Raw genomic sequence first — 56,525 nt, 5'->3', positions numbered from 1 at the left:
CGCCCTGCAGATGAACGAGTTGCTGGTCGAGATAGGAACGAAGCCGTGCCAGTTCATCAGCATCGCACAGATCGGTCGCCGCGATCACCTCGTCGAAGCTGGTCGTCCACGCCTTGTATTCGAACTGAGGCGAGAAATCGGAGAAGGGGCGATTGGGGCGGACGGGCAGCATGCCTTCCTCGCCGTCATCGCCTGCCTCGCCGTCCATGTCCTGGAATTCGTCGTCGCTCTGCTCGGCGCCTTCGCCGTCCTGCGATTCGGCATCGCGATCGGACCCGCGCGCCTCGATCTCGCCCTGGCCCTGCTCGCCTTCGCCCTCGCCGTCCTCGCCCTCGTCCGACTGCTGTTCGTCGGAGCCCTCATCCTCCGATCCGCCTTCATCGGCCTCGTCGGGGATCATGTCGCCCTCGACCAGGTCGAGATCCTCGAGCAGGCGCGTGACCAGCGTCGCGAAAGCACGCTGATCGTCGATCGCCAACGCCAGCGCGTCGAGGTCCTTGCCCGCCTTCTCTTCGATCCAGTCGCGCACCAGCGCCATGCCGGGCGCGGTGACCGCCGGCGCCTCCGCCCCCGTCAGCCGCTCACGCACCATCAGGCCAAGCGCGGTCGACAGCGGCACCTCCTCGCGATTGCGGGCACGGGTGATCGGATCGGCGCGCAGCTTCAGGTCGAGCGCCGTCGCCAGATTGGCGGCGATGCCGGCATAGCCGCGCGCGCCCAGCGCCTCTACCCGGGCGCCCTCGACCGCGTCGAACACGGCGCGCGCGACCGCCTCGGCCGGTGCCTGGCGGGCATGGAGCGTCGCATTGTGGTGCCGCAACCGAAGGGCGAAACCATCGGCAAAGCCCCGCGCCTCCGCCACCTGCTCGGCGGGCAGCGTGCGCGCCGGCATCGGCACCTTGATATGCTTGCCCGACTGAGTCGGGGCGTCGGCGGTGAAGGCGAGCTCGATCTCCGGCTCATGCGCGATCGCGCGCGCGGTGCCGCCGAGCACAGCCTTGAAGCGATCGAGGGGGGTTTCCGTCGTCATGGCTTCTGCTCTGGCACCACCAAACGCCCCGGCGCAAGATCGCGGTCGATCCTGATCCGCGCGATCTTCGTCTGCGGATCGAATTCGAGCACGGTCACGACCGCCCCTTCGATCACGCCGTACGCCGGCAGGCGGGCGATCGATATCCTGTGCCGCACCTCCGGCAGGGGGCGGCTCATGCCGTACAGCATCAGCTCGGCATCGAAGGACAGGCTGTCCTTCTCGCCCGCCGTCCCCGCATAACGCAGCCGCAGCTCGCTGCCGTCGCCGAGCAGCAATCCGCTGATCAGGCCGTAGCGCGCGGGCGTGATCTCGAAAGGCGCTCGGCCCGAGTCGCCCTTTGCCCCGATCAGGATCGCGTGATCGAGCTTCTCGTCATTGTCGCTGTCGTAGAGGCAGTAGCGCGTGACCAGCTTGGTCGGCCTGAGCAAGCCGACCAGGCCGAAGCCCATCGAGCCGACCATCGCCTTGGTGAAGGACGGATCCTGCTCCGTCTCGCAGAACACCACCGGCGGATCGCCGGGAATGCCGGCGACGCGGGCCGATTCGAACACCGTTTCGCGGCTGAAATGGCGTTTCTGGCCGAGCCGGTCGAGGTCGATCGGATCGACCAGCAGCACCGTTTCCGGCCGGCCGAGCGGGCTTTGCGCGATGACGGCGCCGGGGACGGCGATCTGTTCTCCCTTGAGCGTGCGGCCCGGAAGGAGGGGAACCGAGGCCGGCTGGACCTTGTAGTCGGGGGTCTTGGCGGCGGTAAGCGTGAGCAGGACGGCCAGAGTCGCCGCGACTTTCGTCGATTTCCCGCTACTGGAATGAGAGTCGCCTGGCCGGACATTCATTGCCAACACCTCGGCATCACCCAGCTAGAACTTTCCCGGCGGAGGCCGGAGTCCAGTTCAGGAACAGAAAGAAACGGGCGATGTGGCCGACCAGAAAGGTCCCCCCAACTGGACCCCGGCCTTCGCCGGGGAAGAACGATAGGGATTGAGCCGTAGCTCAACCCTTGCCGACCACGCTCTCGGGCAGATCCTTGCCGAACACGCGCTGATAATATTCGGCGACCAGTGCCCGCTCGGCCTCGTCGCACTTGTTGAGGAAGCTGAGGCGGAAGGCGAAGCCGACATCGCCGAAGATCAGCGCGTTCTGCGCCCAGGTGATCACGGTGCGCGGGCTCATCACGGTCGAGATATCGCCATTGATGAAGCCGCGGCGGGTCAGGTCGGCCACGCGGACCATGTTGTCCACCGCCTGCTTGCCCTCCGGCTTGTCATATTCGCCCGACTTGGCGAGCACGATCTGCGCCTCGACCGCGGCGGGCAGATAGTTGAGCGTGACGACGATGTTCCAGCGGTCCATCTGGCCCTGGTTGATCTGCTGCGTGCCGTGATAAAGGCCGCTGGTGTCGCCCAGGCCGACCGTGTTGGCGGTGGCGAACAGGCGGAACCACGGGTTCGGGCGGATCACCCGGTTCTGGTCGAGCAGGGTCAGCTTGCCCTCGGTCTCGAGCACGCGCTGGATGACGAACATCACATCCGGACGGCCGGCATCATATTCGTCGAACACAAGGGCGGTCGGGGTCTGAAGCGCCCAGGGCAGCAGGCCTTCGCGGAATTCGGTGACCTGCTGGCCATCCTTCAGCACGATCGCGTCGCGGCCGACCAGATCGATCCGACTGATATGCGCATCGAGGTTGATTCGGATGCAGGGCCATTTCAGCCGCGCCGCGACCTGTTCGATATGAGTCGACTTGCCGGTGCCATGATAGCCCTGGACCATCACGCGGCGATTGTGCGCGAAGCCGGCGCAGATCGCGAGCGTGGTGTCCGCGTCGAACACATAGGCCGGATCGAGATCGGGCACGCGCTCGTCCGCCTCGCTGAAGGCCGGGACCTCCATGTCCGAATCGATGCCGAAAAGCTCACGGACCTTCACGACCTTGTCGGGGGCCTCCAGGATCGTGGTCTCGCGGCTGTCGGGCTGGGTGTTGGATATGTCCGTCATGATCTCGTACCGTTCGGGCTGATCTGCAGAAGCCCTGCTCCTCTTCAACGATCGAGAAGGAAGAACGGCACTTCGACAAGCTCAGTGCGAACGGAATCCAGCTTCGTCAAGCCGAACCGGTCTTTGGCGGCAACGGAAACAGCGTAATAAACTGTTCCGCAAGTGCGCGGTCCCCCGATAATTTCAGCGAGCCGGCCGATTCGGCATCCCCGATCGGGCGCCCGCCATAGACGACCGACGCCAGCGTTACAGGGTCGGTATCGAACATTGCGTCCGCCGGGCGCGGATCAGTCCGGCGAATCGCGATCCCTTCCCTGTCCACCTCAGCGACGAATTCGTCCTCGCCGAAGCGGAAGCCGACCGAGCGGTTCACGTCGCCCGAGCGCGACCGGTCGATCATCGTGCGGAAGGACAGCATGATCGATGCGGCGCTGAGCGGGAGAGTGGTATCGTGCCGATGCGATCTGACCGCCCAGCGGCCGAGTTCCTGGATCGCCGTTTCGCTCGCATAGCCCCAGGGGGTGAGGCCATAGACCTGCACCGAGGCGGGCGGCGGCAGCTTTCGACGGGTCAGGATGCCGACCTCCTCCATGCCCTCGAGCCGCTGAGTCAGCACGTTCGCGCTGATCCCGCCGAGCGCCTTCTTCAACTCGCCGAAGCGGCGCGGGCCGAACATGAGTTCGCGCACGATCAGCAGCGACCAGCGCTCGCCTACCAGCTCCATCGCCAGCGCAGTGCCGCAGGCGTCGTCATACCAGCGCTTTTCCGCCTTCTTTCCCAGATCAGTTATTTTTTCTAACTCCATAGTTGCTTTTGATAACTCTCGGCGTCATCATCGTCAAACAGCGATTCGCCGGACACACAGAGGAAAGAATTTGCCATGCCCAAGATGATCTTTGTGAACCTGCCGGTGGCCGACGTCGACCGCTCGGTCGCCTTTTACGAAGCGATCGGCGCGACCAGGGACGAGCGATTCTGCCAGGCGGGCAGCGCCGCGATGCTGAGGTTTTCCGACACGATCAGCCTGATGGTCCTGAGTCATGCCCGTTTCAGCGATTTCACCTCCAAGAGGATCATCGATGCGCGTACCGATTGCGAAGTGCTGATCTGCCTTTCGGAGGATAGCCGCGATGCCGTCGACCAGACCCTTGCCAAGGCGGCTGCCGCCGGCGCTCGGCCCGACCCCGCCCCCGCGCAGGACCTTGGCTTCATGTACGGCCGCAGCTTCGAGGACCCCGATGGCCACAGCATCGAGCTGACCTGGATGGACGTTGACGCTGCGATGGCCGCGATGGCCGGCGGAGACGAACCGGTCGACGCCTGAACAACCGACGCCCCCATAGGATGAGGAGAGAGACGATGAGCTATATTCAGGGTTTCGTGCTCGCGGTGCCGGCCGCCAACAAGCAGGCCTATCTCGACCATGCGACCGGCACGGTGCCGCTTTTCCGCGACTATGGCATGACGCGCATGGTCGAGAATTGGGGTGACGAGGTGCCCGACGGCACGGTCACCGATTTCAGGCGCGCGGTGAAGGCCGGGGACGACGAGGTCGTGCTGTTCAGCTGGGTCGAATGGCCCTCCAAGGAGGCCCATGACACCGGCATGCAGAAGATGATGGATGACCCGCGCATGGCGAAGATGGTCGAGATGCCGTTCGACGGCAAGCGCATGATCTATGGTGGCTTCGCTCCGCTGCTCGACGACGGGACGGGTGGATCGACCGGTTATGTCGACGGCTATCTGGTGCCGGTCCCGGACGGCAAGAAGGGCGCGTATCGCGACATGGCGAGCAAGGCCTCCGCGGTGTTCCGCGACCATGGCGCGACCCGGGTGGTCGAGGCCTGGGGCGACGCCGTGCCCGACGGCACCGTCACCGACTATAAGGGCGCGGTGAAGGCCACAGGCGACGAGAAGGTCGTCTTCTCCTGGGTCGAATGGCCATCGAAGGAAATCCGCGACGCCGGCATGGCCAAGGTGATGGAGGACGAGCGGATGAAGCCGTCCGCCGGTTCGGAAATGCCGTTCGACGGCAAGCGCATGGTCTATGGCGGCTTCGCGCCTATCCTCGACGCGGCCTGAGCCTCGAAACCGCCCCCTCCCCCCTGCCCTCCAAGGAGAGCCACGATGCCCAATCCCGAAGGTACCCCGATCTGGTACGAACTGATGACCACCGACCCGGAGGCGTCAAAGGCATTTTACGACGACGTGATCGGCTGGACGGTGCAGGACAAGCCGGCCGGCGACATGGATTACCGGATGATCGACAGCGGCAATGGCGGCGACCTGGTCGGCGGCGTGATGCGCCTGACCGAGCAGATGACGGCAGGCGGGGGCCGGCCGACCTGGCTCTTCTATATCGGCGTCGACGATGTCGATGCATCGGTCGGGAAGATCAAGGCGGCCGGCGGCAGCGTGCTGATGCCGGCCTGGGACATTCCCGATGTGGGCCGGATCGCGATGGTCGCCGATCCGCAGGGCATCCCCTTCTATATCATGCGCGGCACCTCCGGGGAGAACAGCACCGCCTGGGACCGGATGGGCATGGGCAAATGCAACTGGAACGAGCTGGCCACGCCCGACCAGGCCGGCGCCAATGCCTTTTACGCGACCGTGTTCGGCTGGACCTATCCTGGCAGGATGCCGATGGGCGAGATGGGCGACTATGTGTTCGTGCAGGCGGGCGACCAGACGATCGGCGCGACGATGACGGCACCGGCCGACGGCCCGCCCCCGGCATGGCGCTTCTATTTCCGCGCGCCCGATATCGAGGCGGCGGCGGCCAAGGTCTCGAAGAATGGCGGGACCGTCCATGCCGGCCCGATGGAGGTGCCCGGCGGCGACCGGATCATCGTGGCGAGCGACCCGCACGGCGTGATGTTCGGCGTGGTTGGGCCGGGTCAGCAACAGAACCATTAACAGGCCAATATACGGAGAAAGTGCCATGGCGAAGATCACCCCCTGCCTCTGGTATGACGGCACGGCCGAGGAGGCGGCTGCCTTCTACGCGGCGACCTTCCCCGATTCGCGGGTCGAGGCGGTTCACCGCGCGCCGGCGGACTTCCCCGGCGGGCATCAGGGCGATGTGCTGACCGTCGATTTCACCGTGCTTGGCATGCGGTTCCTCGGCCTCAATGGCGGGCCGGCGTTCACGTTCGACGAGGCGGTGTCCTTCCAGGTCCATACCGACGACCAGGAGGAGACCGACCGCTACTGGAACGCGATCGTCGGCAATGGCGGCGCCGAGAGCGCGTGCGGCTGGTGCAGGGACAAATGGGGCCTGTCCTGGCAGATCACCCCGCGCGTCCTGACCGATGCGATGACCAGCCCCGACCGGGCGGCCGCCGGGCGCGCGATGAAAGCGATGATGACGATGAGGAAGATCGACATCGCGACGATCGAACGGGCGCTGGCCGGAGAGGTCCCGGCATGATCGCCGCGGTCGAGATGGAGAAGAACGCCGCCTGAAAGGGCCGCCAGCCAAAGGATATCCCCATGAGAAAGATCATCGCGGGCGTGTTCCAGTCGCTCGATGGTATCATGCAGTCGCCTGGCGCCCCGGAGGAGGATCCGACCGGCGGCTTCACCCTGGGCGGCTGGGTCGCCATCCCCGGGGACTCGGTGATCGACGCGCATCTCGGCAGCCTGTTCGACCGCGAGTTCGACCTGCTTCTCGGGCGGAACACCTATGACATCTTCGCTGCCTATTGGCCGTATCAGCCGCCCAATCCGATCGGCGACCTGTTCAACGCGGTGACCAAATATGTCGTGACCTCCTCGACCGAACCGCTGGGCTGGGCGAATTCGGTCGCGATCAACGGCGACGTCGCGGCAGGCATCGCCCGGATCAAGGCAAGCGAGGGCCCGGACCTGCTCGTGCAGGGTAGCACCAGGCTCTATCCAGTGTTGCTGGCGGCGGGTCTGCTCGACCGCCTCTCGATCATGACCTTTCCGGTCGTGCTGGGCGGCGGCAAGCGGCTGTTCGCTGACGGCGTGGCACCCGGCACGATGACCCTGGTCGACTCCAAGGTGTCGAGCACCGGCGTGATCATCGCGACCTACGAACCCGCCGGCCCGGTCCGGACAGGTTCCTTCGCGACGCAGGAACCCTCCGCGCCGGAGATCGCTCGCCGGGAGAAGATGGCGCGCGAAGGCTGAGGCCGACACCGCGCTGCCTCTGTCGTATTGCCTGCCATCTTCGCTTTTACGACTGCTCGGCGCGGCGCAGGCGGTCCCTGAACATCTGGACCGCGTCGGCGACGGCGAATCCGTCGATGACCTTGCTCTCCAGTTCGATCTCGATGTCCTGTCCGACCTCAGCCTTTCTGGCGGCGTCCGGAGTCAGTGTTACGACGATGCCCACATCGCTCTCGCGAATATCTTGGACAAGGTCGTATCCGTCCACGCGAAGCGGCCCGGCCTCGATATGGACGCCGTCTAGGCCAAGTCTCAGTTCTTGTTCGTCCGGTTCGTTCGCAAAGTCGAGAATGACATAGTTTGCCGGATCCGATGGGCTGTCGGCGAACGCCAACACCGTCGCATCTCCATCGTCGCTGAAACTAGCTGCCTCGGCAAAAAACACTGTTTTCATGCCCTCAGCTCCGCTGGTTTGGGCTGATTGATCGCATCAATCCGGCCCGAGTGCCTTGCGTCGCAGTTCGCTCGAATAGGAGCAATCGCCCTGCTTGATTTGAGAAATTACTTTATTCTTTTCTGCTATTTGAACCGGAGTGCTAGGTTTGTATGACGCGAGAGTTTCTAGCATATTGGTACATTGGAGTGCTTCTGGATCGTCAATTATAAGCTTCACCAAATCCAACTTCGCGTTCTCATCTCCAATATCCATGGCACCCCTCATATAATTACGCCCCTGCCACGCATCTCCTTTTATCTTGTCGTTGTAGTAAGACATGAAACGATAGCCGCGAGCATCGCGCCCATTAATCGCCTCCTCAGCAAGTTTTTCACAGCCATAGAATATAACAAACGCATTAGAATCTTGAATTTCCCATGCCCTCACCGCAATCAAGCATTGATCCAGGCTTTTTCTCGGGATGGAGGTGAACCACACGAAAATTGTAATCACACAGACCAAAGTTACAACAAGGACAGCCAATACGATCCGTCGGACGATTTTTTTCACCAGTGCCACCCCTCTCGCAACTGGGTAAGTAAGCTCTTGTCTTGGTAAGGAACGCGAATGTTGAGACCAGCCGGCGTTTCTGAACGTCGCCATAACCATTGGCGGGTTTCGGGATTATAGGCCAATCCTAGAAGATCGGAGGGTACCTCGCGGCCATTCTCGAACCTGGCATATCCAGACTTTTCGCCCACGCCGTATCCCTTGGAATAGACCGTCATATCATATCGACGATGCACATCATTGGGCACTGTGACAAACGCCCTGGCTGCGTAGACAATACCTCCCGTCAGCTTTGACAACTCGAGGGCCTCCGGCTGATTCGCGGCGAAGCAACTAGACAGAATGATTGGCGTTCCCTTTTTGTATCCTTTGCGTTGAAGGTCAAGGAATAAGGTGTGAGCACTCATGCCCTGGCCATCGGTACCCCGCGACTTGTCTGAGATTGTGCCCGATTTCGATCCATGTGAATAGATGAGAACCCATCCAGGGGGGCTCCCCATCTCTTTGAGCGCTTTTATAGCCGAGGCATCTTCAGCTGGGCTGAGAAGATTCAGGTAGATATCGGCTGTCCGCGATTCGCCAACGAACGACTTTGGTTTGTCCTGAGTAAATCGACGAGGCGATGCCAAAGTGACGGATGCGGACAATAGTCGCTCCGGAATATCCGGATCGGTGCGACCCTGGATCCAGGCGGTCCCTTCATCATTCGCAACGACCGAAGCCCTTCGTATTCGTGGTGCAATTAGGGCCTTTTCAAATCCCCGCCCGGCAATGGTACCGGAAGTTCGCCGTTGCGAAGCCAAGTCGTCATTGGGGTTCCCGCTGAAGCCCTGCTGCAATCGTACCAGCCTGTCATATTCCTCCGGCGCCACTTTGCCGCGTATCAGCCTCAAATCCTCCTTCGCGAACGCAGCCGGATTCTCCGACGCCATGATGCTCATCATCAGTGACGTCGCGCCGCCCGGCACGACTGGGGTCGGATCGAGATTGACCAGCGCCAGGCCCCGCAGCGCCTGATCGGTAGCCTCGTCGAGATCGCGACGCACGGCAGCCGGGATCTGCGAGATCGAGGTGAAGCCCGACCCAAGCCGCTCGGCAGTCGCCAGCCCGGCTTCGCGCGCGGCGTCAGCCGCCTGTTTGCGGGCACGCGCCTCCAGCGAGGCGCGGTCGTCGAGATCGTCCAGGGCGTAGCGCTTGAGCGCCTCGCTCAAAGGCCCTGCCTCGATCTCCTGCGCGACGGCGGCGCGGCGTTCGGCGGAGAGCACGATGCCTGCCTCTTCGGGCAACAGGCGCTTGTCCACCTCCGCCGCCCCAAAGTTGCGCGCGAGTGGCTCAAGCAATTCCTTATCGACCGCCTGGCGGTCGGCCGGAATCATCGTGTCGCGCATCGACCGGTAGCGGTTGGCCGCCTCGACCGGATCGCGGTCGATCATGCCCTGCACCACGCGTCGCCGGACGCCCGAGACATAGGCCGTCACGCTGCGCTCGATCTCGGACGGATCGACGCCGCGTGCCTCCGATCGTCCAACGATCGAGTCCACGCCGGTTTGAAGATGCTTGTCGAACAGCGCGGGATTATCCGGAGTATCGACCGCATCGTCGGCGGCATTCTGCTCGATCCGCAGGCCTTGCTCGTTCTGGCCGCGCCGCATCGCCTGTTCCGCGCTGCTCAGGGCGCCCGAGAGATCGTAATCGAACCGCTCGGCGATGACATGATCGAACTGGCCGCGCTGGCGATCGTTCTTCAGCCCGCTGCGGATCCAGTCGCGCAGCCCGCCATAATCGCGCGTCATGCTGTCCAGCATGCCCTGCGGGTCGCCCTCGAATCTGCCCAGCGCGTCGGTGCGGATGCTGCGCGCGCCCTCGGCATAGGCATTCCAGGCCTTCTTCACCTGAAGCTCGTCGTCGCGGCCCTGCCGCTGCTGCGTCTCGACCGCGATCTTCTGGCCGGTGTCCGCCAGCTCGCGCATGCCGGCGCCAAGCGCCTGCAGCCCGGCGCCGGAATAGTCGCCGGGCTGGAGTTTCGCATCCGTCACGCCGGCGATGCCGACGCGGTTCTGCTCTGTCGGGACCGTCGGCATGTCAGAGTGCCGATCGCGGAGTGGAGAAAATGACGGTCATGCGCGCCTCCTTGGTTCGAAGGAGGGGTATGACGGGCGGGCGCTATGTTGAATCGACACGCGGCCTTTGGCCGGTTGGGGCATGTCCCGCCGGATCCTGCACGCATCGACGCTCTGTCGCGCCCTCAGGCGAAGGCCGGCGCCCCCTTCAGCTGGGTATAGGCCGCGATCACTTCCTGCAGGATCTTTTCGTGGCTGCGGTCGCCGCCGTTGCGGTCCGGATGATAGCGGCGGACGAGTTCCGCATAGCGCTGGCGCAGGCCGCGGCGGTCGACGTCCAGGGGCAGGCCGAGTATCTTGAGCGAGCGGCGGTCGCTTTCCGACAGCGGCCGTCCGTCCTTGCGCGCCGCCGTCTCCGCCATGCGGCGCTGGAAGCGCGCGCCGATCGCGTCGAGCGGATCGGTAAAGTCGGCCCAGCTCGGCGGGCGATCCGCGCCGCCGGTGGCGAAGGCGCGGGTCTCGCGCTCCCATCCGGCAAAGGGGCGTTGCGCGTCGTGGATCTCGTCGGCACTCATGCCCTGGAAGAAATTATAGCCGGCGTTGAATTCGCGCACATGATCCAGGCAGAACCAGCGATAGGGGCGCGGCCCTTCGAAGTCGTTCGCCGGTCCGTCTGCCGGAGGCGCACGGAATTCGCCCGGAAGCGCGCAGTCCGGATGGGCGCACGCCCGCTCAGCCCCTTCCACGCGACCGTGGAAGCGGGTGCTCGGCCGTTCTTTCTTTTCCCTGTCCCGCGCCACGCGGCTCCCCGAATTCGACAAAGCGGCCTATATAGGGGCCATGACCAATCTCGCCACCGGCCCCGTCGCATCCGAAATCGCAACCCGTCTCGCCGCCGCGCTCAACCCGACGCATCTGGAGGTGGTGAACGACAGCCATCACCATGCCGGGCATATGGGCGATGACGGTACGGGCGAATCGCACTTCACCGTCATCGTCGAAAGCCCGGCCTTTTCCGGCCTGAATCGCGTGCAGCGCCAGCGGCTGGTGAACCAGGCGCTCGCCGATCTGTTGTCCTCGCGAATCCATGCGCTGGCCATCCGGGCACGCGCGCCGGGAGAATAAGCATCATGTACAGGCTCTGGTACTGGCCCTCGATCCAGGGACGCGGCGAGTTCGTCCGGCTGCCGCTTGAGGCCGCAGGCATCGCCTATGAGGATTGCGCGCGCGCGGCGGGCGAAAAGGCGCTGATGGCCGATATGGAGCGGCACGGCGCCGGCGGCCCCTTCGCCCCGCCCTATCTGGAGACGAGGGACGGCACGATCGCCCAGGTCGCCAACATCCTGCTCTATCTCGGCGAGAAGCACGACCTGGTCCCGGCGGCGCAGCGGCACTGGGCCAACCAGATCCAGCTGACCGTCGCCGATCTCATCGCCGAGGTGCACAATGTCCATCATCCGGTGAGCGTGACCGACTATTATCGCGACCAGAAGCCAGAGGCAGCGCGCGCGGCCGGGACGATGCGCGAAGAGCGGCTCCCCAGGTTCCTCGGCCATTTCGAGGCGGCTACCACCGCCCGTGCAGGCGACTGGCTGACCGGCGAGCGGTGGTGCTATGCCGACACCTCGCTGTTCCAGGTCGTCGAAGGGCTGCGCTACATGTTCCCGAAACGCATGGCGGCGATCGAGAGCGATTATCCCGCGCTGATCGCGCTCCACAACCGCGTCGCCGCGCTGCCGGGCATTGGCGCCTATCTGGCGAGCGACCGGCGCATCCCGTTCAACCAGGACGGCATCTTCCGCCACTATCCCGAGCTCGACGCGGCGTGAGCCTGGCCGAACGCCCGGCGGCGCGAATCCTGCTTATGGATCCGGTGGGGCGCGTGCTGCTGTTCCGCTTCGACGCCGCCGATCGCCCGCCCTTCTGGGCGACACCGGGCGGCGCCGTCGATCCGGGCGAGAGCTATGAGGAAGCGGCACGGCGCGAGCTGATCGAGGAGACCGGCATCCATGCCGATCCCGGGCCCGAGCTCTTCAGGCGAGTCGTCGAGTTCGTCACGCTGGAAGGCGTGCCGGTGCTGGCCGACGAGCGCTATTTCCTGATCCGCACCGATGCCGACGGGATCGATACCTCGCGCCACACCGAACTGGAGCGGCGGGTGATGCAGCACTGGCAATGGTTTGACCGCGACGCCATCGCCGCGCACCATGAGCTGATCTACCCCGAGGACCTCGCCGAGATCCTGTCGGGCCTGAACGGAGCCGAACCATGATCGACGATTTCGTCCTGCACACCATCCAGCCGACGACTCACGACCTGGGCGGCTTCAAGGTGCATCGCACCCTGCCGTCGAAACCGCGCACGATGGTCGGCCCGTTCCTGTTCTTCGACCAGATGGGGCCGGCGCATCTCGAGGTCGGCACCGGCATCGACGTGCGGCCGCATCCGCACATCAACCTCGCCACCGTGACCTATCTGTTCGGCGGGGCGATCGACCATCGCGACTCGATCGGCACCTTCGCGACGATCGAGCCGGGCGCGGTGAACCTGATGACCGCCGGGCGCGGCATCGTCCATTCGGAGCGCTCGCCCGCCAGCGAGCGAGCCCAGGGACCGGACCTGTCGGGCATCCAGACCTGGATCGCGCTGCCCGAGGCGAACGAGGAGATGGACCCGGCGTTCGAGCATGTCGCGAAGGCCGACCTGCCGGTGATCGAGACGCCGAACGCGCGCGCGCGGATCATCATGGGCAGCCTGTGGGGCTCGACCGCGCCGACCACCACCTATGCCGGGACGATCTATGCCGACATCGTGCTCGACCCGGGCGGCGAGGTGCCGGTCGACGCCGATGCGGACGAGCGCGCGGTGTATCTCGCGCTGGGCGAGGCGAGCCTCGATGGCGTGCCGCTGGAGCCGATGACTCTCTATGTGCTGAAGCCCGGCGTGGCAACTTCGCTGAAATCGCGCGACGGCGGGCGGGTGATGCTGTGCGGCGGCGATGCCTTTGCGACCCCGCGCCATGTGTGGTGGAATTTCGTCTCGTCGAGCCGCGAACGGATCAACCAGGCCAAGGACGACTGGCAGGCAGGCCGATTCCCCAAGGTGCCCGGGGACGACAAGGAGTTCATCCCGATCCCGGCGATTCCGAAGACCGTGAGCTATCCGTGATTCTGTTCCCCTCCCGCTTGCGGGAGGGTTTAGGGGTGGGCTCGCACTCACCAGCAATGAGCCGTTTGTGGAAGCCGGGAGCCCACCCCCGGCCCCTCCCGCAAGCGGGAGGGGAGTAAAAATGGCCTTCGATCTGCAGCGCATCGACCTTCCAACCGGCGTCGCCCTGGACGTCGCCGTCGCGGGCGACCCGGCGAATCCCGCGATCATCCTGCTCCACGGCTTTCCGGAATCGCATCGCACCTGGCGGCACCAGATCCCCGAGCTGGCGAAGACCCATTTCGTGCTCGCGCCCGACCAGCGCGGTTTCGCGCGGTCGTCAAAGCCGGAAGCGGTCAGCGACTATACGCCCGACAAGATGGTCGGCGACCTGATCGCGCTCGCCGATCATTTCGGCGTCGGGACCTTCACGCTGGTCGGCCATGACTGGGGCGGCGCGATCGCGTGGATGGCAGCGCTGACCCGGCCCGACCGGGTCGCGAAGCTGATCATCGTCAACGCGCCGCATCCGTTCGTCTTCCAGCGGTCAATGTTCGACGATCCCGCGCAGCGCGAGGCGAGCCAGTATATCCGCGCCTTCCGCAACCCGGATTTCGAGAAGCATATCGACGCGATCGGCCTGTCGGCATTCTTTGACGGCAGCTTCATGCGCCATACCGATTTCGAAAACGTCGCGGCGGAGAAACCGACCTATCTCGACCAATGGGGTCAGCCGGGCGCGATGACAGCGATGCTCAACTGGTACCGCGCCAGCGCGATCATCGTGCCCGAGATCGGCGAGGACGCCGAACGCCCGGCATTCCTGAGCGCGCCCTTCCCGCCGATCAGGCAGCCGACGCTGGTGATCTGGGGCGTGCAGGACAAGGCATTGCTGCCGAGCCAGCTCGAGGGGCTCGAGACGCTGGTGCCCGACATGACGCTGGTGAAAGTCGATGCCGGGCATTTCGTGCCATGGGAAGCGCCCGACGCAGTGACTGACGCGATTCGCGACTGGCTGGGTTAATCCTTCAATTCTTCTCCTCCCGGGGAAGGATTCAGGTCAGTTCCGAGACCGGTTCCACCCATGCGCCATGGGCCTGGACGTCGGCGAGGATCATCGGCTCGGCGTGATTCGGCCAGCTCTGGACCCAGACCTGCTGCTTTGCCGCGACCCGGTTGGGTTCCATGCGGACCCAGGCCAGCGGGCGCTCCGCCGTCGCCTGCGCCGCCGCGGCGGCCATTGCCGCCTCGATCCGCGCCTGACGCTCCTCCCCGAGATATTGCCAGACCACCGAATGCATCAGCACGCGTGTCTCGCCGGCCGGCTGGGGTTCGGCGAGGCGGGCCTCGACCCAGTCGGCCGCATCGCCCTGCACGATATCGACCGGTCTTTCGGCGATCATCGTGATGGCGCGGGTCAGGCGTTCGAGCCGGTCGGGATTGTCAGCCCATATATAGGCCCGGAGCCGATCGGCGGCGGCCGGATCGCTTACGTCGATCGGCTGGATCTCGACCCCGCGAACCGAGACGATGTCGAGCGGGACATCAGGTGGCGGCGCCCCGCGCCATTCCGGCCTGATCGTGACGGTCGAGTCGGCCGGGCCGAACATCACCCCGCCCAGATCGAAGCGGAAACGGTCGATCAGCAGGTTGAGCCCGGCGCTTGACCCGATCTCCAGCAGTTCAAGCCTCGGGCCATGGCGACGCGCGACCTCGATCAGGCCGGTCATCAGCGCAGCCGAACGGCCCGCCTCGTTGGTCTGGGGCGGGCCGTCGAGCCAAGGATAGATCGCGTCGTCATGCGCCACGAAGGTGTCGGCGAGAACCTGCCGCACTGCTTCCGACTCGGTTATCGTGCCGGCGAACACTCGCGACAGGGCAGGATCCCTGCCCTGCAGATCGAGCGCGTGAAGCCCGCCGACCAGCCGGAGCGGCAGCGCGTCTGTGGTCGGCTCGCCCGGCCAGTCGAGTACGCGGGCGCCGGTTCGGGTATCGCGATTCAGGCACAGGGAGAGAGCGGCGCAGATTCGCGCAGTGATCGGCGCGCCCATCACGGTACAGAAATGTTCCTGGATCAGGAACGCGCCGCGGACATTCTGCTCGGTCATAGGGCCTCCTTGCCGCGTCTGTTGCGCCCGCGAGGGGCCGCAAGTAAAGCCCCGCTCACTCATGGCCGATCCGATCATCATCGCCGTCCCCAAAGGGCGCATCCTTACCGAGGCCGTGCCGCTGCTCGAGCGTGCCGGAATCTCGCCCGAGGCGGCCTTCGCCGACGAGGACAGCCGCGCGCTGCGCTTCTCCACCAGCAACCCCGGCATCGACCTGATCCGGGTGCGCGCGTTCGACGTGGCGACCTTCGTCGCGCATGGGGCCGCGCAACTGGGTATCGTGGGCTCCGACGTGCTGGCCGAGTTCGACTATTCGGAACTCTACGCCCCTGTCGACCTGGGTATCGGCCATTGCCGGCTGTCGGTCGCCGAACCAGCCGACATGGCGGCGGGCGACGATCCGCGCGGCTGGAGCCATGTGCGGATCGCGACCAAATATCCGCATGTCACGCGCCAGCATTTCGAGGCGCGCGGCGTTCAGGCCGAGTGCGTCAAGCTCAACGGCGCGATGGAACTGGCGCCGACGCTGGGGCTGGCGCCGCGGATCGTCGACCTGGTGTCGTCGGGCAAGACGCTGAAGGAGAATGGCCTGGTCGAGGTCGAGGTGATCGCCGAGGTCACGTCGCGGCTGATCGTCAACCGGGCTGCGTTCAAGACCCGGGCCGAGGTGGTGCCGCTGGTGGATGCATTCCGTCGGGCCGTGGAGATGCGCGATGCTGGTTGAGCGTTCTTGTCTCCCCTCCCCTTCAGGGGAGGGGCCGGGGGTGGGGCATTCCCGCAAATGCCATCGTCACTGGTCGGCGGCGTCCCCCACCCCAACCCGTCCCCTGAAGGGGAGGGGCTTTTAGATGATACGCCTTTCCACTTCCGCCCCCGATTTCGAGCGGGATTTCGCTGCGCTCGTCAATGCGCGGCGCGAAGCCGATGCCGATGTGGCGCGCGATGTGCGTGCCATCGTCGCCAGCGTGCGGGACGAGGGCGACGCTGCGCTTCACGCCTTCACCAAGAAGTTCGACCGGCACGATCTCGACGAGACCGGCTGGCGGATCGACAAGGCCGACTGGCTCGTGGCGCTCGACGGGCTTGATCCCGATCTGCGCGCCGCGCTGGAACTCGCGGCCGAACGCATCGCCATCTATCACCTCAAACAAAAGCCCGAGGACAGCGACACGACCGACTCGGCCGGCGTCAGGCTCGGCGCACGGTGGAATGCGATCCAGAACGCCGGCATCTATATCCCGGGTGGCCGGGCGGCCTATCCCTCTTCGGTGCTGATGAACGCGATCCCGGCCAAGGTCGCCGGGGTCGAACGACTGGTGATGGTGACGCCGACCCCCGACGGCGAGATCAACCCGCTGGTGCTGGCCGCCGCGCATATCGCCGGCGTGGACGAGATCTGGCGGATCGGCGGCGCGCAGGCGATCGCCGCGCTTGCCTATGGCACCGGGCGCGTCGCGCCGGTCGATGTCATCACCGGCCCCGGCAATGCCTGGGTCGCCGAGGCAAAGCGCCAGCTCTACGGCGTGGTCGGCATCGACATGGTGGCCGGGCCGAGCGAGATCGTGGTGGTCGCCGACGGCAGGAACGACCCCGACTGGATCGCCGCCGACCTGCTGAGCCAGGCCGAGCATGACCCGACCAGCCAGTCGATCCTGTTCACTGACGATGCCGATTTCGGCAACGCCGTCGCGGAGGCCGTGGACGCGCAGATCGCCCAGCTTTCAACGGCGAAGGTGACGCGCGAGAGCTGGGATGCGAACGGCGCGATCATCGTCACCGCCGACCTGTTCGAGGCGATCCCCCTTGTCGACCGGCTGGCGCCCGAACATCTCGAGCTTGCGTGCAACGATCCTCAGACGCTGTTCGACCGGGTCCGCCATGCCGGATCGGTGTTCATGGGCCGTCATACGCCCGAGGCGATCGGCGATTATGTCGCCGGTCCCAACCATGTCCTCCCGACCGGCAGGCGCGCGCGCTTCGCCTCCGGCCTGTCGGTGCTCGACTTCATGAAGCGCACCAGCTTCCTCCAGCTCGACGCCGCTGCGCTGAGCGCCATCGGCCCGGCGGCCGTGGCGCTGGCCGAGGCGGAAGGGCTCCCTGCCCATGCGAAATCAGTGGCGCTCCGCCTCGCGGGCGACCAGACGGAATTGACATTATGAGCCGAACCTCAGCCCGTTCCACGGCGCGCGCCGCCGCCAGGCTTGCCGCGACCCAGGCACTCTACCAGCACGAGATGGAGGGCACCGCGGTCGCGGCACTGCTCCACGAATTCCACCAGCATCGGCTGGGCGCGACGATCGAGGACGCCGAATATGCCGAGGCCGAGGTCGATTTCTTCGACGATCTCGTGAAGGGCACGGTCGCGCGCCAGAGCGAGATCGACTCGGCGATTTCCGGCAAGCTGGCCAAGGGCTGGGCGCTCGAGCGGCTCGACCGGTCGATGCGCGCGATCCTGCGTGCCGGGACCTATGAACTGCTGGCGCGGATGGACGTGCCGGTGGCAACGGTCATCACTGAATATGTCGATGTGGCGCATGCCTTTTTCGACAAGCGCGAGGCGGGGTTCGTGAACGGGTTGCTCGATGCGATCGCGAAGGATGTTCGGAGTTAAGAGCGCCGGGTGTGTCCTTCATAGCCCCTCCCCTTCAGGGGAGGGGTTGGGGTGGGGCAGTCCCGCAGCCGCCATCATTCGTGGCTGGCGGCGTCCCCCACCCCTAACCCCTCCCCTGAAGGGGAGGGGAATTTAAGTGAACGAAGCCGAGTTCCTTGCTGCCCTGCGCGCCCTGCCGCTGCATCCGGCGGCGCGCGGTTTGCTCGACGATACCGCGCTGCTCGACGCGCGGGGCCCGCTGGTTCTGACCAGCGACACCATCGTCGAGGGCATCCACTTCCTCTCCACCGACCCGGCCGGGGACGTCGCCTGGAAACTCGGCGCGGTGAATCTGTCCGATCTTGCCGCCAAGGGCGCGCTGCCTTTGGGGATGATGCTCAACTATACGCTAGCCGGCGATTCCGCCTGGGATGCGGGCTTCATCGAAGGGCTGCGGCAGTTCGAATGCGCCCTGATCGGCGGGGACACGGTATCGCTGCCGTCCGGCGCGCCGCGTGTGCTGACACTGACCGCGTTCGGCAGCGACGCCGCCGCACCGCCGCGCTCCGGCGCGCGGGCCGGTGATGCGCTTTATGTCACCGGCACGATTGGGGATGCCGGTGCGGGGCTTTCCATCGCGCAGGGCATGTCGGGCCCGGCGGAGCTGCTTGCCGCCTATCGCCGGCCCATGCCGCGCATCGCCGACGGTCGGGCGCTAGCCCCTCTCGTCCACGCGATGATGGACGTATCCGACGGGCTGCTGATCGATGGCGCTCGCATGGCCGAGGCAAGCGGGCTGGCGCTTGAAATAGACCTGGCCGCCGTCCCGCTGTCCCCGGCCTATCGCGGCTTCGTCGGCGACGACCGCGACGCACGCATTGCCGCCGCAACCGCCGGTGACGACTATCAGCTGTTGTTTGCGGCACCGCCCCGCTTTGCGCTGCCCGTCCACGCCACCCGTATCGGCAGCTTTTCACCCGGTGCCGGACTTTACCTCATGGATGGCGCCGAAGCGGTGGCATTACCAGTACGACTCGGCTTCGAGCACGCCGCCTGACCGGCTTGCGCTCCCGTCGAGCGCCTCTATACCTTTCGCCTAAATGTCGATGACACAGGTCTCAAAGACCTGGCGGGGGCACCACTAGGGGAAGGATAAACATGACAATTGTTTATGCGGCCATGATCTGCGGCCTGATTGCCGTACTTTATGGTATCATTACCAGTCGCCAGATTCTTGCCGCGAGCGCCGGCAACGAAAAGATGCAGGACATCGCGGCAGCCATCGCGGAAGGCGCCAAAGCCTATCTCGGCCGGCAATATCGCACCATTGCGATCGTCGGTGTCGTCGTCGCCGTCCTGGTCGGCTATTTCCTCGGCATCATCTCGGCCGTCGCCTTCGCGATCGGCGCGATCCTCTCGGGCGTGACCGGCTTCATCGGCATGAACGTGTCGGTGAAGGCCAATGTCCGCACCGCGGAGGCAGCGCGCACGTCGCTGCAGGGCGGCCTGACCATGGCGTTCCGCTCGGGCGCGGTCACCGGCATGCTCGTCGCTGGCCTAGGCCTGCTCTCCATCAGCGGGCTGTTCTGGTATCTGATCGCACAGGGCCATTACGACCTGGCGGTGCAGGCCGATCGCCGCGTGGTGGTCGACTCGCTCGTGGCCCTCGCGTTCGGCGCCTCGCTTATCTCCATCTTCGCGCGTCTCGGCGGCGGCATCTTCACCAAGGCCGCCGATGTCGGCGCCGACCTGGTCGGCAAGGTCGAGGCCGGCATCCCGGAGGACGACCCCCGCAACCCGGCGACCATCGCCGATAACGTCGGCGACAATGTCGGCGACTGTGCCGGCATGGCGGCCGACCTGTTCGAGACCTATGTCGTCACCATCGGCGTCACCATGGCCTCGATCGCGCTGCTGCTGCCGAACGCCGACCATCTGTTCCAGCTGATGACCCTGCCGCTGCTCGTCGGGGGCGTCTGCGTCATCACCTCGATCATCGGCACCTATATGGTGCGGCTGGGCGGCGGCGAGTCGATCATGGGCGCGCTCTACAAGGGCTTCTGGACCACGGTCGTGCTCTCGATCCCGGCGATCTATTTCGCGACCCAATATGTGCTGGGCGACATGCACACCCGCATCGGCGGTGGCTCGTTCCTCGATGCAGGCGCCGAGGTTTCGACCGGCTTCACCGGCATGGCGCTGTTCTGGTGCATGATGATCGGCCTCGCGCTCACCGGCGCGCTGGTGTGGATCACCGAATATTATACCGGCACCAACTATCGCCCGGTCCGCTCGATCGCCAAGGCGTCCGAGACCGGGCACGGCACCAACGTCATTCAGGGCCTGGCCGTCAGCCTGGAGAGCCCGGCGCTGCCGACCATCGTCATCTCGGTGGCCGTTATCGCGAGCTACCAGCTTGCCGGCATCATCGGCATCGCCTTCGGCGCGACCGCGATGCTGGCGCTGGCCGGCATGGTCGTCGCGCTCGACGCCTATGGCCCGGTCACCGACAATGCGGGCGGCATCGCCGAAATGGCGGGCCTGCCCGAGGATGTCCGCCACCGCACCGACGCGCTCGACGCAGTGGGCAACACGACCAAGGCAGTGACCAAGGGCTATGCCATCGGCTCCGCGGCGCTCGCGGCGCTGGTGCTGTTCGGCGCGTACACGACCGATCTGGGCATCTATTTCCCGGATCTCGCGGTCGATTTCTCGCTGAGCAATCCGTACGTCATCGTCGGCCTGTTGCTCGGCGCGCTGCTGCCGTTCAGCTTCGGCGCGTTCGGCATGACCGCGGTTGGCCGTGCGGCTGGATCAGTCGTCGAGGACGTCCGCGCCCAGTTCCGCGACAATCCGGGCATCATGGCCGGCACCAGCCGCCCCAACTATGCCCGCACCGTCGACCTCGTCACCAAGGCGGCGATCAAGGAAATGATCATTCCGTCGCTGCTGCCGGTGCTGACCCCGATCGTGGTGTATTTCATCATCACGGCGGTGGCCGGCCAGGCGAGCGGCTTCGCGGCGCTCGGCGCGCTGCTGCTCGGCGTGATCGTGTCGGGCCTGTTCGTCGCCATCTCGATGACATCGGGCGGCGGCGCCTGGGACAATGCCAAGAAATATATCGAGGACGGCCATCACGGCGGCAAGGGCAGCGAAGCCCATAAGGCAGCGGTGACCGGCGACACGGTGGGCGATCCCTACAAGGACACCGCCGGCCCGGCGGTGAACCCGATGATCAAGATCACCAACATCGTCGCCCTGCTGCTGCTCGCGGCGCTGGCGCACGCGGCCGGCTGATCGCTTCCTTCGGGAGGCTTCGTTCTCCCATCACCTCCAAGGCCCCGTCCGGCACCGTCCGGGCGGGGTCTTTTTGTGCCGTCGACAGTCCGAAATCTCCATTTCGGTGCGAATCCGTCGACCCTGCTCGCTTTCCCCGGCGACGATGCTCGCCTAAAAAGCTGGTCGAGGGGTATCGGGGGATGATCATGCGAGCTGTAGTGCTGGGCGCGGGCGCCCTTCTCTTGTCCGGATCGGCGGCGATCGCGCAGCAGGCGGCCCCGCCCGTTGTCGCGGCGGCCACGCCGGCGGACGCCCCCATTCCAGCGGAGCTGTTCGGGCGGCTGCCCTTCATGGAAGCGCCGCAATTGTCGCCCGACGGCACCAGGGCCGCTGCCCGCCTGGCAGTGAACGGAACGCAGCGGCTGGCGATCATCCCGCTCGATGATTCGAGCAAGATGGTTCAGATCAACCAGGGCGAGATCGACCTCAACAGCTGGACCTGGGTGAACGACAGCTGGCTGGTCGCGCGGATCGGAACGAACACCCCGGTCCAGGGCGACACCTGGTACGTGCGGCGTGCGATCGGCATCAGCGCCGACGGCAAGAAAATGCAGGTGCTGGGCAAGCAGGACGCGGCGCAGGGCGCCGACGACATCCTGTGGATCGCCCGCGACGGAACACCGCATGTCCTGCTTGCGATGCAGACCTCGATCTATTCGGACCGCCCCGGTTTCTGGCCCGAGGTGCGCGATTTCGACGTGTCGACCGGCAAGGGAAAACGCGTCCTGGCGCCATCGACCGACGTGATGGACTGGTATGCCGACAGCACCGGCACCGTCCGGCTCGGCATCGCCTATATCGATTCGACGCGCACCTCCAAGATGCTCTATCGCGACCGGAACGACCAGACCTTCCGTACGGTCAACAAGGTGCGCGGGCCCGGCGCGTCGCTGGGCAACGTGCCGGCGATGTTCCTGCCCGAGCCGGGCAAGGCGATCGCCTATGACGACGCGGGCGGGTTCAACGCGCTCTACAATCTCGATCTCGCATCGTTGAAGACCGGCGAGAAACTGTTCGGCGTTCCCGGCTACGACATCGACAACCTGATCACCGGCGACGGCGGCACTCGCCTGATCGGCGTGCGCTATACCGACACACGCACCCGCACGCGTTGGTTCGATCCCGCACTGGCCGATATCCAGGCGAAGATCGACCAGGCGGTCGGCACGCGCCGGGCGCAGATCAAATCCTGGAGCCGCGATTTCAAGGTCCTGATCGTGCTGGTCGACAGCCCCGACAATCCGGGCACCTATTACGTCTTCCGCCAGGACGAGGGCGTGATGCACGTCTTCGCCTCAGTCAACGAGGGGCTGGGGCGAAAGGCGTACGGCCCGGTCAACTCGATCCGCTACAAGGCGCGCGACGGACTGGAGATCGAGGCGATCCTGACCCGACCCAAAGGCGGGACGGGTAAGAACCTGCCGCTGATCGTGATGCCGCATGGCGGCCCGTTCGCGCGCGACGACGAGAGCTGGGACTGGTGGGCGCAGTTCCTCGCCAGTCGCGGCTATGCGGTGATCCAGCCCAATTACCGGGGATCGTCGGGCTATGGCACCGCCTTTTCGGAGAAGGGCAACGGCCAATGGGGCCTGGCCATGCAGGACGACCTGATCGACGCGATCAAATGGGCAGCGAAGGAAGGCATCGCCGATCCCAAGCGCGTGTGCATCGTCGGCGGATCCTATGGCGGCTATGCGGCGCTTCGCGCGGCGCAGCGCGACCATGGCACCTATCGCTGCGCTGTGTCATATGCCGGCGTATCGGACATGGCGGCGATCCTGCGCCACGACGCCAGCTTCCTGAACGGCGGGCGCAGCAAGGATTACTGGCGCAGCCAGGCGACCGACCTGAAAGGCGCCTCCCCGATCAACTTCGCCGCCGATTTCTCGATTCCGGTGCTGGTCATGCACGGCAAGGTGGATGCCCGGGTACCGGTCAAGCAATCGCGCGAGATGGTCGAGAAGCTCAAGGCAGCCGGCAAGACCTATCGCTATATCGAGCAGCCCCTGGGCGACCATCACTTCTCACGCGAGGCCGACCGCATCCAGTTCCTGAAGGAAATGGAAGCGTTCCTGAAGGAGTATAACCCGGCGTGACGGCGCAACCATGCGCTGCCCGGCGGGCGGGACAGGCGGGTGCTTCCCTTTTGGCTGCTTTGCGGCTAAGGCCCGCGCTCACTTATTCCCAACATCGCTAGAGGTTTGTTTGGCCAAGGAAGAATTGCTCGAAATGCGCGGCCAGGTGGTGGAGCTTCTGCCCAACGCCATGTTCCGCGTAAAACTCGAAAACGATCACGAAATTCTCGGCCACACCGCCGGCAAGATGCGCAAGAACCGCATCCGCGTGCTGGTGGGCGACGAGGTTCTTGTCGAACTGACCCCGTACGACCTGACCAAGGGTCGCATCACCTACCGCTTCAAATAAGCAGCGGGCCTGTGCGGCTCGTTCTTGCCTCCACCTCCCCGCGCCGGCGCGACCTTCTTGCGCGGCTTGGTGTCGAGCCGGCGCGTGTCGCCGACCCAGCCATTGACGAGACGCCGTTGCCCGGCGAGCTGCCGCGCGCCCATGCCCTGCGCCTGGCCGAGGCCAAGGCCCGCGCCGTCGAGCGCGCACCCGACGAGATCGTGCTGGCCGGCGACACGGTAATCGCGCTGGGCCGCCGCATCCTGGGCAAGGCCGAAAACGAGCCTGAGCTGCGCCGCATGCTCGGCCTGCTTTCCGGCCGGCGCCACCATTGCCTCACCGCCGTCTGCGTGGTCGATGCCACCGGCAAGGCACGCACCCGCCTGTCCGACACGATCGTCGCGTTCAAGCCGCTGAACGGGGCCGAGATCGACGCTTATGTCGCGAGCGGCGAAGGGCTTGGCAAGGCGGGCGGCTATGCCATCCAGGGCCGGGCCGAGGCGTTCGTGCGCTTCCTCTCCGGCAGCCATTCCGGGGTGATCGGCCTGCCCCTGTTCGAGACCCGCGCGCTGCTCGCCGCGGCCGGGATACCTCTTGGCTGAGCACGCGTCCGCCGAATGGTTGTACGAGGCCGGGATCGGCGAGGCGCGTGCGGCGCTGGTCGAGGACGGCGCGATCGTCCAGGCGCTGATCGAGATCGACAGCGATTTTCCCCGACTCGGCGCGGTGCTCGCCGCGCGGCTGGTCGAGATCACCGTCAAGGGCCGCGAGGGCCGGGTGACGATCGAAGGCGGCGGCGAGGCGATGCTCTCCCCGCTGCCCGCCGGCATCACCCAGGGAGCGGCGCTGACGGTCGAAATGATCCGCGAGGCGATCCCCGAGACTGGTCGCGCGAAACTTGCCAGGGTCGCTCCGGCCGAGCCCGGCGCTATCCCAGCCCCCGGACCCGACCTGCTCGCGCGGATCACCGCGTCGGGACAGCCGCTACGCACCCTGCGCGCGCACGAACCTGACGCGCTGGAGGCAGCAGGCTGGTCCGAGGTGCTTGAAGAAGCACTAAGTGGCGACATCGCCTTTCCCGGCGGCGCGCTGCGCCTGTCGCCGACGCCAGCGATGACGCTGTTCGATGTGGATGGCCATCCACCGCTCGAGACGCTCGCGGTCAACGCGGCTCATGCGGTGGGTGCGGCGATCCTGCGGCACGATATCGGCGGCTCGATCGGCATCGACTTTCCGACGATCGAGGGCAAGGCCGCACGCCAGGCAGTGGCGGCGGCGATCGACGCGGCGCTGCCGCCTCCGTTCGAGCGCACCGCGATGAACGGCTTCGGTTTCTTGCAGATCGTGCGCCGGCGCGCGCGCGTGTCGCTGCCCGAACTGCTCCGCGCCGACCGCGCGGGCGCCGAGGCGCGCGCGCTGCTCCGCGCGATCGAGCGCACGCCCCCGCCGGGCATCCGGCACCACAAAGTGACCCCGCGCGTTCTGGCCTGGCTGACGGCGCGTCCCGCGCTTGTCGCCGAACTGGCGCGCCGCACCGGCATGCACCATGATTTCGAGGCGAGCTGACATGGCGAAGAACGACAAATGCCCGATCTGCGGCAAACCAGCCGCCGCTGAGCACACCCCGTTCTGCAGCCGCGGCTGCCGCGACCGCGATCTCCTGCAATGGCTCGGCGAAGGGTATCGCCTTCCTGCAGGGCCCGCCGATCCGGAAGAATCATCGACTGCATCACGCGGGCTGGACAGCGCCAACGACGCCGATTAAGAGGCCCGCTCTTTCCGGCGCCCGTCAGGCGCGCCGGCATGCCCGGGTAGCTCAGTTGGTAGAGCATGCGATTGAAAATCGCAGTGTCGGCGGTTCGATCCCGTCCCCGGGCACCATCCTTTCCCTTCCACCCTTTCTTCCGCAATGCCGACCACGGCAAGGACGGCGCCGTCGAGATGTGACCGGCGCGCCGAAGCGCGCGAATCCTGCGTGCAATGTCCGGAAGACGGCCAACTGTCATCCGCGGTTCAGCTTCGTAGCGATAATTTCCCCTGCCCTTTACCCAGGGAGGATGATTCCATGCGGAAGGTCGCCGCGCTTCTCGCCGCCGTGATTATGCTTGCCGCTGCCGGTCCGGCGGCTGCGGCCAGCGCGCCCCCGGGCGTCTGGGCCAACCCGTCCGACAGCGTGCGCGTCGCCTTCAGGCGGTGCGGCGAGGCGATCTGCGGCACGGTGATCTGGGCGAACGCCAAGGCCGAGGCAGATGCCCGGCGCGGCGGCACCGACCGGCTGGTCGGCACCATGCTGTTCCGCGATTTTGTCGAAGAAGACCCGCATCGCTGGAGCGGCGAAGTCTATATCCCCGATATCGGACAGAGCCTGTCGGGCACGATCACCCAGATCGATGCGCGCACCCTCGTGGGCGAAGGCTGCGTGTTCGCCGGGTTCGGCTGCAAATCCCAGACATGGAAGCGTCTGAAATAGCCGGTCGATCGAACGGCAAGAGCTAGATCCATTCCGGCGCGAACGGCGGGCATAGCTTGCATTCGGCGCTCGCGCGACGGATGCTTCGTCCTTACGGACAGCCGATGGGCAGCCAGCAGGATCGGAGCAACACGACGATGGGGATCGAACCGGCGGAGCCCGCCTCCTCCTGCGACATCTGCCTGGTCGTGCCGCCGTTCGACGCGATCAATTTCCCCGCGCTCGGCACCGCGATCCTGGCCACGGCTTGCCGCGCCCGCGGGATGAGCGTGACGATCGTCTATGGCAGCATCCTGCTCGCCGCCGAGATCGGCTATGACGATTATTGCCGGATCTGCGATTCGCCCATCCGCACCATGATGGGCGAACGGCTTTTCCGCCCATACGCCTTTCCGCCCGAGATCGAGCGGACCATCCCGGACGGCGAGCCGCTGACGGGAAATGGGCAGGCTGTTTTCGATCGCGCCGCCCCGCTGATCGATCCGTTTCTCGACGACCTCGCCGATCGGGTGCTCGCGTTGCGCCCGAAGCTTATCGGCATCGCCTCGACCTTCCAGCAGAACCTGGCCGCCGGCGCGACCGCACTCCGGCTGAAGGCCCGCGCGCCTGACCTGCCCATCGTACTGGGCGGCGCCAATGTATCGACCCCGATGGGCGAGGGGCTGGCCCAGGTCTTTCCATGGATCGACCGGTTCGTGTCGGGCGAGGCCGATCTCGTCTTCCCGGCGCTGTGCGAGACCTATCTCAAGACCGGCGCGCTGCCGGACGAGAAGCTGGTCGCCTGCGGGCCGATCGACGACATGCGCGTGGTCCATACGCCCAATTTCGCTGATTATTTCGCGGTGTTGCGCGAATGCCAGGCGGCGGGAAAGCTGCCGATGAGCCTGCCCGAATTCCTGACGCTGGAAAGCTCGCGCGGGTGCTGGTGGGGGCAGAAGAACCATTGCGTGTTCTGCGGCCTGAACGCGCTCGGCATGGATTTCCGCAAGAAGGACGCGCGGCGGGTCTTCCGCGAGCTCAAGGACCTTACCGAGACCTGGGGGGTGAAGCGAGTCGCTGCCTCCGACAACATCATGCCGCTCAACTATCTCGACGAGTTGATGCCGGCGCTCGCCGCCTGGGAGGAGCGCCCCCACCTCTTCTACGAGGTCAAGGCGAACCTGCGCGAGGACCAGATGGACGTGCTGGCGGCGGGCGGGGTCAACGCGATCCAGCCGGGCATCGAATCGCTGTCGTCACGGCTGCTGAAGCTGATGCGCAAGGGCGTGTCGGGGCACCAGAACATCGCCTTGCTGCGCCATTGCAAGGCGCGCAACATCAGTGTCGGCTGGAATTATATCTACGGTTTTGTCGGGGAAGAGATCGCCGATTATGACGGCGTCATCGAGATGATGCCCAAGATCGAGCATCTGGAACCGCCGACAGGGTGCAACCAGATCATCATCGACCGCTACAGCCCCTATCACACCGCCCACAAGGAGCTCGGGATCGGCGAGATCACGCCCTACCCCTCCTATTACGCGCTCTACCCGCCAGATGCCCCGCTGATGGACATCGCCTATCATTTCAAGGGTTCCTACACGACGCCGCTGCTGTCGAGCCCGGCTGATGTCGAGCGGCTGTGCACGGCCATCGAGCGCTGGCGCGAACGGTGGCGGACACCGCCACACGCGCCCGCGCTGCGCCTGCTGCCGCGGCCGAACGGCGCGGTGATCGTCGATACGCGGAGCATCGCGCGCGAGAAGCTGACCATCATCTCACGGGAGCAGGACGAGGCGCTGAAGGTGCTTGACCGCGCCAAGCCGCTCGATGCGCTCGATCCCGAGACGCGCGCGCAGGTCCCGTTCCTGCTCGAACGCGATTTCGTGATCGAGCATGAGGGCTTGCTGCTTACCGTCGTAACCCGCCCGAGAGTACTGGCGCGGCCCATCGCGGCGAGGTCGGCCGACCAGGCCGAGATGCAGGCAGCCTAGACGGGGCGCTCGCGCGCGAGGGTCGCGACCGTCGCAGCGACGCTGTCGGCAAGTTCCTCAACCGACAGCGCCTTCGCACCGCCAAGGCCGAACAGCCTGCAATCCGCGGCCATGCGCCTGACGAGATCGAACTGCGCGCGCTGGCCGCCCATCGGCTTCACGAATTGCGGGCGGCAGGCATGGCGAAGAAGCAGGCCCATCCGGTCGGCCCCCTCGACCGGCCGGCATCCGGGCGCGGTGCCGGGCTGCAGCTCGAAGATCGCGGACAGGCGGACCGGCTCGGCATGGGCCGGTGCCGGAAGATAATATTTGTCCATGACCGCCGATACGCGCCGCAACGTGGCGGGGGCGACGCCGATCAATGCACAGGCATCGCCCCAGAGCTTGATCTGACCGGAGCTCGGCCAGGCGAGCGGTGCCCCGGTAGCGGTGCTGACGCGCGTGGTATCATCAGCAACCAGCCCCCAGCCACGCCGGCTCAGGGCTGCCGCAAGGGTCGATTTGCCGTTGCCCGACGCCCCGCAGATGGCAATCGCGCCGATCCCGTCCGGTGGGACCAGGCTGGCCGCGTGCAGGGGATATTCGCCCCGCTGGTGGATGAGGGCGGCGCGTGCGCTGCCGTTCATCACCTGAGTGAAGATTCCCGGATCAGCGGCAGGATCGATCGAGAAATCGACCGACCGGCCGTCGCGAATCAGGAAGCTGCCAAGTGCCGGGATGACGATCAGCAATTCACCCGGCCTCGCCTCGCTATATTGCCCGGCCGGCTCACTACCCGGCAGGGAAGACGGCAGTGTCGCGACCTGGCGCAGGACAATATCGGGCAGGCCCGGCAAAAATTCGGTAAGTTCCACGCCGAAGCAGCTAGGCAATAAGCCGGCCAAAGGAAAGTTCTGGCGAAGGAATTGTCACCGGAAGCATCCCCAGTTGCATATTGCGGGTGAAAGGGGACATTGGCGGCGCCGATGCTTGACGTTTTCCAACCCCTTTCCCGCACCATGGCGGAACCGCGATGACGGCACTCGCCGGCATGTGGCGCTTCGACGCGCGCCCGGATGCAGGTGATGCCTGCACCAGCATGCTCGCTGCCCAGGCGCTGTACGGACCGCATGGCGCGGCCGGCTGGTCCGATGGGCCGATCGCGCTCGGCCGCCGGATCTTCCGCGTGCTGCCGGAGGACGTGCATGACGATGCGCTCCAGACTGGCGCCGGCGGACGACTGGTGATGGCGGCCGACGTCAGGCTGGACAATCGCGACGAGTTGCTCGCCACGCTGGGGGTCGAGAACGATCGCGCCCGGACCCTGTGCGACGCGGCCGTGCTGATGGCCGCCTATGAGCGATGGGGCGAGGAAACGCCTGATCGACTGTCCGGCGACTTCGCCTTCACCGTCTGGGATCGGGAGCGCCGGCGCCTGTTCCTCGCGCGCGACTTCATGGGTCATCGGCCGCTGCATTTCCATCGCGGCAAAGGATTCTTCGCCCTCGCCTCAATGCCGAAAGGCCTGCACGCCCTGGCCGAGATCCCCTATGCGCCCGACGAACGGCGCGCGGCCGAATTCCTGACGCTGATGCCGGAGGGTGATTCGCGCAGCTTCTTCGAGGGCATCGAGCGCGTCCAGGCAGGCCATGCCGTGGTCGTGACCGCTGACGAGGTGACGACCCGACCTCACTGGCAACCACGGCGCGAGCGACTGAAGCTGCGCAGCGCTGACGACTATGCGGCGGCGATGCGCGATCTGGTCGATGAAGCAGTGCGCGTCCGCCTGCGCCGCGCGGCGCGGCCGATCGCCGCGCATCTCAGCGCCGGCCTCGACAGCGCGGTGGTCGCCGCCTCAGCCGCGCGGCTGATGGCGCCGGCCGGCGAAAGGCTGACTGCCTATACCGGCGTGCCGCGGCGGGGCTATGACGGGCCGGTTCCGGCCGGCCGGATCGCCGACGAAGGTCCGCTGGCGGCAGCGACGGCCGGGCTCTACCCCAATATCGACCATGAACGGATCAGCGCGACGCGACCGCTGCTCGATTCGCTCGACCGCAATTTCCACCTGTTCGAACAGCCGATGCTGAACCTCTGCAATAGCTGGGTGCTGGCGATCAACGATGCCGCCCGGTCAGCCGGAATATCGGTCCTGCTGAACGGCCAGATGGGCAATTTCAGCATCAGCTACACGGGATCTGAAGCGCTGGCCGAACTGTTCGCGTCGGGCCGGTGGCTGCGACTGATACGCGAAGGGCGCGGCCTGGTGCGGAACGGGGGCATGCGGTGGCGCACGATCGCGGGGAAAGCGATCTCGCCCTTCCTACCTGAAGCCCTGCTTCAGCGCCTGAGGCAGACCCCACCTGATATCCATGGCTATTCCGCGATCAGCCCGGAGCGGCTCCGTGCGCTCAACCTTGCGGCACAGGCCGAATCGCGCGGCCTGGATTTCACCTATCGCTCGCGGGCTGACGGTTTTTCCACGCGGCTATGGGCGCTCCGCCGGATCGATCTCGGCAATGTCAACAAGGGCGTGCTCGGCGGCTGGGGGATCGACCAGCGCGACCCCACGGCGGATCGGCGGCTCGTTGAATTCTGCCTGTCGGTGCCGAGCGAACAGTTCCTGGCAGGCGGCGTATTCCGCGGGCTTGCCCATCGGGCGTTCGCCGACCGCCTGCCCGCGCCGGTGCTGGCGGAACGACGCCGGGGCCTTCAGGGCGCCGACTGGCACGAAGGGCTTTCCGCATCTCGGGCCATGGCCGCGGAGGAACTCGACCGGCTCGACGAGTGTGCGCCTGCCGCTGCAGCGCTCGATCTGTCACGGATGCGGCAACTCGTCGCGACCATGCCGACGAGTGGATGGGAGAAGGATTCGGTGATGCAGGCCTATCGCCTGGCGCTGCTGCGCGGTCTTTCGACCGGGCATTTCCTGCGCAAGGCGATGCGTTCGAACCATTGAGCCCCGACCACCGAGGCATGTCACGCCCCTCCGGCAGGACATCACCCGGACTCAGGGGTCGGGGGTGATCTCCACCAGGTCTTCGCGGACCATGGCTTCAAGCATTGCCACCACCTGCTGTTCGCAGGTTGTGGCATCCACGTCATATTCGCGCTGCAGGATAGCGCAAATCTCGGCGACCTTGATCGGAGCGGCGGTCAGCTGCCAGACGCGCGAGCCGACCGGATTCAGGCCGAAACACACACCTTTCGCCGCGTTCATCGCGACGACTTCTCCGTCCATTTCGGCGTCGACCGCGTCGCTGTGATGGACGGCGGAGCAGGAAGGCTTGATAGAAATGTGGGCTGTCTTTTCAAAGGGCTCCAACGGAACCGCCTGCCGGTAGGATGGTGCCGGCAGGAAAATCCCGAAAGTAGCGCAACGTCGGTTTCAGCGTCTTGGCGCCGCCCGCTTTCGCGCGATGATGACTACGCCTTCCTGAGAACAGGAACCGAATCATCGCGAAACCGCGCTTGATGTCGAACCTCGCGGATCGACCGGCGACCTGAAGCAAGCGCGGCGGCTGGAAATCAGACGGGCCTCACGCCCGACAATACCTGCCTTAGGAAAGCAGGATCAGGATTTCCGGGCCGTTATTGATACCGCTCTCGGTGCTGTCGGCATCGATGCTGTAGAAGCTCGGCGCCTGCCACGGCTTCTTCACGATATCGGTTCCATTTTCGGAATCCGATCCAGTGATGTTGCGAGCGTCTTCAGACATGGTCGTCTCCAAATTTCCCGGTGCTAAACGCCACCCGGCCCTACCAATATCAACGATAAAGTCCATCTCCGGTGCCACAATAACTGAGCTAGTTCTTCACTTTTTGCAATGCCGCATACATCCATTCTGGTGGGAAAAATCAGTATCCGCCAAAGATTCGAGGTACGAAGCACATCGCGACAGGTCATTTCTGGCCCGAAACGCTCCCTCGCGCGACGACCTCCCCGCCGTTCCACGTCGAATCGCACGAGCCGTTCGCGCATCAGGCGACATCGGCTCGAGCCGCGTCGTCACCTGGTCGACCAATGGTTCGGCTATGCGCGCACGCCACAAAAAAGCTATCTGGCCCGATGTATCGCCGTAAGCTGATCGAGCGCATCGACGCGCGAATGGTCGACGAGCTGGAATGCGTTGGTTCAGTGCTCCTCGCGATCATTGCCGCGCACGCGATCGGCGCCACCAATATCTCATGGGCGGCATTCTCCGGCTATATGGTGATGCGCGGGCATGTCGCCGATACGCTGTCCCGGGGAGCATTGCGGATCATCGGCACGATCGCCGGCGGCCTGCTTTCGCTGGCTGCGACGCCGTTTCTTACCCCAAGCTTGCCGCTCGCCGCGCTTGCCCTGGCGCTGATCGGTACAGCAAGCCTCTACGCCGCGCTGACGGCGAAACGGGCTTATGCCTGGCTATTCTTCGGACTCACCTTCGCGATGGTGGTTTTCGACAAGATCGACCACCCCGAGATCGCGCTCGGTGCCTTTGTTGAAACACGCATCCTGGAGACGCTCGCAGGAACGCTTGCCTGCGTGGCGGTCAGCCTCGCATCCGGCGCTACCCTGCGCCGACGCTGGCCAGCGAGCCGCGCGCCCCAGGCGCAGAGAGCCGGATGGCACCCGGACGCATTGCGCCTTGCCTTACAGGGAGGCGCCGCACTGGCGGCGCTGGCGCTCCTGTCGGGCTGGCTGCCCCTCCCCGCGCTCGCTCAATCCGCCGTCACGATCATGGCCGTGATGCTCGTACCGGCGAGCGGGATCGGCCCCAGCGGCTTCCGCCCGGTCAGCGCCCGCATTGTGCAACGCTTTGTCGGCTGCATTGCCGGTGCGCTATTGGCTGCGCTGTTCCTGTTCACGACATTCCTGTTCACACCGCAGGCGCCCGCACCGCTGCTGATCCTGGGCACGATCGTCGGCGTCGCGACCGGGCGCCATCTGGAAAATGGCGATCATTCGCACCGCTATGTCGGGACCCAGTTCACCCTCGCGATTCTCATCACCCTGGTGCCGGACAGCTATGCCAGCGCGACGATCATGCCGGGGCTTGAGCGATTGTCCGGCATCCTGATCGGCATGACGGTGCTCGAACCGATCCTCCTCGCCTGGCATGTCTTGAGCCCGTCCCGACGGGCTGGCGGCACCGGAGCCCGGCCGGACGAGCCCGGCGACATCTGAGTTACGCCACGAGCCAGTCGCGCAAGACGGCCGTCGTCTCGTCCGGCCTTTCAAGTGCCGGAAGATGGCCGCAGTCGCGGAAGCGGTGAAGGCGAGCCCCCGCCACGCGGCACCGGATATCCTCGGCTTCGTCAGGCGGCGTCAGCACATCGCCGTCGCCAACGGCGACAAGCGTCGGCACCGCGATGTCGGCCAGAAGCGGTCGACTGTCGGGCCGGCCGAGGATCGCTTTTTGCTGGCGCAGAAAGGCGGCGCCCCCGACTCGCTCCGCCATCGCCTTGACAGTCTCCGCCACGGCCGAATGGAGCAAGCTTTCGTGGATCAGCTGCGGCAGAAGCCGGTCCGTCACGCCGCGGAAACGCCCAAGCTTGAGCGATTCGATACCCGCCCGGCGTTCAGCGGCCCGTTCAGACGAATCGGGCGCGGCACTGGTGGCGATCAGCGCCAGGCGCTCGATCCGCCCGGGCGCCTGGCGCAGCATCTCGAGCGCGACATAGCCACCCATCGACAGCCCGATCAGGGCGAAACGCGGCGGCGCCGCCGCAAGCGTTCTCCGCGCCATCGCCTCCGCGCTGTCATCCAGCGTCAGATCGGCAACGAACGGCGCCACCAGATCCGCCAGTCCGTCGATCTGCGCGCGCCACAAAACCGCATCGCAGAGCAGCCCTGGCAGGAAGACGGTTGGCTGGAGCATGTGCGTCATCCGGAAACCTGGCTCCACTCCAATCCGAATCGGGTGAGATATTTGCGCAACCGGTCCGCGTCGTTGGACGATGTCCGCCGGGCTCGCGATGCCGCGAACAGCGCACGACCCGCCTCGGACAGGGAACGGCTGCGGCGGCAGGTTGCGACGACATGGGCAAGCTGCACCCGGTCGAACGGGTCGAGCGCCGCCAACGCCACGTCACCGAGCAGCGGGTCGAGCCCGTCATCGTCGCCCTTAGTCTCCGACGCCCATAGCCGCGTCAGCCGCGCGATTTCGCTCGCCACGCCGTCGCTGTCGATCCGGCCCTTGGGAGAGAAAGTGGCCATGCGCGTGACGCTCGCCGCCAGATCGCGGAAATTGCCGGCCCAGATCGCATCCAGGCTCGTCGCGAAGGCGAGATAACGCTCACGCGCTTCCTTGTTGAAGGTGACGCGGGTGCCCTCGCGCTCGGCGAATCGATCCAGCTCGTAATCGAGATTCGGCTCGATATCCTCGCGGCGTTCGGCAAGGCTAGGAAGAACGAAAGTCCAGAGGTTGAGCCTGGCATAAAGATCGTCGCGGAACCGCCCTTCCGCCACTGCCCGGCCGAGATCGCGATTGGTGCCGGCGATAAGCTGGAAGTCGGACGAGACCTCCTTGTCGGCGCCGACCGGGAGGAAACGCTTGTCCTCGATCGCGCGCAGGATCATCGCCTGCTCGTCCAGGCCAAGCTCGCCGATCTCGTCGAGGAACAGCATGCCGGTATCGGCGGTGCGCAGCAGGCCGGGGCGATCGGCGGCGGCACCGGTGAAGGCGCCTTTCTTGTGCCCGAACAGGGCGGACATCGCGCCGTCGCCCCTGAGCGTCGCGCAGTTCACCTCGACGAACGGGCCCTGCACCTGGTGCTTGAGCTTCTTCAGCTCATAGATGCGCCGGGCGAGCTGGCTCTTGCCGGCGCCGGTCGGGCCGATCAGCAGCACCGGCGCCCGGCTGCGCACCGCGACCTGCTCGATCTCGTCGATCAGCCGGTTGAAGGGGGCGTTCTTCGTGTCGATGCCGGATTTCAGGAAGGACGTGCTCTCGGCACTCGCAGCTGCGAAGCGGGTCGCGATGCTGTCATAGCGCGAGAGATCGAGATCGATGATGTTCCAGGTGCCGGGCGCGCCGGTCGGCATGCCGCGAAAGGGTTGAGTCTGGAGCAGGCGGCCGGGCAGGTAATGCGCCTCGGTCAGGAGGAACAGGCAGATCTGCGCGACATGGGTTCCGGTGGTGATATGGACGAGATAGTCCTGCGTCTCCGGATCGAAGGCGAAGCTGCGCGTGAAATCGAGCAGCTTGCCGTACACTTCCTCGAAATCCCACGGATCGGCGAAGTTAATGATGTGCCGGTCGACCGTTGTTTCGGGCGACACGCTAGCGATATCCTCCGCGATAAATTCGGCCAGGCGTCGATGGGCATCGCCGTGGAGCATCACGAACCGATCGACGCGCAGATCCTCGTGCATGGTCAGCCCGACGGAAGGTCGCCACTTGCTCCAGCGCGACGGACCGAACTTGCTCGCGTCGAGTGTCGAGCCGAGGAATCCGATGACAGTGAGCGGCTTCATACTTTTATATAATAGGATAAAAACATAGTCTGGTCGATAGAAATATCGCGGAGCGGGAGGAAGCGCGGCTAGAGCGACATTTGAGCACCCAAGGATAATTTCATTATGTATCAATGCCTTGATTTTATTTTAGCACCCCGCCGACCGAACTGGCACGCCCGCTGCAATACCCATCATGTCACGCCGGTTCGTCGAACATCCGGCATGACGGCGCGGACTAGGGGCGGCCAGAATAGGCCGGTCGCCCCGGATCTGCAGAGTTTGGATCGGCAGGGCGTAGCTCAGGCAGCGCAGAGCACCGGTCTTGGGCACCGGGGGTCGCTGGTTCAAATCCAGCCGCCCTGACCAGAAGGATGGAGACGATGGCCAACAAGGGACTTTTCGCTTCGGCGATCGCAAAGCTGCTCCCGGCCGCGAACATCGTGAATCGAGAGGGAGCGTCGGCTTATGCCTATGGCGCCGAGGCGAAGCTCGCCCAGCTTGCGGCGACCGGCACGCTCAGCGACAACTTCTATGCCACCGCCGAGACTCACCTCGCCGAGGTGCTGGCAGCGGCAAAGGCGGTCGATCCGATGTTCGTCGCCAAAGCGGCGGTCTATGCCCGCAAGGCCGGCGCGATGAAGGACATGCCTGCCCTGCTCGCCGCTTATCTGACGGTGGCGGAGCCTGACCTTGCCGTGCGCGTCTTCGGGCGCGTGATCGACAATGGCCGGATGCTTCGGACCTTCGTGCAGATCATGCGATCAGGCCAGATCGGGCGAACCTCGCTCGGCACCCGGCCGAAGCGACTGGTGAAGCTGTGGCTGGAGCAGGCCTCGATGCGCGACCTGATGGCGGCCGCGACGGGGAATGACCCGTCGCTCGCCGATGTCGTCCGGATGGTTCACCCGAGCCCGAGGGACGAGACCCGGCGTGCCTTTTACGGCTGGCTGATCGGCAAGCCCTATGATGTCGCGGCGCTCCCCGTGGAGATCGCGGCGTTCGAGGACTGGAAGCGCGCTTCTTCAGGAGCGTTGCCGCCGGTGCCGTTCCAGTGGCTCACCGCTTTTCCGCTGACCGCGGGGCAATGGGGCGAACTGGCTGGCACGATGGGCTGGCAGGCGCTGCGGATGAACCTGAACACCCTGGCGCGCAACGGTGCGTTCGCGGTGGACGGGGTCACTGCGGCGGTTGCAGCCCGGTTGTCCGATCCGGAGGCGCTCCGCAAGGCGTGGGTCCTGCCCTATCAGTTGATGGTGGCGCTTGATTCGACCGGAGAAAGCGTGCCGTTGAAGGTCCAGGCGGCGCTTGAGGATGCGCTCGAGGCTTCGGTCTCGAACGTGCCGATAGTGTCCGGCAACGTGGTCGTCTGCCCCGACGTGTCGGGATCGATGGCCTCGCCCGCGACTGGCTACCGCAAGGGTGCCACATCGAAGGTCTCGTGCACCCAGGTCGCGGCGCTTGTCGCGGCTGCAATGCTCAGGACCAACCGCCAGGCGCGCGTGCTGCCGTTCGAGCAGCGTGTGGTGAAGGTGAAGCTCGATCCGTTCGCCCGTCTAGCCGTGAACACGGCGAAGCTGGCGGCGTTGGGCGGTGGCGGGACCAGCGTTTCGGCGCCGCTTGCCCAGCTCAACGCGGAACGGGCGGCCGTCGATCTCGTCGTAATCGTCTCGGACAATGAATCCTGGGTGGACAACACCGGGGGCAAGTCGACCGCGACGATGCGCGAATGGGACCAGATCGTTCGGCGCAACCCGCGGGCAAAGCTCGTCTGCGTCGACATCCAGCCGCACGGCACGACGCAAGCGTCGGGCCGGCCGGAGATTCTCAATGTCGGAGGTTTCTCCGACGCGGTGTTCGACACCATCGCGCGCTTCGCCTCAGGCGACACGCGGGACTGGGTCAGCATCGTCAACGCAATGGAGGTATAAGAACAGGTCGTGGCGAATGCCGGTGGGACTACATGTCACCAGGGGAAACCCGCACGTCCAGAGTAGAGCGCCCGAACGTCAGCGATGATGAACGGGAGATGGGGTTCGAGGCCCCCCGCAGACACGGTAGCTCAAAGGACAGTCTCGCTATTCCTCGTCGCCACGACCGCGACCTGTCAATCGTCATGCCGGACTCCGGCATCCACCGATCCGCTTGATCCCCGCCCGGGGCGCTTGCGGGCCAGTGGACCCCGGAACAAGTCCGGGGTGACGATGTGAGTGAGGGAGCATCTGAACAGAAAAGCACGGCGAATGCCGGTCGGACTACATGTGTCGCGGGTTCGAGTCCCGCCTTGCCGAAAGGCTTGTAGCTCAGCTGGGTAGAGCAATAGCGTCCGGCCAACACCTCGTCGCCTTGCCCCTCCTCTTCCCTTCCTCGGCGAAGGCCGGGGAAGATTAGAGTGTACGAAATCAAGCTGGCGAATGCTGGCGGGACTACAGGTTAGAGCACCTGCTTTGCTAGCAGGAGGTCGGTGGTTCAACTCCACCCCCGGCAACGGGTAGCTCAGAGGAAATGTCTCGCCGAACCTTGTCGCCAGCACCAGAAGTACGTCGGCGAATGCCGGTGAGACTACAGGTAGAGCAGCCGCTTTCGGGCGGTCCGTCGGTGGTTCAATCCCACCCCCGGCAACGGGTAGCTCAGATCGTCTCATCAAACCTCGTCGCCGCGGCTGCGACATGCAAGAAAGACAACAGGAGGTCACGATGACCGAAGCGAATTTCGAGTACAGCAAGGCCGAGGGCGCCTATCCGGTGAAGATGTGGACGCGCGGCGTGCCGGTCGACGACAAGGCGCGCGCTCAGCTCGCCCGGGCGGCGCAGATGCCGTTCATCTTCCGCCATGTGGCGGCGATGCCCGACGTGCATGTCGGCATCGGCGCGACCGTCGGCTCGGTCATACCGACCAAGGGCGCGATCATCCCGGCGGCGGTCGGCGTCGACATCGGCTGCGGCATGATGGCGGCGCGCACCTCGCTCGTCGCGAGCGACCTTCCGGACAATCTGGAGGGCGTGCGTGCGGCGATCGAACGTGCGGTGCCGGTCGGCCGGCAGGTCGGGCGCGGCAATCGCGACACGGGGTCGTGGGGCGACCCGCCGGCGGAGATCGTCGAGGCCTGGGCGACGCTTGCGCATCGCTTCGGGCAGATCGTCGCCAAATATCCGCGGCTGGGGAAGACGAACAACCTCGTCCATCTCGGCACCCTTGGCACGGGCAACCACTTCATCGAAGTCTGCCTCGATACCGAGCAGCGGGTATGGGTGATGCTCCATTCGGGCTCGCGCGGCGTGGGCAATGCAATCGGCAGCTATTTCATCGAGCTGGCGAAGCAGGACATGCGCAAATGGCACATCAACCTGCCCGATCAGGACCTTGCGTACTTCCCGGAAGGGACCGACCATTTCGACGACTATGTCGAGGCGGTCGGCTGGGCGCAGGATTTCGCGGCGCTCAACCGGCGCATGATGATGGCCAACGTGATCCGCGCGATCCGGACGGTCATCGCCAAGCCGTTCGATGCCGAGCTGGAGGCGGTCAACTGCCATCACAATTATGTGACGCGGGAAAACCACTTCGGCGAGAATGTGCTCGTCACCCGCAAGGGGGCGGTGCGCGCGGCGAAGGGCGTGCTGGGGATCATCCCGGGCTCGATGGGCGCGAAATCGTTCATCGTGCGCGGGCTGGGCAACCCGGAATCGTTCGACAGCTGCAGCCATGGCGCCGGCCGGGTCATGTCCCGCACCGAGGCCAAGAAGCAGGTGTCGCTCGCCGAGCATATCGCCGACACGGCGGGCGTCGCCTGCCGCAAGGACGAGGGCGTGATCGACGAGAGCCCGCGGGCGTACAAGCCGATCGAGGCGGTGATGGCGGCGCAGGCCGACCTGGTCGAGATCGTCCATACGCTGAAGCAGGTGGTGTGCGTGAAGGGCTAATCTTTCCCTCTCCCCTTGTGGGAGAGGGAGGGAGGAGCGAAGCGACGGAAGGGTGAGGGGATGAGGCTCGTGACTGGGCCACCAAGTCCCCCTCACCCTTCCCATCGCCGCGCGATGAGCCCCTTCCCTTTCCCACAAGGGGAGAGGGAGAAGGAAGAAGAACAATGATCGTCATCGACGGATCGGAAGGCGAAGGCGGGGGGCAGGTCGTGCGCAATGCGTGCGCGCTGTCGCTCGTCACCGGCCAGCCTTTCCGAATCACGAACATCCGTGGCAGGCGCGAGAAGCCCGGGCTGATGCGCCAGCATGTCACCGCCATCGCGGCCGCCTGCACAATCGGCGGCGGCGAATGCGAGGGCCTGAATGTCGGATCGCGCGAGATGCTGTTTCGGCCGGGCAAGGTAGCGGCCGGCGACTATCGCTTCGCGGTCGGCACGGCGGGGAGTACCGGACTCGTCCTCCAGACTATCCTGATGCCGCTGCTGCTCGCCGACGGGCCGTCGCGGCTCGTGCTTGAGGGCGGCACGCACAACATGCTCGCGCCGCCGTTCGACTTCATCGACCGGGTATTCCTGCCGATCGTCAACCGCATGGGGCCGCGCGTCTCGGCGCGGCTGGTGCGGCATGGCTTCTACCCACGCGGCGGCGGACGGATCGAGGTTGAGATCGAGCCCGCACCACTGGTGCGGGTCGTGTGCGCGGAACGCGGCGCGATGCTGTCCTGCTCAGCGACGGCGCTCTACACCGGACTGCCCTTCGATGTCGCTGACCGCGAGATCCGCATGGCGAAGAAGCTGCTCGACTGGCCCGAGCGCGCCTTTTCCGTACGCGAGCTGCCGGAAGAATATGGGCCGGGCAACATCCTGCTGCTCGAATCGGTCTATGAGCATGTCACCGAGATGGTCAGCGGTTTCGGCAAGCTCGGCGTGCCTGCCGAGCAGGTGGCAAAGCGCTCGGTGGGCCGGATGAAAGGCTATCTCGAGTCGACGGCGTTCGCAGGACCTTATCTTGCCGACCAGTTGCTGCTGCCCTTCGCCATCGCCGGTGGCGGGGTGTTCACCACCGTGAAGCCGAGCCAGCATACGACCACGGCGGCCGACATCATCCAGATGTTCCTGGATCGTCGGACCACCTTCCAGCACGAGGCCGGCGGCACGCACCGCGTGACGGTGAGCTGATATCGATTCAGCCCATGCCGAGGTGTTGCGGCACGCCGCGGGTAACGCGGATCATGCGTGCAGGCGGCGCTGGCAGCAGGGGCACGACCGGCTGCCGGTGCCAGCTTCGCTTCAGTTCGCGCGTCGCGAAATAGATGCGGTCGACCAGGCTGGCCTTGCCGCGCGAGCGGACCGGCCCCCTGGCCAGCGGACGCTCAGCGGCGAGATCGAGATCGAGTCTGTAGGTACTGTTGAGGATCAGCACGTCGCGATCGGGCTCGACACCGACCGGTTCGGGGACCCGGGCAGCGGCGGGCTCGACGAGCGGCGCAGCTTCTTCCCGTCCCACGGCGGCGATCGTCGCCACATGGTCGGCCTCGCCCGGCACAGGGGCCAGCACCGGCTGCAGGACCGGGGCCATCGGCACAGTCACCTGGCGGGCGACTGACGCAGGCATATCCTCAAGCGTCTCGCGCGGCGGCAGGCCCGCCGCGGTGATGCCGATGCGTATATGGCCGTCGAGCGCGGGATCGACCACCGAGCCCCATACCAGTTCCGCGCCGCCATCCACATTCGCGCGCAGATGGGCGACCGCCTCCTCGATCTCGAACAGGCCGAGATCAGCGCCGCCCGCGATCGTCACCAGCAGGCGCTGTGCGCCACGTGGCGCATCTTCCAGCAACGGATTGCGCAACGCCGACTCGGCCGCGCGCATCGCACGCCCCCGACCATTGCACCGCTCGCCATAGCCGATCACCGCCCGCCCACCGGATATCAGCGTCGAGCGAATGTCGGCGAACGTCAGGCGCTTCAGCGCCGGCCCCGCAACCAGCCCCGCGAAATCGGTCGCGCTATCGCACACGATCGAATCGGACAGATGGAGCGCGCCGCGGAAACTTGTGTCGGGACCGGCGACATGCAGCAGATGCTCGTTGCAGACCACGACCAGCGCGTCGACGCTGTCCTCGAACTCAGCGACGCCCGCTGCGGCCAGACGCGTGCGGCGCATGCCCTCGAACGCAAAGGGCTTGGTCGCGATGCCGATCGTCAGGATGCCGCGTTCCCGCGCTGCCCGGGCGATGACGGGTGCCGCGCCTGTGCCGGTGCCACCGCCGAACCCGGCCGCGACGAAGCAGAGCGAGGTTCCGTCGAGCGCCGCGAGTATCTCGGGCAATGCCTCGCGTGCAGCGGCACGGCCGACCTCAGGCCTGGCACCGGCACCGAGGCCGCCGGTAAGATGACGGCCGAGCTGGATCTGGCTGGCGGCCGGCACCGAGCGCATGGCCTGCATGTCGGTATTGGCACAGATGATCTTCATGCCATGACCGGGCGCGCTGAACAGCCGGGACACGGCATTTCCCCCGGCGCCGCCCACGCCGAAAAGCGTCACCCCTATCTCATCGCCCGGATTCGGTTGCTGCTGGCTCATATTGGCCTCCTCGACCGGCGGGACTCACCATCGCCGGTACCGGATCGCTAATCAGAGAAGACATGGTTAAACAGGCCGTAGAATCACAGTAATCATTAAATACTCACGCCAATCTACCTAAGTAATCATCCGATACGTGCTCCCCGCCGAATCAAATCGCCGCCCGGAGCGCCCCTTCACTGGCGACGGCCACGAGAATCGGGTCCAATTACGCAGAATCGCGGCTACGCGATTCCACGATATAGTAGTTTTACGCGCTACGCCGGACCGGTCATGATTCGTTAACCATGTTGCTCAACGACAAGGGGTAGCGGGCAACATGGACGAGCTCTTCATCGGCAGCGCGATCTGCGAAATGACCAGCGGGGGCGAGATCCTTTTGCCGCGCAGCTTCCACGAGACCGCGCGGCAAAGGGCAATGGGGGGCCAGCTCTTCGTCGGCCTGCACGAGGAATCGCGGTGCCTGGTCGTCTATGACAAGGCCTTCGCCGCCCAGCAGCAATGGGATTTCGATACCCGCCGCGCGGCATTCATCGGGTCTAACCTCGACGCCCATTATACCCGGCTTCGCCGGACCTTCGGATTCGTCGAGGAGATCATGCTCGCGCCCGACGGCATGATGACGCTCGGGCCGCTGATGCGCGAACGCGGCAATATCGGCGATTCGGTACTCCTGGTGGCAACCGGACAGCGGTTCGAGATCTGGGACCTGGAATTCGCCCTCTCCCGCGGCCCGTCAGAATTGATGAAGCTCGCCTCCCTCCACCTCAAAATCCATATCGCCAACGAGGAACGCCATGTCCCTGCCTTGTCGCCTGTCGAGTCACGCCGCCGCGCCGCAAGTGCTGCGCAACCAGGGCTTCGCGTTCAGCAGATGCCGGCGGTGCGGCCGCGACATGATCCGATCCTTGGGGTCGTCGGAGACGAAATGGCGAACCGTGCCCGCGGGATTTAGGGTCGACTGGAAAAACGCCGGCGTGAATCGAGCGCTGGATGACGGCCGGCGCGCGTCACTCCCAAGAAGGGACATGGGCTCATCCCTTATAGTTGATTTCCTGCGCATCACGGCGGCGGCACTATATTGGAAAATCCGCGACCATGCCTCCGAACCGCTCTCTCATAACGACGTAGTACTGCGCATTTCTGGATCGTAGGACAATTTACCGGAGCAACCCCGGCACTGGCCCGCCGAACGATTGGTAAACGCCTCACTAACTACAATGCATCGCAGCAAATCTTCATTTTGGTTGTATTTCCGAATCAGCGAACAGAAACTGCCCCGTGTGGCATTTTGCTTCAGGCCTGTTATGGATGTTCATAGACATGTTCGCGTGGACAAGGGGTGCAGGCAGGTTGGACGGGAACCCCCGCACACACTCAGCGAGCCCGGCGTGGCGCTTCGCGCCCGGCTGGCCGGCAGGCGCGATAGTGCCGCACACCTCCCTGGGCACGGCCCACCAGGTGAGCGGCCGATCTCATGGACAGCAGGCGCTGGAGGAGTTCGAGCGATGACCCGAAGCATCTATCTTGTCGACGACGACGATGCTGTCCGTGCGTCCCTGCATAGCCTGTTGTCGCTGCAGTCGGACCTGCTGGTCCGCAGCTTCCGCAGCGGCGACATGTTCCTGACCAGCGCATCCGATCTCGATCCCGGCGTGCTCCTGCTCGATTTCCACATGCCCGGATCGAACGGGATCGACGTGCTCAACGCGCTGCAGGACGCGGAGCCGAAGAAATATGCGTCGGTGATCCTGACCGGCGAGGGCAATGTCGGGCTGGCGGTCCAGGCGATGAAGGCAGGCGCGCTCGACTTCATCGAAAAGCCCTATGAGGCCGAGACGCTGCTGCGCACGGTCGACGCAGCCTTCTCCCGCCTGGCCCAGGACAGCGCCGCCGCCAATCATGCGGAACAGGCAAGGGCCAAGATCGACGGCCTCTCGCCGCGCGAGCGCGATGTGCTGATGGGTTTGATCGAGGGCCGGGCCAACAAGGTGATCGCCTATGAACTGGATATCAGCCCGCGCACCGTGGAAATCTATCGGGCCAACCTGATGACCAAGCTCGGGGTCAGGAGCCTGCCCGAGGCTTTGCGCATCGCCTTTGCGGCCGGGCTGATCCCGCAACCCTGACAAACCCGTCAGGCGCGCGCCAGGCGCCACCGCGCCAGCGTTTCGGCCACGCCCGTCAGCGCCTGCCCGTGACGGACGATGCTGAGCGGGTCTCCGGCATCGCCTTCTTCGGTATCGTCGGCCAGCGCGATGACGCCGCGCCAATGCCTGCTGGCCGCTACCGCCTGGAGCCGTCCACCCAACGTCGCCTTGTCGATCACCAGAATCCGGGGCGCCGGCGCGACGCGGCGGATATAGGGATCTTCCGGATCGGCCTCGAGCGTGACGAGGCTCTCGCCCTGCAGCGACAGGCGCGCGGTCAGCGCACTGCGCAGGCCGCCATCACGCACGATCAGGACAAGCAATTCCTTTGACGTCACGACAAAGCCGATCTCGATAGGTGCAATCCCCCGCCGCAAGGGTAATCGCGCCCGGTAGGGTCATCTGCTTGGGGAAACCACGTAACCGACGGCGGCGGCGCCTCGACGCGGCATCGATAGATGACGCCGGATGGTTACCCGAGGGTTGCCGGGGGCTTATGTAGATTCCCGCATGTTCATGTCCGCCTTGTCTGTGGTCCGTATCCCGGACTAGTCTTGGCGCGGGCGCTGGCCTGACCATGGCTGAGACCGGCGGGAGTTGACGATGACCCGACTGCGCCTTTCGTGGTTTCACCACGGTCCCGGCAGAAAACCGGCCGCCCCGTGCGACCGGCCGGTTGCCCGAAGGGCAGTCCGATGAGCGCAACGTCGCCGGGCAGCGTCCTGATCATCGACGATTCACTGACGGTGCGCGCGATCATCGAGGAGATGCTGTCCAGCGACAGGGACCTGCGGGTTGTCGGGTCGGCCGCTGATATCGATACTGCCCGCATGCTGATCCGGCAGCATCAGCCGAGCGTGATCACGCTCGACCTCGCGATGCCGGGGATCGACGGCATGACCTTTCTGGACGAACTCGCGGCGAGCCCGCACGCGCCGGTGCTGGTCGTTTCCTCACACACGAGGGATGGCAGCGACACTGCGCACGAAGCGGTCGCGCGCGGCGCCGTCGCCTGTTTCGACAAGGCGCATCTTGTCAGCCACGCCAAGGACTTCCGGCGGGCACTCAAGAAATCGGCCAGATCGAAACCGCGTCAGCCTGGTCTGGCCGCCCCCTCCACCTGAGCGCAAGGGCCGCCCGGCACGATCAGTTCACAGGATGATGCGGAACAGCGCCCCGCCAATGCGACCATCGGCAATGTCGATCGAGCCGCCATGCGCCACCACGACCTGCCGCGCGAGATTCAGGCCGACCCCGGTGCCTTCGGCGCGCGTGGTGAAGAAGGGCAGGAAGATGTCGCGGCGCAGATTCCGCGGCACGCCCGTTCCACTGTCCTCGACCTCGATCCAGATGCGCCCCGAGACCGCCGACAGCGACAGCCGCACCCAGTGCGCACCGCTGCCGCGATGCGCCGCCTGCGCCCCGTTGCGCAGCAGATTGATCAACACCTGCGCCAGCAAGTCGGGATCGGCGTCGAGGACGATGTCCGGCTTGACCTCAACGATCAACCGCACATCGCCCCATTCAGCCGCGAACAGCTTGGCCAGTTCAGCGACGAAAGGCGCGGCCTCGAACGGACGGCGGCGCAGGGCCGGCGCATGCGAAACCGCGCGATAGCTGTCGATGAAGCCGCGCAACCCTTCGGCCCGGCGCGCAAGCGTCGTCACCGCGACGCGTGCATCAGGCACGTCAGGCGGCTCCGCTTCGAGCAATGCGGCAGCGGTGCTGGCCAGCGAGGTCACCGGGGTGAGCGAGTTCAATATCTCGTGGGTCAGCACGCGAACGAGATCGGTCTGCGCCGCCATCTCGACCGTATCGAGCGTGCCCTGAACCGGTTCCACCGTCACAACACGGATGCGCAGGCCGAGTCGCTCGAGCGACGCCGTCCGCACGATCGCACGCTGCGGCCCGCCGGGCATGCGCAGGATCAGCAATTCCTGCCGCGCCTCCCCGTCGTCGGCGAGTCGTGACGCGAAGGTCGCGCCATAGACCGCGTAATCCTCCGGCCGGACACCCTGGTGGCGTCCGAACAGCCGCCGCGCAGCCTTGTTGGCCGGCGTCGCGCCATGTGCTTCATCGACCGTCAGCAGCGCGACCGGCATGTCGTCGACCAGCGCCTCAAGATAGCGCATCTCCCGCGCCGACCGGTCACGCTCGTCCTGCAGCCCGCGCATCGCGGCATCGAGCGCCCTGCCCAGTTCGCCGAAGCCGGCACCGCCGCGCCCGTCGAAACGGGCGGCGAAATCCTTGCTGCTCAGCGCCTCGACGAAGCGCGCCACAGTGCGGTTGGTGCGGTCGACATGATTCCACAGGCCTCTCGCGGCGAAGAGCACGATCAGCCCGGCGACGATCCGCGTCGCGCCCAGCCCTTCCACCTCGCAGGACCAGATGAATCCGGCGAGCGCCACGAGCAACGCCCCGATCCAGAGCCCGAGGACAAGCGTGAACCGCCGGTCAAAGCCCATGTTTCTCCATCCGCCGATAAAGCGCCGCGCGTGACAGGCCGAGTTCGGTCGCCGCCATCGAGATATTGTAGCCGTGCTTCTTCAGCGCTTCCTCGACCAGCCGGCGCTCGACCTTCTCCAGATTGAGCTCGGACGCAGCCGGGGTGACCACCGCGTCGGGCGCGACACGCGGCGCAGAGGCGCCGAGCGGGAAATCCTCCGCCTCGAGCGGCACATCGCCCGCCAGGATCACGGCCCGTTCGATCGCATGGCGCAACGCGCGGACATTGCCCGGCCAGTCATGCGCGGCGAGCGCAGCCCGGGCCCCGGCGGTGATCTCGGGCGCCGGCCGGTTGTAGCGCCGGGCATAATGATCGAGGAAATGGCTGACCAGCGCGGCCACGTCCTCGCGTCGCTCCCGCAGGGGCGGCAGCTCGATCTCGACGGTGTTGAGCCGAAAGAGCAGGTCCTGCCGGAAATGACGGTCGTCGCGCAGCATCTGCGGCGTCATATTGGTCGCCGCGATCACCCGGATATCGACCGGAATCGGCCGGTTGGCGCCGACCGGCGTGACCTGGCGCTGCTCAAGCACGGTCAGCAGCTTCGGCTGGAGGTGGAGCGGCAGATTACCGATCTCGTCGAGGAACAGCGTGCCGCCGTCGGCCGCCTGGATTCGGCCGATGCGATCCGCGCGCGCATCAGTGAAGGCGCCCTTCACATGACCGAACAGCTCGGAATCGATCAGTTCGGTCGCGATCGCGCCGAGATCGACCGTCAGCATCGGCTGGGGCGCGCGCAGCGACTTGGCGTGCAGCTCGCGCGCGACGATCTCCTTGCCGGTGCCGTTCTCGCCGAGCACCAGCACGTTCGCCTCGGTCGGTGCCGCGCGGGAGATCAGCGAGTGGACGCGCGCCATCGCCGGCGACTGGCCGATCAGCGGGGTATTGGTGCCGGGCTTGGTATCGGTGATCGCGACCACGCGCGCCTTCTCCACCGCAACCGCGCGGCGCGAACGGCGAAGCGACGCAGCGGTGCGCACGGTCGCGAGCAGGCGCTCGTTCGACCAGGGCTTGGACACGAAATCGGTCGCCCCGCGCTTCATCGCCTCCACCGCGACGTTCACGCCGGCGTGCGCCGTGATCATCACCACCACCAGATCCGGGTCGATCGCGAGCAGCCGGTCGAGCCAGGCAAGTCCTTCCGCCGCATCAGTCGCCCCGCGCGCGAAATTGGCGTCGAGCAGCACGACATCGGCCGACCGGCCGGCGATCGCGGTGATCGCCTCGTCCGGCGCGCGCGCGGTCACCACCTCGTTGAACAGGCCGCGCAGCAACAGCCGCGCGGCGGTCAATATATCCTCGTCGTCGTCCACCACGACGCAGAGATCGAATTCCGCCGATTTCCCCATTGACCGCTCCCGTACAATCCGCGTGCGAAATCGGACAGTCAAATTCCGTGCCAGGATTGTCCCCCGGAGACGAAAGCCCGCAAATCCGCCGATTTCCGTATCTGGCACGCCTCATGCTGAACGGAGGATTGCCAACCGGCACCACCCAAGGAGATCGACGATGAAACTGACCCTGAAGCCGCAAATCCTGAGCGCAATCGCCGCAATGGCAATCACCGCCTGCCTGACCTTCGCGTCGTCCGCGCCGGTCGTCACGGTCGCCTCGCTCGTCGCCGGCCAGATTGCGTGACCGGGATTCGCGTCCGGTTCCGGACGTCACTGTCCGGAACCGGACACTGGATCAAGGGCTGACCCGTGACTTTTCCTGAGACCAAGGCTGGCACGCCGCTTGCTGAGCATGACCCCAACAGGGGAGTGAAGATGAGTGTCGTACATATGAAGGGGGACCAGCCGGGCGACCGTCCAGTGACGGGCAGCGGGATGGATCGGGTCGTCGAGACGCGCAAGCTGTCCAGGCGGACCAAGATCATGATCGGCGCCGGGACGCTGCTGGTCGCCGCCGTGCTTTTCTGGTTTCTCGCCCCGCGCGCCGGCTCGCAGACCGTCGCGGCCGACCGGCTGACGATCTCGCCCGTCCGGACCGGCAAGTTCGAGGATTTCATTCCGCTCCGCGCCCGCGTCACCCCGCTCCTCACCGTCTATCTCGATTCGATCGAGGGCGGCCGGGTCGAGAAGGTGATCGCCGAGGACGGCGCCAGCCTCGCCAAGGGCGAACTGATCGTCGAGCTGTCCAATGCCGAGCTCCAGCTCTCCACGCTCGCCCGCCAGACCGAGGTCGAGCAGCAGATCAACAACATGCGCAGCCAGGAACTTGCCCTGGCCCAGACCCGCCTCGCCAATGAGCGCTCGATGATCGACGCCGATCTCGCCGCGACCAAGGCGCGCCGTCAATATGAGCGCGAGCAGCCGCTTGCCGCGCGCGGCTTCGTATCGGGCAAGCAGTTCAACGATACCCGGGATGACTATCTCTCCACGCAGAGGCGCATGGACGCCGTCCACCGCAGCCAGGCGACCGACGAGAAGCTCCAGGGCAGCCAGCTCGCCCAGCAACGCGCCTCCGCCGCTTCGATGCAGTCGAGCCTGAGCCTGGCCCGTGCCAATCTCGACGCGCTCAACCTGCGCGCGCCGGTCGCCGGCCAGCTTTCCGGCTTCTCGATCCAGGTCGGCCAGTCGCTCAAGCCCGGCGAGCGGATCGGCCAGATCGACAGCCCGGGCCGGAACAAGCTGATGGCCGGCGTCGACGAATTCTATCTCGGCCGCGTGCAGCTCGGCCAGAAAGCCAGCGTCGACTGGAACGGCAAGAACTTCGCCGCCAGGGTCACCAAGATCTACCCGCAGGTGCAGAACGGCCAGTTCCAGGTCGACCTGCAGTTCCTCGGTACGGAGCCGGCCAACATCCAGCGCGGCCAGACGCTTCAGGCCAAGCTGACGCTGGGCGATCCAGCCCCGGCGCGGCTGATCCCGGCCGGCGCCTTCTACAACGAGACCGGCGGCAACTGGGTATTCGTGGTGTCGCCCGACGGTGGCAGCGCGATGAAGCGCCCGGTCCGGCTCGGCCGCCGCAACCCCGATTCGATCGAGGTGCTCGAAGGGCTCGACCCGGGCGAGCACGTCATCACCTCCCCCTATACCGGTTTCGCCGACAAGGACCGGCTCGACCTGACGGCCAAAGGAAAGGACTGACCTTATGCTTGAGATGCGCGCGCTTTCACGGGCCTACCGCTCCGATACGATCGAGACGACCGCGCTCGACGCGATCGACCTTGAAATAGCCGATGGCGAATTCGTCGCGGTGATGGGTCCATCGGGCTGCGGCAAGTCGACGTTGCTCAACCTGATGGGCATGCTCGATTCGCCGACGAGCGGCTCCTATGTGTTCAACGGCCAGGAGGTTGCCGGCCTCGGCGAGGGCAGGCTGGCCGAGGTGCGCAAGGCGAATATCGGCTTCATCTTCCAGAGCTTCAATCTCGTCGACGAGCTGTCGGTGCGCGAGAATATCGAGCTGGCGCTGCTGTATCACGACGTATCAGCCGCCGAGCGCAAGCGCCGCACCGATGTGGTGATGGACCGGGTCGGCATCGCCCACCGCGCCCGCCATCGGCCAAGCCAGCTTTCGGGCGGCCAGCAGCAGCGAGTCGCCGTCGCTCGCGCGCTGGTCGCGGAACCCAAGCTGATCCTCGCCGACGAGCCGACCGGCAACCTCGACACCAATCACGGCGACGAGGTGATGCGTATGCTTCAGCAACTCAACGCAGAAGGCTCGACCATCGTGATGGTCACGCACTCCCCCGCCCATGCCGACTATGCCAGCCGGGTCGTCAACATGCTCGACGGCCGAATCCTGCAACAGCACCGCCGCGCCGCCTGAACGACCCAGAACCCGGAGACCCGCCATGTGGCGCAACTACCTGACCGTCGGCCTTCGCGCGCTCGCCAAGAACCGCGCCTATGCCTTCATCAACATCGCGGGCCTCGCGCTCGGCATCGCGGCATGCCTGCTGATCCTCGGCTTCGTACGCTACGAATTCAGCTACGATGGCTGGCTGCCTAATGCCGACCGCACCTTCGAGCTGCAGGATTTCTATAGCCCGACCGAGTCCGGCGGCCAGGAGATGAAGCTTCAGGTGACGAGCTATGCCGCCGGCGTCGCGCTGAAGAAGGACTTCCCCCAGATCGAGCGTGCGATCTATGTGAAGGGCACCAGCGTCGTCGTGCTCAAGGACGGCCAGCCCTCGACGGTCCAGGATACGCTCCTTGCCGACGGCCCGCTGTTCAGCGTGGTGGAGGTGCCCTTCATTCATGGCGACCCCGCACATGCGCTCGATGATCCGCATGCGATGGCGCTGGGCGAGACGCAGGCCAGGATCCTGTTCGGCAACGGCAACCCGATCGGCCGCACGGTGACCCTGATGTTCGGCGATGTCACCGCCGACTACCGCGTGACGGGCGTGTACAAGGACATGCCCAGGAACACGTCGCTCGCGATGAACATGGTCGTGCGCTTCGATCCCCAGGCCTTTTTCGCCAAGTCCCCGTTCGTGCTCACAAGCTGGAACAGCCAGGCCGGCAACTATCTCGTCCGCCTGAAGCCCGGCGTCGACGTGAACACGATCAACGCCGCGCTACCCGCCTGGGAAAAGCGCAACATTCCCGACGAGGACAATGGCACGCGCAAGCAGAATGCGGGCGACAACCAGGACTGGAAACTCGTCAACCTCCGCGACATCCATCTCGGCGAGGCACAGATGGCCACGATGCGGCCGGGCAATGACAAGACGACGATCATCACCTTCGCCATCGTCGCGCTGCTGATCATGGCCATGGCATGCGTCAACTTCACCAACCTCGCCACCGCCCGCGCCACCCAGCGCGCCCGGGAAGTCGCGCTGCGCAAAGTGCTCGGCGCGACACGCCGGCAGCTCATCACCCAGTTCATCGGTGAATCGATCCTGCTCGCGGCGATCGCGATGCTGGTGGCGCTGGCCGTGGTGGAGATCACCCTGCCCGGCCTCAACACCTTCCTGAAGGCGGACATCTCGCTGCGCTATTTCGCGTTCGACGGGCTGATCTTCCCGGTGATCGGCCTCACCCTGCTCGTCGGGCTGGCGGGTGGCGTCTATCCGGCGCTCGTCCTGTCGCGCTTCGAACCGGCGCGCGTGCTGAAGGCCAACAAGTCCGCTGCCGACGCCGAAGGCTCCGGGCGGCTGCGCAATGTCCTGGTGATCGGCCAGTTCGCCGTGTCGATCGGGCTGATCATCTGCACCTCGATCGTCTATGCCCAGACCGTTTACGCACGCACCAGCGACGCCGGATACAAGCGTGACGGGCTGATCCAGATCGGGAGCGTCGGCCGGCCCCAGGCGGAAGCCGTGGCACGGCCGCTGATGGAGGAGATGAGGCGCATTCCGGGCGTCACCGCCGTCGCCCGCTCGACCATCTCGGTCAATGGCGGCAACAATGCGGTGACCACGGTCAGCCTGCCGGGTAGCTCGAATCCGGTCGCGCTCGGCGTGTACGGGGCCGATCCGGATTTCTTCAAGGCAATGGGCATCAGGCTGATCGCCGGCCGCACCTTCTCCGAGAGCCAGCCGCGCGACGACGCGACCACACCTCAGCCGGCCCAGCCCGAGGCTGAGCGGGCACTGGTCCAGCGTGGGTTGAATATCATCCTGAGCGAGGAGGCGGCGCATCGGCTCGGTTTCGCCCAGGCGGAGACGGCGCTCGGCAAGACGGTGATGGCCAGTATAGTCGACGGCGAATATGGCCTGGTGCCGGCGACCGTGATCGGCATCGTCGCCGATGCCCGGTATCGCTCAGCGCGCGACCCGTTGCAGCCGATGTTCTATTTCTACCAGACCAACGGTTACAACAGCATGGCGGTACGCTTCCAGGGTGTCGAACCCAAGCTGGCCTATGACCAGGTCGCCGCGGCGTGGAAGCGCCAGGTGCCCGACGTGCCGTTCGACGCCAAGTTCGTCGACGATATCGTGCGCGATCTCTACAACGCCGACGAGGCACGGGCGAAACTGTTCGGCGCCTTCGCGATCCTCGCGGTGGTGATCGGATGCCTCGGCCTGTTCGGCCTCGCGTCCTTCACCGCGGAGCGGCGCACCAAGGAGATCGGCATCCGCAAGGTGCTGGGAGCCCGCACCGGCGACATCCTGCGACTGCTGGTGTGGCAGTTCAGCCAGCCGGTGCTGATCGCGAACCTGATCGCCTGGCCGATCGCCTGGTGGGTGATGCGCGGGTGGCTCAACGGGTTCGAAAGCCGGATCTCGCTGACCCCGGTGCCGTTCCTGGTGGCCGGCCTGCTCGCCGTGATGATCGCGATTGGGACCATCTCGGCCCATGCCTGGCGCGTCGCGCGCACCAGCCCGATCCGCGCGCTGCGCTACGAATGACGGGGCGGCACGAATGACGGGACGTCGCGGCAGGCTCTTTCCTCGGCCTGCCGCGGCACATATCGGGAAGATCGACCCGGGAAGATCGACGGGCCCCCGGGCGCCAGGTCAGAGCGAAGCGACGAAGCCCGCCACGAACCGCGCAAGCCTGGCGCGCACGGCATCGTCGATCAGGTTGCCTTCGCCGTCGAACGCCTGGCCGGCGCCCGAGACCATCAGCTTCTGGCCGCTCCACAGCTCGGCACCGAGCGTTCGCAGCGTCGGCAACCAGCCATTCTGCGACAGGATCGTCCCGAAATTGCCGGGCGACGCGCCGATCAGCGCGACGGGCTTGCCGCCGAACACGCGGGGGATGTCGGAGGCCGGGCGCGACATCCAGTCGATCGCGTTCTTGAACACGCCCGGCACGCCGTTGTTGTACTCAGGCGTGACGAGCAGCAACCCGTCGGCTTCGGCCACCGCATCCTTCAGCACGGCGACGGCGGCGGGAATGCCCTCCGCCGCCTCGACATCGCCATTGTAGAGCGGGACGCCGGCGATCGTATGGATCGCCAGTTCGTGGCCCTCCGGCATCGCCTCCCGCGCCGCCCGCAACAGGCCGGCATTGTAGGAATGCCGCCTCAGGCTTCCCGAAATGCCGACCAGCCGCACGCCCATCAGCGCTTGCCGTCCACGAGGCGCTCGATCCCAAGCGGGTTGGCCTGCTTCAGCGCCGCCGGGAGCAGATCGTCAGGCAGATCCTGGTAGGAGACAGGCCGCAGGAAGCGATCGATCGCCTTGCTGCCGACCGAGGTCGAGCGGCCATCGGCGGTCGAGGGATAGGGTCCGCCATGGACCATGGCATGGGCCACTTCCACGCCGGTGCCGAAGCCGTTGACCAGGATGCGGCCGACCTTGCGCTCAAGATGCGGGATCAGCTTCGCCGCCTCGGGATGATCAGCCTCGACGATGTGGATCGCCCCGGTGAGCTGGCCCTCGAGATGATCGACGACATTGGTCACCGTCTCCAGATCGGCGCAGCGCACGATCAGCGACGCGGCGCCGAAGATTTCATCCTGCAGCTCGTGATGAGCGAGGAAATCCTCGGCGCTGGTCTGGAACAGGCCGGCCTGGCCCTGGCAGTGATGCCCGGCCTTGCCACGCGCGACCGTCTCGACGGTGTTGTGGCTGCCGATCGCCTCGACGCCCGTCTGATAGGCCTTCGCGATGCCCGGGGTGAGCATCGTCGCTGCCGGCATGTCGCCCAGCGCCGCCGCCGCCGCCGCGACGAAGGTGTCGAGATCGGGGCCGTCGATGCCGAGGATCAGGCCGGGGTTGGTGCAGAACTGCCCGGCGCCCAGTGTCAGCGAGCCGACGAACGCCCTGGCGGTCGATTCAGCCTTCGCCGCGAGCGCGTTCGGGAACAGGATGACCGGGTTGATCGAGCTCATCTCGGCATAGACCGGGATCGGCTCGGCACGGTTCTGCGCGATCTTCATCAGCGCCGTGCCGCCGCCACGCGAGCCGGTGAAGCCGGCCGCCTTGATGCGCGCGTCGGCAACCAGGCCCTGGCCGATGGTGCGGCCGGAATCGAACAACAGCGAGAAGACGCCTTCGGGCAGGCCGCAATCGGCGACGGCTTTGCGCACCGCGCGGCCGACCAGTTCGGAGGTGCCGGGATGCGCGCTGTGCGCCTTGGCAACGACCGGGCAGCCGGCGGCGAGCGCCGAGGCGGTGTCTCCCCCCGCGACCGAGAAGGCGAGCGGGAAGTTGGACGCGCCGAACACGGCGACCGGGCCGACCGGGATGTTGCGCAGGCGCAGGTCGGGTTTCGGCGCCGGGGTCCGCGCCGGATCGGCATGGTCGATGCGCACGTCGAGATAATGGCCGTCGCGCACGACCTGGGCGAACAGGCGGAGCTGGCCGCACGTCCGACCGCGCTCGCCCTCGAGGCGGCCGCGCGGCAGGCCGCTCTCGGCCATGGCGCGCTCGATCAGTTCGTCGCCGATGCCCATGATATTGTCGGCGATGGCTTCGAGGAACCTGGCGCGATCCTCGGGTGAGGTCTCGCGATAGGCGTCGAACGCTGAGTCGGCGAGGGCGCAGGCGGCATCGAGATCCTCAAGCGTGGCGCCGCCGAATGCGGGCTCCATCGACTCGCCGGTCTCCGCCTGGACCGCGCGAATCTCGCCCTGGGTGCCGCGCACGGCGCGCGCGCCGATGAACATTTCGCCGTTGATCGTCATGCTGATCTCCTTGGCCGCTCCCGCGGTCGGTTAGGGGTGTAGGTAATCACGGTTTCGGCGCGTGCGAGGGGCGATGAAGCCCCGATCGGGCAACGCCGATGAATTCTGCGCCGCGACCAGACACGGCGAGGCAGGTCTGTGCCGCCGCCGGTGTCGCGGTGTCAAAGCCCTTGTTCGACGCGGCGGCGCGACCGGATGTCACTTGAACAACGCCAGCGGGACGGCGTCGCCCATCGCGCGGTGGCCGGCGACGCCCGGATGCAGATGGTCGCCCTTGTCGACATCGGCGCGCATCCGCATCGGATTGGCGGGATCGCGCATCACCGCGTCGAAATCGACCACGGCATCGAAATTGCCGGGCGCGCGAATCCATGCGTTGATCGCCTGGCGGTCGGCCTCGTTCTGCGCATCGGGATGATAATAATCATTGCCGCCATAGGGCAGGATCGTGCCACCGATCACCTTGATGCGGGCGGCACGGGCGCGCTGGACGATCTGGCGATAAGCGCCGATGATCCGGCGGACGAGCGCCGCATGCGCCTCCGGGGTCTGCGGAGCGTCGCGCGTGAAGGTGCCGAGATCGTTCACGCCCTCGAGCACGATCAGATAGCGAATGCCGGTCTGGCCCAGCACGTCGCGGTCGAAACGCGCCAGCGCATTCGGGCCGAGCCCGTCGAGCAGCAGCCGGCCGCCGCCGATGCCGTGGTTGAGCACCGTGACATTGCGGGTGGCGGGCGATGCCTGGAGCCGCTCAGCCAGTCGATCGGGCCAGCGATCATTGCCGTTGGTGGTCGAGCCGTTGCCGTCGGTGATCGAATCGCCCAGCGTCACGATCGCGCGACCATCGGTCGCGGCCATGACCTCGACCCCGGCGATCTGGTACCAATGCTCGACCGTCTTCGCGCCGGTCAGCTCTGCATCGGCCACCTTGTTGCCATGGACGATATAGGAAGTGGCGCGCGACCCGGGATGGCTTGTCTGGCGCGCGGGCGCATCGGGCAGATGCAGGGTGATCGCCACGCTGGCCAGCGCCCGCACCGGCAACCGAACGGGATCGGACAGATAGCTGGCACCGGCCGGGATCGTGACCTCGGCCGCGCCGTCGAAAGTGAGTGCCCGGTCGCTCGCGAGATCGATCTTCGATGTC

General features: G+C 65.9%; 55 protein-coding genes, 3 tRNA genes and 1 pseudogene (2 of these 59 cut by a window edge). 38 read left to right on the top strand and 21 right to left on the bottom strand.

Annotated elements, in window-relative coordinates; all coding sequences use genetic code 11:
• The 4 genes from cobT to P0Y59_21395 all read right to left on the bottom strand — a co-directional run.
• Positions 1-1,030: the 5' portion of a cobaltochelatase subunit CobT gene (gene cobT / locus P0Y59_21410; protein WEJ99442.1), read on the bottom strand. 800 nt of this gene lie to the left of the window's left edge; 1,030 of the gene's 1,830 nt are visible here — the first part of the coding sequence; the start codon lies at positions 1,028-1,030; its stop codon lies beyond the left edge, outside the window.
• Positions 1,027-1,869, bottom strand: a complete 843-nt coding sequence (locus tag P0Y59_21405) for a hypothetical protein (protein WEJ99441.1) — start codon at positions 1,867-1,869, stop codon at positions 1,027-1,029. The genes cobT and P0Y59_21405 overlap by 4 nt, the downstream gene beginning before the upstream one ends.
• Positions 1,870-2,026: 157 nt before the next feature.
• The gene (cobS, locus tag P0Y59_21400) at positions 2,027-3,031 is read right to left on the bottom strand and encodes a cobaltochelatase subunit CobS (GenBank protein ID WEJ99440.1); all 1,005 of its coding nucleotides are present in this window, start codon (positions 3,029-3,031) and stop codon (positions 2,027-2,029) included.
• A gap of 106 nt (positions 3,032-3,137) precedes the next feature.
• A complete protein-coding gene (locus P0Y59_21395; protein ID WEJ99439.1) occupies positions 3,138-3,836 on the bottom strand; it encodes a winged helix-turn-helix transcriptional regulator in 699 nt (232 codons plus the stop codon).
• A gap of 75 nt (positions 3,837-3,911) precedes the next feature.
• Between P0Y59_21395 and P0Y59_21390 the strand changes: the two genes are divergently transcribed.
• The 6 genes and pseudogenes from P0Y59_21390 (at position 3,912) to P0Y59_21365 (ending at position 7,189) form a co-directional block, all read left to right on the top strand.
• A complete protein-coding gene (locus P0Y59_21390) occupies positions 3,912-4,355 on the top strand; it encodes a lactoylglutathione lyase (GenBank protein ID WEJ99438.1) in 444 nt (147 codons plus the stop codon).
• 35 nt (positions 4,356-4,390) lie between these two features.
• Positions 4,391-4,738 (top strand): annotated as a pseudogene (locus tag P0Y59_21385) (DUF1428 family protein).
• Complete coding sequence (locus P0Y59_21380) at positions 4,727-5,113, top strand: DUF1428 domain-containing protein (protein WEK02649.1); 387 nt, start codon at positions 4,727-4,729, stop codon at positions 5,111-5,113. The pseudogene P0Y59_21385 and the gene P0Y59_21380 overlap by 12 nt, the downstream one beginning before the upstream one ends.
• 45 nt (positions 5,114-5,158) lie before the next feature.
• Positions 5,159-5,950 carry a VOC family protein gene (locus P0Y59_21375; GenBank protein WEJ99437.1) on the top strand — a complete coding sequence of 264 codons (792 nt, stop codon included), beginning with the start codon at positions 5,159-5,161 and terminating at the stop codon, positions 5,948-5,950.
• Between the two features lie 25 nt (positions 5,951-5,975).
• Positions 5,976-6,464 (top strand): VOC family protein, encoded by a 489-nt coding sequence (locus P0Y59_21370; GenBank protein WEJ99436.1) that lies wholly within the window; start codon positions 5,976-5,978, stop codon positions 6,462-6,464.
• Between the two features lie 62 nt (positions 6,465-6,526).
• Positions 6,527-7,189 (top strand): dihydrofolate reductase family protein, encoded by a 663-nt coding sequence (locus P0Y59_21365; protein WEJ99435.1) that lies wholly within the window; start codon positions 6,527-6,529, stop codon positions 7,187-7,189.
• 46 nt (positions 7,190-7,235) lie between these two features.
• Here the strand turns inward: P0Y59_21365 and P0Y59_21360 are convergent, their stop codons facing one another.
• The 4 genes from P0Y59_21360 to P0Y59_21345 form a co-directional block, all read right to left on the bottom strand.
• Complete coding sequence (locus P0Y59_21360) at positions 7,236-7,622, bottom strand: hypothetical protein (protein ID WEJ99434.1); 387 nt, start codon at positions 7,620-7,622, stop codon at positions 7,236-7,238.
• A 36-nt stretch (positions 7,623-7,658) separates the two neighbouring features.
• A complete protein-coding gene (locus P0Y59_21355) occupies positions 7,659-8,174 on the bottom strand; it encodes a hypothetical protein (protein ID WEJ99433.1) in 516 nt (171 codons plus the stop codon).
• Entirely contained in the window at positions 8,171-10,255 is a 2,085-nt protein-coding gene (locus tag P0Y59_21350; protein ID WEJ99432.1) for a hypothetical protein, read from the bottom strand. The genes P0Y59_21355 and P0Y59_21350 overlap by 4 nt, the downstream gene beginning before the upstream one ends.
• Before the next feature lie 164 nt (positions 10,256-10,419).
• Positions 10,420-11,034: a J domain-containing protein gene (locus P0Y59_21345; protein ID WEK02648.1), complete on the bottom strand. Its 615-nt coding sequence runs from the start codon at positions 11,032-11,034 to the stop codon at positions 10,420-10,422.
• A 40-nt stretch (positions 11,035-11,074) separates the two neighbouring features.
• On the opposite strand from P0Y59_21345, the gene P0Y59_21340 reads away from it, so the two are divergent.
• The 5 genes from P0Y59_21340 to P0Y59_21320 all read left to right on the top strand — a co-directional run bounded on the left by P0Y59_21340 (position 11,075) and on the right by P0Y59_21320 (position 14,405).
• Entirely contained in the window at positions 11,075-11,359 is a 285-nt protein-coding gene (locus P0Y59_21340) for a BolA family transcriptional regulator (GenBank protein ID WEJ99431.1), read from the top strand.
• A gap of 2 nt (positions 11,360-11,361) precedes the next feature.
• The gene (locus P0Y59_21335) at positions 11,362-12,063 is read left to right on the top strand and encodes a glutathione S-transferase (GenBank protein ID WEK02647.1); all 702 of its coding nucleotides are present in this window, start codon (positions 11,362-11,364) and stop codon (positions 12,061-12,063) included.
• Positions 12,060-12,506, top strand: coding sequence for an NUDIX domain-containing protein (locus P0Y59_21330; protein ID WEJ99430.1), 447 nt, complete (start codon positions 12,060-12,062; stop codon positions 12,504-12,506). Before P0Y59_21335 ends, P0Y59_21330 begins: the two co-directional genes overlap by 4 nt.
• Positions 12,503-13,402, top strand: coding sequence for a pirin family protein (locus P0Y59_21325; protein ID WEJ99429.1), 900 nt, complete (start codon positions 12,503-12,505; stop codon positions 13,400-13,402). The genes P0Y59_21330 and P0Y59_21325 overlap by 4 nt, the downstream gene beginning before the upstream one ends.
• Positions 13,403-13,523: 121 nt before the next feature.
• Positions 13,524-14,405, top strand: a complete 882-nt coding sequence (locus P0Y59_21320; protein ID WEJ99428.1) for an alpha/beta hydrolase — start codon at positions 13,524-13,526, stop codon at positions 14,403-14,405.
• A gap of 31 nt (positions 14,406-14,436) precedes the next feature.
• Here P0Y59_21320 and P0Y59_21315 read toward each other — a convergent pair whose 3' ends face one another.
• The gene (locus P0Y59_21315) at positions 14,437-15,489 is read right to left on the bottom strand and encodes a DUF2332 family protein (GenBank protein WEJ99427.1); all 1,053 of its coding nucleotides are present in this window, start codon (positions 15,487-15,489) and stop codon (positions 14,437-14,439) included.
• Positions 15,490-15,550: 61 nt separating this feature from the next.
• Between P0Y59_21315 and hisG the strand changes: the two genes are divergently transcribed.
• The 13 genes from hisG (at position 15,551) to P0Y59_21250 (ending at position 28,264) form a co-directional block, all read left to right on the top strand.
• Positions 15,551-16,213: an ATP phosphoribosyltransferase gene (hisG, locus tag P0Y59_21310; protein ID WEJ99426.1), complete on the top strand. Its 663-nt coding sequence runs from the start codon at positions 15,551-15,553 to the stop codon at positions 16,211-16,213.
• Between the two features lie 124 nt (positions 16,214-16,337).
• Complete coding sequence (gene hisD, locus P0Y59_21305) at positions 16,338-17,648, top strand: histidinol dehydrogenase (protein ID WEJ99425.1); 1,311 nt, start codon at positions 16,338-16,340, stop codon at positions 17,646-17,648.
• A complete protein-coding gene (nusB, locus tag P0Y59_21300) occupies positions 17,645-18,100 on the top strand; it encodes a transcription antitermination factor NusB (protein ID WEJ99424.1) in 456 nt (151 codons plus the stop codon). Before hisD ends, nusB begins: the two co-directional genes overlap by 4 nt.
• Positions 18,101-18,236: 136 nt before the next feature.
• Positions 18,237-19,136, top strand: coding sequence for a thiamine-phosphate kinase (gene thiL, locus P0Y59_21295; GenBank protein WEJ99423.1), 900 nt, complete (start codon positions 18,237-18,239; stop codon positions 19,134-19,136).
• A 101-nt stretch (positions 19,137-19,237) separates the two neighbouring features.
• Entirely contained in the window at positions 19,238-21,376 is a 2,139-nt protein-coding gene (locus tag P0Y59_21290) for a sodium-translocating pyrophosphatase (protein ID WEJ99422.1), read from the top strand.
• Positions 21,377-21,558: 182 nt separating this feature from the next.
• A complete protein-coding gene (locus P0Y59_21285) occupies positions 21,559-23,514 on the top strand; it encodes a S9 family peptidase (GenBank protein WEJ99421.1) in 1,956 nt (651 codons plus the stop codon).
• A 109-nt stretch (positions 23,515-23,623) separates the two neighbouring features.
• The gene (gene infA, locus P0Y59_21280; GenBank protein ID WEJ99420.1) at positions 23,624-23,842 is read left to right on the top strand and encodes a translation initiation factor IF-1; all 219 of its coding nucleotides are present in this window, start codon (positions 23,624-23,626) and stop codon (positions 23,840-23,842) included.
• Between the two features lie 11 nt (positions 23,843-23,853).
• Positions 23,854-24,423: a Maf family protein gene (locus P0Y59_21275; protein WEJ99419.1), complete on the top strand. Its 570-nt coding sequence runs from the start codon at positions 23,854-23,856 to the stop codon at positions 24,421-24,423.
• Positions 24,416-25,387, top strand: coding sequence for a ribonuclease (locus tag P0Y59_21270; protein ID WEJ99418.1), 972 nt, complete (start codon positions 24,416-24,418; stop codon positions 25,385-25,387). Before P0Y59_21275 ends, P0Y59_21270 begins: the two co-directional genes overlap by 8 nt.
• A gap of 1 nt (position 25,388) precedes the next feature.
• Positions 25,389-25,586: a DNA gyrase inhibitor YacG gene (gene yacG, locus P0Y59_21265; protein ID WEJ99417.1), complete on the top strand. Its 198-nt coding sequence runs from the start codon at positions 25,389-25,391 to the stop codon at positions 25,584-25,586.
• Positions 25,587-25,626: 40 nt separating this feature from the next.
• Positions 25,627-25,702, top strand: a tRNA-Phe gene (locus P0Y59_21260).
• A gap of 184 nt (positions 25,703-25,886) precedes the next feature.
• The gene (locus P0Y59_21255) at positions 25,887-26,291 is read left to right on the top strand and encodes a DUF2147 domain-containing protein (GenBank protein WEJ99416.1); all 405 of its coding nucleotides are present in this window, start codon (positions 25,887-25,889) and stop codon (positions 26,289-26,291) included.
• 80 nt (positions 26,292-26,371) lie between these two features.
• Complete coding sequence (locus P0Y59_21250) at positions 26,372-28,264, top strand: RiPP maturation radical SAM C-methyltransferase (GenBank protein WEJ99415.1); 1,893 nt, start codon at positions 26,372-26,374, stop codon at positions 28,262-28,264.
• Here the strand turns inward: P0Y59_21250 and P0Y59_21245 are convergent.
• Complete coding sequence (locus P0Y59_21245; GenBank protein ID WEJ99414.1) at positions 28,261-29,118, bottom strand: hypothetical protein; 858 nt, start codon at positions 29,116-29,118, stop codon at positions 28,261-28,263. The genes P0Y59_21250 and P0Y59_21245 overlap by 4 nt on opposite strands.
• Positions 29,119-29,276: 158 nt before the next feature.
• On the opposite strand from P0Y59_21245, the gene P0Y59_21240 reads away from it, so the two are divergent.
• Positions 29,277-31,199, top strand: coding sequence for an asparagine synthase-related protein (locus tag P0Y59_21240; GenBank protein WEJ99413.1), 1,923 nt, complete (start codon positions 29,277-29,279; stop codon positions 31,197-31,199).
• A gap of 51 nt (positions 31,200-31,250) precedes the next feature.
• On the opposite strand, the gene P0Y59_21235 is transcribed toward P0Y59_21240, so the two are convergent.
• Together P0Y59_21235 and P0Y59_21230 are read right to left on the bottom strand one after the other, a co-directional pair.
• A complete protein-coding gene (locus P0Y59_21235) occupies positions 31,251-31,565 on the bottom strand; it encodes a PqqD family peptide modification chaperone (protein ID WEJ99412.1) in 315 nt (104 codons plus the stop codon).
• 235 nt (positions 31,566-31,800) lie between these two features.
• Complete coding sequence (locus tag P0Y59_21230) at positions 31,801-31,959, bottom strand: hypothetical protein (GenBank protein ID WEJ99411.1); 159 nt, start codon at positions 31,957-31,959, stop codon at positions 31,801-31,803.
• Positions 31,960-32,309: 350 nt separating this feature from the next.
• Here P0Y59_21230 and P0Y59_21225 point away from each other — a divergent pair, with 350 nt between their 5' ends.
• Positions 32,310-33,410, top strand: a complete 1,101-nt coding sequence (locus tag P0Y59_21225; GenBank protein WEJ99410.1) for an FUSC family protein — start codon at positions 32,310-32,312, stop codon at positions 33,408-33,410.
• 1 nt (position 33,411) lies between these two features.
• Here P0Y59_21225 and P0Y59_21220 read toward each other — a convergent pair whose 3' ends face one another.
• Together P0Y59_21220 and rtcR are read right to left on the bottom strand one after the other, a co-directional pair.
• Positions 33,412-34,104, bottom strand: a complete 693-nt coding sequence (locus P0Y59_21220) for an alpha/beta fold hydrolase (GenBank protein WEJ99409.1) — start codon at positions 34,102-34,104, stop codon at positions 33,412-33,414.
• Positions 34,105-34,109: 5 nt separating this feature from the next.
• A complete protein-coding gene (rtcR, locus tag P0Y59_21215; protein WEJ99408.1) occupies positions 34,110-35,702 on the bottom strand; it encodes an RNA repair transcriptional activator RtcR in 1,593 nt (530 codons plus the stop codon).
• Positions 35,703-35,972: 270 nt separating this feature from the next.
• Here rtcR and P0Y59_21210 point away from each other — a divergent pair.
• The 5 genes from P0Y59_21210 (at position 35,973) to rtcA (ending at position 40,782) form a co-directional block, all read left to right on the top strand.
• Positions 35,973-36,050: transfer RNA gene (locus P0Y59_21210), tRNA-Pro, on the top strand.
• A gap of 14 nt (positions 36,051-36,064) precedes the next feature.
• Positions 36,065-37,612 carry an RNA-binding protein gene (locus P0Y59_21205; protein WEJ99407.1) on the top strand — a complete coding sequence of 516 codons (1,548 nt, stop codon included), beginning with the start codon at positions 36,065-36,067 and terminating at the stop codon, positions 37,610-37,612.
• Between the two features lie 484 nt (positions 37,613-38,096).
• Positions 38,097-38,169, top strand: a tRNA-Ala gene (locus tag P0Y59_21200).
• Positions 38,170-38,377: 208 nt separating this feature from the next.
• Positions 38,378-39,604: an RtcB family protein gene (locus P0Y59_21195; GenBank protein WEJ99406.1), complete on the top strand. Its 1,227-nt coding sequence runs from the start codon at positions 38,378-38,380 to the stop codon at positions 39,602-39,604.
• 164 nt (positions 39,605-39,768) lie between these two features.
• Entirely contained in the window at positions 39,769-40,782 is a 1,014-nt protein-coding gene (rtcA, locus tag P0Y59_21190) for an RNA 3'-terminal phosphate cyclase (protein ID WEJ99405.1), read from the top strand.
• A gap of 7 nt (positions 40,783-40,789) precedes the next feature.
• Here rtcA and P0Y59_21185 read toward each other — a convergent pair whose 3' ends face one another.
• Positions 40,790-42,190, bottom strand: a complete 1,401-nt coding sequence (locus P0Y59_21185) for a cell division protein FtsZ (protein WEJ99404.1) — start codon at positions 42,188-42,190, stop codon at positions 40,790-40,792.
• A 319-nt stretch (positions 42,191-42,509) separates the two neighbouring features.
• Here P0Y59_21185 and P0Y59_21180 point away from each other — a divergent pair, with 319 nt between their 5' ends.
• Positions 42,510-43,145 carry a division/cell wall cluster transcriptional repressor MraZ gene (locus tag P0Y59_21180; protein WEJ99403.1) on the top strand — a complete coding sequence of 212 codons (636 nt, stop codon included), beginning with the start codon at positions 42,510-42,512 and terminating at the stop codon, positions 43,143-43,145.
• 553 nt (positions 43,146-43,698) lie between these two features.
• Positions 43,699-44,319 (top strand): response regulator, encoded by a 621-nt coding sequence (locus P0Y59_21175; GenBank protein WEJ99402.1) that lies wholly within the window; start codon positions 43,699-43,701, stop codon positions 44,317-44,319.
• Between the two features lie 8 nt (positions 44,320-44,327).
• Here the strand turns inward: P0Y59_21175 and P0Y59_21170 are convergent, their stop codons facing one another.
• Complete coding sequence (locus P0Y59_21170; GenBank protein ID WEJ99401.1) at positions 44,328-44,678, bottom strand: hypothetical protein; 351 nt, start codon at positions 44,676-44,678, stop codon at positions 44,328-44,330.
• A 357-nt stretch (positions 44,679-45,035) separates the two neighbouring features.
• On the opposite strand from P0Y59_21170, the gene P0Y59_21165 reads away from it, so the two are divergent.
• Complete coding sequence (locus P0Y59_21165; GenBank protein ID WEJ99400.1) at positions 45,036-45,464, top strand: response regulator; 429 nt, start codon at positions 45,036-45,038, stop codon at positions 45,462-45,464.
• 27 nt (positions 45,465-45,491) lie between these two features.
• Here P0Y59_21165 and P0Y59_21160 read toward each other — a convergent pair whose 3' ends face one another.
• Together P0Y59_21160 and P0Y59_21155 are read right to left on the bottom strand one after the other, a co-directional pair.
• Positions 45,492-46,805, bottom strand: coding sequence for an ATP-binding protein (locus tag P0Y59_21160; GenBank protein ID WEJ99399.1), 1,314 nt, complete (start codon positions 46,803-46,805; stop codon positions 45,492-45,494).
• On the bottom strand, positions 46,795-48,192 hold the full coding sequence (locus P0Y59_21155; protein WEJ99398.1) for a sigma-54 dependent transcriptional regulator: 1,398 nt from the start codon (positions 48,190-48,192) through the stop codon (positions 46,795-46,797). Before P0Y59_21155 ends, P0Y59_21160 begins: the two co-directional genes overlap by 11 nt.
• A gap of 160 nt (positions 48,193-48,352) precedes the next feature.
• Between P0Y59_21155 and P0Y59_21150 the strand changes: the two genes are divergently transcribed.
• The 4 genes from P0Y59_21150 to P0Y59_21135 all read left to right on the top strand — a co-directional run bounded on the left by P0Y59_21150 (position 48,353) and on the right by P0Y59_21135 (position 53,153).
• Positions 48,353-48,481, top strand: coding sequence for a hypothetical protein (locus P0Y59_21150; protein ID WEJ99397.1), 129 nt, complete (start codon positions 48,353-48,355; stop codon positions 48,479-48,481).
• A 131-nt stretch (positions 48,482-48,612) separates the two neighbouring features.
• Positions 48,613-49,935: an efflux RND transporter periplasmic adaptor subunit gene (locus P0Y59_21145; protein WEJ99396.1), complete on the top strand. Its 1,323-nt coding sequence runs from the start codon at positions 48,613-48,615 to the stop codon at positions 49,933-49,935.
• A 4-nt stretch (positions 49,936-49,939) separates the two neighbouring features.
• Positions 49,940-50,620: an ABC transporter ATP-binding protein gene (locus P0Y59_21140; GenBank protein ID WEJ99395.1), complete on the top strand. Its 681-nt coding sequence runs from the start codon at positions 49,940-49,942 to the stop codon at positions 50,618-50,620.
• A gap of 25 nt (positions 50,621-50,645) precedes the next feature.
• Complete coding sequence (locus P0Y59_21135; GenBank protein WEJ99394.1) at positions 50,646-53,153, top strand: ABC transporter permease; 2,508 nt, start codon at positions 50,646-50,648, stop codon at positions 53,151-53,153.
• Positions 53,154-53,261: 108 nt separating this feature from the next.
• Here the strand turns inward: P0Y59_21135 and P0Y59_21130 are convergent, their stop codons facing one another.
• The 3 genes from P0Y59_21130 to P0Y59_21120 form a co-directional block, all read right to left on the bottom strand.
• Complete coding sequence (locus tag P0Y59_21130) at positions 53,262-53,810, bottom strand: NAD(P)H-dependent oxidoreductase (GenBank protein WEJ99393.1); 549 nt, start codon at positions 53,808-53,810, stop codon at positions 53,262-53,264.
• A complete protein-coding gene (locus P0Y59_21125) occupies positions 53,810-55,378 on the bottom strand; it encodes an aldehyde dehydrogenase (NADP(+)) (protein WEJ99392.1) in 1,569 nt (522 codons plus the stop codon). Before P0Y59_21125 ends, P0Y59_21130 begins: the two co-directional genes overlap by 1 nt.
• A 198-nt stretch (positions 55,379-55,576) precedes the next feature.
• A protein-coding gene (locus P0Y59_21120; GenBank protein ID WEK02646.1) for an SGNH/GDSL hydrolase family protein crosses the window boundary here: on the bottom strand, positions 55,577-56,525 show its 3' portion. 281 nt of this gene lie beyond the right edge of the window; 949 of the gene's 1,230 nt are visible here — the last part of the coding sequence; the start codon falls outside the window, past its right edge; the stop codon is at positions 55,577-55,579.

Source organism: Candidatus Sphingomonas phytovorans (assembly GCA_029202385.1).
GTDB classification, from domain to species: Bacteria; Pseudomonadota; Alphaproteobacteria; order Sphingomonadales; family Sphingomonadaceae; genus Sphingomonas; species Sphingomonas phytovorans.
This window is presented reverse-complemented; position numbering and strand designations above follow the sequence as displayed.

What these genes read in the sequence shown, in the direction of transcription:
- P0Y59_21315 (WEJ99427.1), bottom strand. Translation starts at nt 15,489, where the DNA reads ATGACCGAGCAGAATGTCCGCGGCGCGTTCCTGATCCAGGAACATTTC.
- hisG (WEJ99426.1), top strand. Translation starts at nt 15,551, where the DNA reads ATGGCCGATCCGATCATCATCGCCGTCCCCAAAGGGCGCATCCTTACC.
- P0Y59_21165 (WEJ99400.1), top strand. Translation starts at nt 45,036, where the DNA reads ATGAGCGCAACGTCGCCGGGCAGCGTCCTGATCATCGACGATTCACTG.
- yacG (WEJ99417.1), top strand. Translation starts at nt 25,389, where the DNA reads ATGGCGAAGAACGACAAATGCCCGATCTGCGGCAAACCAGCCGCCGCT.
- P0Y59_21375 (WEJ99437.1), top strand. Translation starts at nt 5,159, where the DNA reads ATGCCCAATCCCGAAGGTACCCCGATCTGGTACGAACTGATGACCACC.
- P0Y59_21350 (WEJ99432.1), bottom strand. Translation starts at nt 10,255, where the DNA reads ATGCCGACGGTCCCGACAGAGCAGAACCGCGTCGGCATCGCCGGCGTG.
- P0Y59_21205 (WEJ99407.1), top strand. Translation starts at nt 36,065, where the DNA reads ATGGCCAACAAGGGACTTTTCGCTTCGGCGATCGCAAAGCTGCTCCCG.
- P0Y59_21140 (WEJ99395.1), top strand. Translation starts at nt 49,940, where the DNA reads ATGCTTGAGATGCGCGCGCTTTCACGGGCCTACCGCTCCGATACGATC.
- P0Y59_21125 (WEJ99392.1), bottom strand. Translation starts at nt 55,378, where the DNA reads ATGACGATCAACGGCGAAATGTTCATCGGCGCGCGCGCCGTGCGCGGC.
- P0Y59_21360 (WEJ99434.1), bottom strand. Translation starts at nt 7,622, where the DNA reads ATGAAAACAGTGTTTTTTGCCGAGGCAGCTAGTTTCAGCGACGATGGA.
- P0Y59_21285 (WEJ99421.1), top strand. Translation starts at nt 21,559, where the DNA reads ATGATCATGCGAGCTGTAGTGCTGGGCGCGGGCGCCCTTCTCTTGTCC.
- cobS (WEJ99440.1), bottom strand. Translation starts at nt 3,031, where the DNA reads ATGACGGACATATCCAACACCCAGCCCGACAGCCGCGAGACCACGATC.
- P0Y59_21290 (WEJ99422.1), top strand. Translation starts at nt 19,238, where the DNA reads ATGACAATTGTTTATGCGGCCATGATCTGCGGCCTGATTGCCGTACTT.
- P0Y59_21225 (WEJ99410.1), top strand. Translation starts at nt 32,310, where the DNA reads ATGTATCGCCGTAAGCTGATCGAGCGCATCGACGCGCGAATGGTCGAC.
- rtcA (WEJ99405.1), top strand. Translation starts at nt 39,769, where the DNA reads ATGATCGTCATCGACGGATCGGAAGGCGAAGGCGGGGGGCAGGTCGTG.
- P0Y59_21250 (WEJ99415.1), top strand. Translation starts at nt 26,372, where the DNA reads ATGCTTCGTCCTTACGGACAGCCGATGGGCAGCCAGCAGGATCGGAGC.
- P0Y59_21150 (WEJ99397.1), top strand. Translation starts at nt 48,353, where the DNA reads ATGAAACTGACCCTGAAGCCGCAAATCCTGAGCGCAATCGCCGCAATG.
- nusB (WEJ99424.1), top strand. Translation starts at nt 17,645, where the DNA reads ATGAGCCGAACCTCAGCCCGTTCCACGGCGCGCGCCGCCGCCAGGCTT.
- P0Y59_21145 (WEJ99396.1), top strand. Translation starts at nt 48,613, where the DNA reads ATGAGTGTCGTACATATGAAGGGGGACCAGCCGGGCGACCGTCCAGTG.
- P0Y59_21185 (WEJ99404.1), bottom strand. Translation starts at nt 42,190, where the DNA reads ATGAGCCAGCAGCAACCGAATCCGGGCGATGAGATAGGGGTGACGCTT.
- P0Y59_21155 (WEJ99398.1), bottom strand. Translation starts at nt 48,192, where the DNA reads ATGGGGAAATCGGCGGAATTCGATCTCTGCGTCGTGGTGGACGACGAC.
- P0Y59_21195 (WEJ99406.1), top strand. Translation starts at nt 38,378, where the DNA reads ATGACCGAAGCGAATTTCGAGTACAGCAAGGCCGAGGGCGCCTATCCG.
- P0Y59_21390 (WEJ99438.1), top strand. Translation starts at nt 3,912, where the DNA reads ATGCCCAAGATGATCTTTGTGAACCTGCCGGTGGCCGACGTCGACCGC.
- P0Y59_21230 (WEJ99411.1), bottom strand. Translation starts at nt 31,959, where the DNA reads ATGTCTGAAGACGCTCGCAACATCACTGGATCGGATTCCGAAAATGGA.
- P0Y59_21240 (WEJ99413.1), top strand. Translation starts at nt 29,277, where the DNA reads ATGACGGCACTCGCCGGCATGTGGCGCTTCGACGCGCGCCCGGATGCA.
- P0Y59_21175 (WEJ99402.1), top strand. Translation starts at nt 43,699, where the DNA reads ATGACCCGAAGCATCTATCTTGTCGACGACGACGATGCTGTCCGTGCG.
- P0Y59_21395 (WEJ99439.1), bottom strand. Translation starts at nt 3,836, where the DNA reads ATGGAGTTAGAAAAAATAACTGATCTGGGAAAGAAGGCGGAAAAGCGC.
- P0Y59_21325 (WEJ99429.1), top strand. Translation starts at nt 12,503, where the DNA reads ATGATCGACGATTTCGTCCTGCACACCATCCAGCCGACGACTCACGAC.
- P0Y59_21405 (WEJ99441.1), bottom strand. Translation starts at nt 1,869, where the DNA reads ATGAATGTCCGGCCAGGCGACTCTCATTCCAGTAGCGGGAAATCGACG.
- P0Y59_21320 (WEJ99428.1), top strand. Translation starts at nt 13,524, where the DNA reads ATGGCCTTCGATCTGCAGCGCATCGACCTTCCAACCGGCGTCGCCCTG.
- rtcR (WEJ99408.1), bottom strand. Translation starts at nt 35,702, where the DNA reads ATGAAGCCGCTCACTGTCATCGGATTCCTCGGCTCGACACTCGACGCG.
- P0Y59_21130 (WEJ99393.1), bottom strand. Translation starts at nt 53,810, where the DNA reads ATGGGCGTGCGGCTGGTCGGCATTTCGGGAAGCCTGAGGCGGCATTCC.
- hisD (WEJ99425.1), top strand. Translation starts at nt 16,338, where the DNA reads ATGATACGCCTTTCCACTTCCGCCCCCGATTTCGAGCGGGATTTCGCT.
- P0Y59_21135 (WEJ99394.1), top strand. Translation starts at nt 50,646, where the DNA reads ATGTGGCGCAACTACCTGACCGTCGGCCTTCGCGCGCTCGCCAAGAAC.
- P0Y59_21365 (WEJ99435.1), top strand. Translation starts at nt 6,527, where the DNA reads ATGAGAAAGATCATCGCGGGCGTGTTCCAGTCGCTCGATGGTATCATG.
- P0Y59_21370 (WEJ99436.1), top strand. Translation starts at nt 5,976, where the DNA reads ATGGCGAAGATCACCCCCTGCCTCTGGTATGACGGCACGGCCGAGGAG.
- P0Y59_21160 (WEJ99399.1), bottom strand. Translation starts at nt 46,805, where the DNA reads ATGGGCTTTGACCGGCGGTTCACGCTTGTCCTCGGGCTCTGGATCGGG.
- P0Y59_21220 (WEJ99409.1), bottom strand. Translation starts at nt 34,104, where the DNA reads ATGCTCCAGCCAACCGTCTTCCTGCCAGGGCTGCTCTGCGATGCGGTT.
- P0Y59_21340 (WEJ99431.1), top strand. Translation starts at nt 11,075, where the DNA reads ATGACCAATCTCGCCACCGGCCCCGTCGCATCCGAAATCGCAACCCGT.
- P0Y59_21180 (WEJ99403.1), top strand. Translation starts at nt 42,510, where the DNA reads ATGGACGAGCTCTTCATCGGCAGCGCGATCTGCGAAATGACCAGCGGG.
- P0Y59_21255 (WEJ99416.1), top strand. Translation starts at nt 25,887, where the DNA reads ATGCGGAAGGTCGCCGCGCTTCTCGCCGCCGTGATTATGCTTGCCGCT.